Genomic DNA, 55,673 nt, shown 5'->3' on the forward strand with positions numbered 1-55,673 from the left:
AGGCTCATCAGACGGGGACGTCGGAGTCGCCGGAGGAGTCCCGGGCGCGGTGGGGGTGGTGCTGGGTGCGGGGGACGGGGCGCCGCTCGGAGACGTCCACGAATTCCAGGGGTCCCAGCGGAAGATCACATCGACCCAGTAGTTGTAGCGTCTGGCGTCCCCTTGCGAAGGGAAGCCTCGATCGCCGTACCCGATGACGCCTCCGCGAGAGGTCGTCCTGAGTGGCCCGGCGCTGATCGCCCTGAAGCCGGCCGTGCGGACGTAGGTGCCGTTCTCGCTGTGGTAGGAGACGGTGTAGTCGTGCCCGCCCCAGACGAACACGGGCTTCGCGAAAGAGACCTCCTGCCAGCCGGAACGGCTCTCGCCGGAGAACTCGGCCGACGCCAGCAGACGACCCCGGGCGTCCCAGAGGCTTGCGACGTGCCGGCCCTGCTCTCTCGCCGGCTTGTAAAACCGGACCCCGGCCACCCAGCCGTTGCGGGCCGGAGTGAAGCGCATGCCCAACTCGACGGGGCCGTGGTCGGAATGCGAACGTACAGGGACCTTGGACGTCTTCGACCAGAAGCTGACTTGCTGGAACTTCGGGAGGGAGGCGGGCCGCGCCGTTCCGGTTCCGGATGCCGCGGTGGGATCGTCGTGAGATCCGATCGCCATGGCGGGCGCGACCACCAGCAGGAGGCTCGAGATCGCCACGGGCACGAGCGCCGGTCTCAATCGCCGGTTGCCGCTCCTGACGCCGCCGTCGCGGGAATGCATGCCGGCCATGAAACTACCTCCATGCTGATACAGCCATTTAGTCCCTTTGTCGCAATTATCACGGCCTAAATAAGGATTCACACTGGCGTGGCGGGTATTTTCGTTAAATGCCGATAAGGGATCGCGGAAAATTAACGCGCAGCTTCTGGGCCATCTACCGGTTGTTGTGATAAGGGCACATCGGTCGGCTCCGAGGTAGCCGTCACCTATTAGGCTCTTTCCGCCTCACGGACCTGACGGTGCCCATGAGCCTCAGCGAGCGCCGTCACGCAGTGATCGAGCGCACGTCGGAGATCACCGAGTGGCAGGCACTGAATCGACCGCGCCGGAGGACGTCACTGGCCCTTCGGAAGGGAGATCGGCTCCCCGTTGTCGGCGAAGGTGTTTCCCCGCCATTCCTTGGTGTCGGCTCGGCCGTCCACCGGGCCGTACAGGTAGGAGTCGCGCAGGAACTTGTTGTCGGTGAAGTGGGTGTCCCCGGGGACGTCGAAGTAGACGGTGTAGCCGCCGCCCCCGAGCACGTTGCCGTCCACCACGATCCGGCCCGCGGTCCCCCGGTCGACGCTGTCGGCGAAGATCAGCGCGGAGTTCACGGCCGTGTCGTCGTCACCCTTCCCGTTCCGGGAGCCGCCTCCCAGGCCGGGGTTGACGAGGTTGTTCTTGATGGTGACGCCGGAGACTCTCTCGAAGATCTGCAGCCCGTCCGAGTGGGCGCCGGCGACCGGAGCGAAGTCGCGGATGCGGGAGTCGGCGACGGTGACGTTGTTGCCGACCTTGATGCCGTCATGGGTCATGCCGTAGATGTCGGCGTGGGTGACGGTGACGTTGTGGTAGCTGATCCCGGCGTCCTTGTAGTCGCCGCGGATGGTCACGTGGTCCACGGTGGCCGACCCGTCGCCCGCCGTCTGGATGGCGTACCACTGGCTGCCGTCGCCGTTGAAGCGGCAGTTGCGGATGACGACGTCGTGCACGCCGTCGCCGATGAACACCTGGCCGGTGATGTCCAGGTTTTCGATGACCTGACCGGACTTGGCCTTGAGGGACTCGGACGGCTTCAACGCGATGTTCGGAGGGACGCCGTATTTCACGGTCACCGGAGGAGTCGGAGACGCGGAGGGAGTCGGCTTGGGGTCCGCCGAGCCCGGCGTGCACGCGGTGAGCAGCAAGACGGCGATCGAAGAGACGACGACAGCCAACCGCATCATCGAGCAACCACCAGATCCCGGGCAAATGGACACCGGATCACGCTACTACTTCTCCCCTCCGGAAAGCCGTCCCCGGAGTATCCTGGCGCGCCGCACGCCGGACCGCAGCGCGTCGCTCTTGCGTAAGGTGTCCTTGATCCTGCCGGCCGGCACGCTCTTGGCCCAGTGCAGGGTGGCGCCCACGGACGGCCGGCTGACCCTTCCCTCGGCCACCTGCGTCTCGGTGTTCGCCAGGAAGTCCTTGTAGGTCGCCTGGCTCTTGCCCAGGTGGATGTGGCGGACTCCCCGCTCCGCCGCCTCCCTGGCCATGCCCAGGTGCTGGACGAGGCCGGGCGAATACCGGCCGAACTCCTTGTCGTAGGCGGGGAACCACTGGCAGAGCACCGTTTCCGACACCAGCCCGAAGTGGCCGGCGATCGGCTGATCTCCGGCGTAGAGCATGCTCAGCGCACCGCGGACGCCTTCGCCGGGCTCCTGGTGCAGCCGCTCCACCAACTCCGTGAATCGGGGGTCGGCGAACAGGTCCCGCTGGCCGGTCTCGCGGTACTGCGCGGACTTCCAGCTCAGCAGCGCCCGCAGGTCACCCGGGTCCCGCGAGTCGAAGACATGCCTGATCTGCCCGACGTCACGGCCGAGCTTGCGCTCCCGGTAGGCGACCGTCTTGTAGGTGCTGGTGGACCGGGAGCGGATGAGGGCCACGTAGTCGTCGAACCCGCCGCCGAGATCGATGATGGGCGACCGCTGACGTTCGGTGTGGAACTCCGTGAACTGCCCCGCGAGCAGATGGTCGAACTCCCATACCGCCAGACCGCACGCCCGCAGGAGTTCTCCGGCGTCCACGCGCAGATCGGCGGCGCCCACTAGGCCCTGAGCGTCGTTGAACCCCGCCCCGACCGGTAGCCCGACGCCCAGCGCCTGCCGCTGGAACGGGAAGACGCCGACCACGCCCGTCGCCGACGAGATCACCGCGACATGGACGTTGTCTCGGTAACGGTCGACCGCGAGGGCGAAGTCGGGAGACAGGAACGGGTTGTCCAGTAGCAGGTCGGCACGTTGCAACGCACGCCACGCGGCGATCTCGGCGTCTCCGAGCTCGCCGGGGCGTACGACGGTGATGTTCATTCGGCCGGGCCGGCCACGGGCCGCAGCCAGGTCTCACGCCAGTAGGGATAGATCGCCCTCGGGCAGAAACGATGGTAGATGGCCGTGCAGGTCACGTTCTCCAGGACGTAGCAGTCGCGCAGGCGGATCATCCGCCCCGACTGTTCGTCGATGATCTGCTCGACCCGATGGGAGATCCTCGCCCGTGTGCCGCAGTAGGGCAGCATCTCGACGTCGAACGACATCCCCCGGTTCTTGTTGTTCGGGTGGAGCGTCCGCAGGATCTCCTCCTTGCTCTTCACTTCGACGAGATCGCCCGGTTGCAGCCCCTTCGGCGGGGTCGGGGCGGGCTCGGGTCCGACACCCCGCAGGAACGGGTAGGTCTGACCCCCCCTGATCCGCAGCCACGCGGGGAACTTCATGCTCTGGAACTGATACCTGTTGAAGGCCCCGATGAGCACTCCGCGAAGGACCACGCCGAGCTTCTCGTTCCCCGAGCGCACGTCCGCGACGTACTGGCTGGGGGCGTACGAGCTGAGCGGCTTGGACGCGGAGAGCAGTTCGGTGGCCTGGCAGCGGTAGAGCGGGTTGCCCTCCTCGTCCGTGCCCGCCTGGGCGTCGGCTTCCAGCGTTTCGACCGAGGCGGCGGATCCGGCGGGACCCGCGCCGTCGGAGTGCTCGGCGAGTGGGGTGCCGTCCGCCTGCTCCAGCCAATCGGTGCGGAAGAACAGCATGCAGCGCGCCTGGCAGCCGCCGTGTGCGCTGCCGTCGCAACGGGCCCCGACCAGGTGGACGGTGTTGTCCATCTTCCTGAGATGGGCGCTGGGGGTGACCGTGTCGCAGGTCTTGTCGGCGCGTTTGAAGACGCGCATCTCCTGACCGGCGAACGCGAGCATCTCCGGCATGAACGGAAGACCGTCGATCCTGCCGTCGGCGTCGAGCGACGCGAGGATCTCCTCCTTCCCCCGGACTCGCACCACATCACCGGCTCGCAGGCCGAAGTCGGCCTTGCTCGTAGCCACAATTAACCTTTCGTCGTTCAGCGGTAGTGGGGCGAGCGTCAGCCCGGGAGGGCGCGTAATCGTCGGGACGGGCGCAGCAGCGCCACGAGCGACGCACGGGCCGTGGGGCGGCCGGCGGCGGCGCGAACGGCCTCACCGACGACGACGGCGAGGAAGTAGATCGCACCGACGAAGGGCCCCTTGCGGCGCCGGTACAGCCGCACGCGATTCACCGTGACCAGTGCCGCGAGCATCGGGCTGGTCCGCGACTCGCCTCCGATGTGCTCGACCAGCGCGGTCGGTTCGTACCACAGCGTCCAGCCCAGGTCGCCGGCTCGCAGCGCGTAGTCGGTCTCCTCGCTGTAGAGCAGGTAGGACTCGTCCCAGGGGCCGATCTCCCGCATCGCGGCGGCGGAGATGAGCATGGCGGCCCCGGTCGCCCAAGCCGCGGCCTGTGCGTGCTCGTACTGGCGGGGACTCCTGATCATCTCGCCGAGCGTTCCGATCCGGCCTGCGAGGTTGCCCCCGATGGCCGACTGGACCACGGCGCGGAACACGGTGGGCATCCTGCGCAGCGAGGGCTGGAGGCTGCCGTCCGGATTGATCAGGCGTGGTACGGCGATGCCCCGCCCCGGCTCCCGCAGCGCGCGCGCGAGCACGGAGAGCGCACCCGGGCGCAGTCTGCAGTCCGGATTGAGCACGAGGACCGCGTCGAAACCGTCGGGGTCCAGAGCGTCTGTACCCGCGTTGATGGCCGCGGCGTATCCGGCGTTCCTGCCGACCTGGACGGTCGTGACAGGGATATGAGCGGTTCCCTTGGCGATCGCCAGGGAATCGTCCTTTGAAGCGTTGTCGGCCACGACGACGTCGGTGAGCCGGACGTCTTGGTCGCCGTCCGTGAGCGAGCGCAGGCAGTCCTCGAGGACGTCCGCGCTGTTGTATGTCACGACCACGACAGCGACCCGTAAGGCAGCAAAATTCACATGGGGGTCATCGTGCGCCATTGGCGTGTTGTTACCTTTCCCCGAGCATAAGGTAGCGGGTCAGCCGCGAAGGCGTTTGACCGTTCGTGCAGCGAGTGAGCGGGCGCGCCGAACGGCAGGCGGGCTGCGGTCCAGCACATTGGTGATCCAGATGGCGTCGAGGTCGCGGCTGAGGCTGTTGCGCGCCTGAAGCCAGGCATGCCTCCTGGCCCGGCCGCGGTCACTGGTGAACGCGCGGGTCACGCCCGCCCTGCGGAGGCGGCGCAGCACGTGCCTGTCGTAGGACCCGAAGGGAATGGCCACTCGCGTCACCTCGTTGCCGGTCACCTCCGTCAGAACACGGTGAGCGTCGATGAGTTCCTCGACCGCCTGTTTCTCGTCGATCCGGCGCCAGTCGCGATGCGCCCAACCATGGGAACCGACAGCCATGCCGGCCTGCACCAGTTCCCGCACGCTGTTGGCGCAGAGCCTGCCCGGCTCGCCGAGCCGTCCGGCCAACACGAAGAACTCCGCCTTCAGGCCACGCTTGAGCAGCCGAGGAAGAGCGATCTCGACATCCGATAGGTTTCCGTCGTCAAAAGTGATCACAACGTCGGGACGTCCTGTCGCCGCATCGAGCACCTGCTCGAATTGGTCGACCTCCACCCAGGTGGCGTCCTCGCCGGTATCCAGCTCACGGTGCGTCGGGCCGATGCCGTGCACGGTGAGATTGACGACCGAATCCATCAGCCCTTGCCCTCGTAGGACAGCGCCACGTCCTCGGGCATTCGGTCCAGGTCCCGGACACGGATGAAGTCGCGAAGCGTCGTGCCCGTGCACGCGCAGTCGAAGTTGGGAGCCTCACGCCGGTTGACGACGTCGTCCACGTGCACCGTGCGGAAGTCGATGCTGTAGCGCGTCTTGCCGGAGTTGTTGGGGACCGAGGAGTGCAACTGGTTGCCAGAGAAGATCATGACACCGCCGGGCTCCGGAACGAGGGTCACCCGCGGTTCCAACTCGACCGGCTCTTCGGCCTTGGGCTGCTCCCTGGTGTCGGTGCCGATGTGCTGGGCGGCGTTGAACCGGCTGGTGCGGTTCCACTCGTAGTAGTCGTAGCGACCGGAGCTGTTCTTCACCGGTCCCCAGCCCTGCGGGTGGAACGTCATCACGTTCTCCGGAACCACTTCGAAGACCGGGATCCACCAGTTCACCTGGGACAACGGGGCGGAGTACCACGTGTCGCGGTGCGGGTGGAAGGCATAGGCGATGCCGGTGGTGAGGTAGTCGTTCGACGTGGACGAGCGCAGCCGGGGGACGTCGAAGTAGGTCTTGTCCACGTCGCAGTCGAAGGAGGCGAGCAGCGCCTGGAGCAGTTCCTTCGACTGGGGGTGGTGGATGAACTTCGGCTTGAGCTCCGACAGGATGCCCGCGAACTTCTCGACGGGCAGGTCGTGCTGCGCGGTCTCGGGATCGAGAGCGCCGAACGCCTCGGTGACCAGCGTCTGAGCGAACTCGATCAGCGCCACCGATTCCGGGCGGCTCGGGTAGATCAGTACCTGGCCCTCATACAGGCGGGTACGCCGCTCCTCGTCGCTGAATTGGGGGTTCGAATACGTGACAGTCACGACCAAATTATCGGGCATCCGGAGGCGCCTGTTACTTGAATCGCTCCAAAAAGCCCAGTGAACATCCCCTGAGAGTCGTCCTCAACGTCGGCGACGGGATGCCCGGGAGGACGCCGGACACGGCGACAGGCCGTACGACCTGCGATGGCGGAATCAGACCGGCCGCCCATACGTGAATGCCTCCGTCCCCTTGGCGGGGACGGAGGCATTCCGGGCTTTCTTCAGGCGATGCGCCAGGTGTCTCCGCCGTGGAGCAGTGCGTCGAGCCGTCCCTCGCCCTTCTCGGCGGTCGCGGCCTCCAACTGCTCGGCCATGAGCTGGTCGTAGGCCGGCCGGTCGATCGAACGGAAGATCCCGATCGGCACGTGCTCGAAGGCCGGGTCGTCCAGTCGCGACAGCGCGAACGCCAGCGACGGGTCGGGGCTGTGCATGTCGTGCACGAGGATCTCGCTGTCCGCGACCTCGGAGCGCCGCACGACCTCGACCCCTCCGTACGGCGAGAGCCGCACGGCCTTCTCGTTCTCGCCGGTGCCGAAGACGATCGGCCGGCCGTGCTCGAGCTTGACCGTGATGTCGTCGCGTACGGCGGGGTCCTTCAGCGCCTCGAAGGCGTTGTCGTTGAAGATGTTGCAGTTCTGGTAGATCTCGACGAGCGAGGTCCCCCGGTGAGCGGCGGCCTCCCGCAGGACGCCCTGGAGGTGCTTGCGGTCGGAGTCGATGGTCCGGGCGACGAACCCGGCCTCCGCCCCGAGCGCGAGCGAGATCGGGTTGAACGGCTTGTCGAGCGAGCCCATCGGCGTCGACTTGGTGATCTTGCCGATCTCCGAGGTGGGGGAGTACTGCCCCTTGGTCAGGCCGTAGATCCTGTTGTTGAACAGCAGGATGTTGAGGTTGACGTTGCGGCGCAGCGCGTGGATCAGGTGGTTGCCGCCGATCGAGAGGCCGTCGCCGTCACCGGTGACGACCCACACCGACAGGTCGGGCCGGGAGGCCGCCAGCCCGGTCGCGATGGCCGGGGCACGGCCGTGGATCGAGTGGAAGCCGTAGGTGTTGAGGTAGTAGGGAAACCTCGACGAGCAGCCGATGCCCGAGACGAACACGGTGTTCTCGCGGCGCAGGCCCAGTTCGGGCAGGAAGCTCTGGACCGCGGCCAGGATGGCGTAGTCGCCACAGCCGGGGCACCAGCGGACCTCCTGGTCGGACTTGAAGTCCTTCATGGTCTGCGGGCCGTCGGCCCTGGGGACCAGGGCGAGGCCCTTGCCGTTGAGCGATTCCGAACTACTCACTGTCGATCACGTCCTGGATGACGGCGGCCAGTTCCTCGGCCTTGAACGGAAGCCCGCGCACCCGGTTGTACCCGATCACGTCGATCAGGTAGCGGGCGCGGAGCAGCAGAGCCAGCTGACCGAGGTTGATCTCGGGCAGCAGCACCTTGTCGTAGGAGCGCAGCACGTCGCCGGTGTTCGCGGGAAGCGGGTTGAGGTGGCGCAGGTGCGTCTGGGCGACCTTGGCCCCGGTCTTGCGGACCCGCCGGACGGCCGCCGCGATGGGGCCATAGGTGGAGCCCCAGCCCAGGACCAGGACACGGGCGTCGCCGTCCGGATCGTCCACCTCCAGATCGGGGACGTCGATACCGTCGATCTTGGCTTGGCGCAGCCGGACCATCTTGTCGTGGTTGTCGGGGTCGTAGGAGATGTTGCCGGTGCCGTCCGCCTTCTCGATGCCGCCGATGCGGTGCTCGAGGCCGGCCGTCCCGGGCACGGCCCACGGGCGGGCCAGCGTCTCGGGGTCCCGCTTGAACGGCAGGTAGGCGCCGTCGTCGCCGTTCGGCTCGGTGGTGAAGTCCACCGAGATGTCCGGCAGGTCGTCCACCTCGGGCACCCGCCACGGCTCGGAGCCGTTGGCCAGGTAGCCGTCCGACAGCAACATGACCGGCGTGCGGTACTTCAACGCGATCCGCGCGGCCTCGATGGCGGCGTGGAAGCAGTCCGACGGGGTGGCCGGAGCCACGACCGGGACCGGCGACTCGCCGTTGCGGCCGTAGAGCGCCATCAGCAGGTCGGTCTGCTCGGTCTTGGTCGGCATGCCGGTCGAAGGGCCGGCGCGCTGGACGTCCACGACGATCAGCGGCAACTCGGTCGTCACGGCCAGGCCGACGGTCTCGGCCTTGAGGGCGACACCCGGGCCCGAGGTCGTGGTCACGCCGAGTGCACCGCCGAAGGCCGCGCCCAGCGCGGCGCCCACGCCCGCGATCTCGTCCTCGGCCTGGAACGTCCGTACGCCGAACCGCTTGTGCTTGGACAGTTCGTGGAGGATGTCCGAGGCCGGGGTGATCGGATAGGACCCCAGGAACAGCGGCAGACCCGACTGCACGGAGGCCGCGATCAGGCCGTAGGCGAGAGCCTGGTTGCCCGAGATGTTCCGGTAGACGCCGGGAGCGAGCCGCGCCGGCTTGATCTCGTAGGAGACGGAGAACGACTCGGTCGTCTCGCCGTAGTTCCAGCCCGCCTGGAAGGCCGCGACGTTCGCCTTGGCGATGTCGGGCTTCTTCGCGAACTTCACCTCGAGGAACTTGACGGTCGCGTCGGTGGGCCGGTTGTACAGCCAGGACAGCAGCCCGAGCGCGAACATGTTCTTGGCCCGCTCGGCGTCCTTCTTGGAGATCTCGAAGCCCTCGAGCGCCCCGACCGTCAGCGACGTCAGCGGCACCGCGTGCACGCGCCACTCGGCGAGCGATTCGTCCTCGAGCGGGTTGGCCGCGTAGCCCACCTTCTGGAGGTTGCGCTTGGTGAATTCGTCGGTGTTGGCGATGATGTCGGCGCCTCGGGGCAGGTCGCCGAGGTTGGCCTTCAGCGCGGCCGGGTTCATCGCGACGAGCACGTTGGGCGCGTCACCCGGCGTAAGGATGTCATGGTCGGCGAAGTGCAGCTGGAAGCTGGACACTCCGGGCAGAGTCCCCGCAGGGGCGCGGATCTCCGCGGGGAAGTTGGGGAGGGTCGACAGGTCGTTGCCGAACTGCGCCGTCTCCGCCGTGAACCGGTCGCCGGTGAGCTGCATGCCGTCGCCGGAGTCGCCGGCGAAACGGATGATCACACGATCGAGTTGCTGCACCTGCTTGGTCACAGCTGCTCAGTCCTCCTCGACGGCCCCAGGCTTGTCTGTCCGAGGCACGTTCTTATATCCATGCTAGATCCATCGAGACCACGATGCGTTCGTGGTGCGAATTATTGACGTGCGGACTACCGGCACTCGTCGCGTGCGCCAAGAGCGGGGCGGGGCCCCGCCGAGGGATCGATGGCTGCGAGAAGTGACGGGGTGGTCACTCGGGTGAACGGTCTGAACGACACAGTCCCCCCGCGAGCCGACACAGGTCCACGTGCAGGCGGGCGAAGAGAAAGGTAAGGCTCACAAGGCCCAACTATACGTGCAGCCGTAGACCCGGCCCGCTACCGCTACGGGAACGGCGCTCCGCTCCATCTCGCGGGCGTTGCGCCGGACCTCCTGATGTCTCGCTGGATGTGGCTTTGCCGTCGCTTTGTGTGGCGCGTGACGAGGCGAATCCCTATTCTCGGGAAAATGGTTGATCAGGATGACCGGCCTCGCTTCGCGCGATCCGAGCAGTTGCAACGTCGCCTCCACGAGGTGGTGCCCGGAGGGGCGCACACGTACGCCCGCGGTTCTGATCAGTACCCGGAGGGCATGGCCCCCGTTCTGGTGCGCGGTGAGGGAGCCCGGGTCTGGGACGCCGACGGCAACTGCTTCGTCGAATACAACATGGGCCTGCGGTCCGTCACGCTCGGCCACGCCTACCGGCCGGTCCTGGACGCGGTCCGCGCCGTCCTGGACGGCGGGCTCAGCTTCACCCGCCCGACCGAGCTGGAGCTCACGGCGGCGGAGGAGTTCCTGGCGCTGGTGCCGGGCGCGGACATGGTGAAGTTCGGCAAGGGCGGATCGGACGCCACCTCGGCGGCCATTCGGCTGTCGAGGGCGGCGACCGGCCGGGATCTCGTCGCGGTATGCGAGCAGCCTTTCTTCTCCGTCAATGACTGGTTCATCGGCGCCCTGGAGATGAATGCCGGGATCCCCGCGGCGATACAGGAGCTGACCGTCCGCTTCCGCTACAACGACCTCGACTCGCTGCGAGAGGTGCTCGAGCAGAACGAGGTCGCATGCGTGATCATGGAGGCGGCCACCGCGGCCGCCGAACCGGCTCCCGGATTCCTGGAGGGCGTCCGCGACCTGTGCGACAGGCACGGAACGGTGCTCGTCTTCGACGAGATGATCACAGGGTTGCGCTGGGCGGCGGGCGGGGCCCAGGCGGTGTACGGCGTCCGGCCGGACCTGTCGTGCTGGGGCAAGGCGCTCGGCAACGGCTTCCCGATCTCCGCGCTCGCCGGCCGCAGGGAGATCATGGAGCTGGGCGGCCTGCGCACCGATGAGCCGCGGGTCTTCCTGATGTCCACCACACACGGTGCGGAGAGCGTGTCCCTGGCGGCGCTTCGCGCGGTGCTGCGGGCCTACGCCGAGGGCGACCCGATCGGCACGATGGAGGAGCGCGGCCGTGAACTCGCCGAAGGGGTCAACGCCGCCGCGAGAGAAGTGGGCGTGGACCGTCACGTGACGGTCACCGGGAGGCCGTCCTGCCTGCTGTTCGCGACGAAGGACGGGTCGGGCTCGCCGTCCCAGCCGTTCCGCACCCTCTTCCTGCAGGAACTGCTGAGGCGAGGGGTGCTCGGTCAGAACTTCGTGGTCTCGGCGGCGCACACGCGCGAGGACGTCGAGCAGACGATCACGGCGGCGCGGGAGGCGATGCTGGTCTACCGCAAGGCGCTGGAGGCGGGCAGCGCGGACGGCTTCCTCCAGGGCCGTCCGGTCGCACCCGCTCTGCGGCGATACGCGGCGCCGCGACGCATTCACTAATCGGAGGGCGGGATTACGATGGCGTCCATGGACGGGTATTTCGGCTCGTACGTCGTCGTTGTCGTCCTCCTGCTCATCGGTGTCGGGATCTTCGCGGGTGGCCTGTTCGTCAACCGGATGTTGCGGCCGGACCGGCCGACGCCCGAGAAGCTGATGACCTACGAATGCGGCGTCGACCCCGTCGGCGAGGGCTGGGCGCAGTCGCAGATCCGCTACTACGTCTTCACGTATCTCTATGTCGTCTTCGCCGTGGACGCGGTCTTCCTCTTCCCGTGGGCGACCGTCTTCGCGGCGCCCGGCTTCGGCATGACCACACTGGCCGAGATGTTCGTCTTCCTGGCCTTCATCGCCCTCGGCATCCTCTACGCCTGGCGCAAGCGGGTGCTCGCCTGGACGTGAGGGCCGTGGAGAGGAGAATGGCCCTATGCCTGTGAGCGATCTCCCGATGCCCACGGTGGGCCCGGCGTCCCGCCTGGCGCCCAAACCGATGAAGTTCGTCCTCAACTGGGGCCGGCGCTACTCGCTCTGGGTGTTCAACTTCGGGCTGGCCTGTTGCGCGATCGAGTTCATCGCGACCTCGATGAGCAGGCACGACTTCATCCGGTTCGGGGTGATCCCGTTCGCGAACGGGCCGCGGCAGGCTGACCTGATGATCGTCAGCGGCACCGTGACCGACAAGATGGCGCCCGCGGTGAAGCGGCTCTACGAGCAGATGCCCGACCCCAAGTACGTCATCTCGTTCGGGGCCTGCTCCAACTCCGGCGGTCCTTACTGGGACTCCTACTGTGTGACCAAGGGGGTCGACCAGATCATCCCCGTCGACGTCTACGTCCCCGGTTGCCCGCCGCGCCCCGAGGCGCTGCTCCACGGCATCATGAAGCTTCAGGAGAAGATCGCCGGTGAGACGCTGAGCGACCGTTACCTGCCCGGCGGGCGCCCATGAGCATCGGCGCCGCGATCGAGGCGCGGTACGGCTCGCGCGCCCGGATATCCGACTCGTTCGGGGACGTCGTGGCCGACGTGGAGCCGGGCGACTGGCTCGACGCGCTGGCCTTCGCCCGGTCGGAGGGCTTCGAGTTCTTCGACTGGCTGACCGGGGTCGACGAGCCGCCGGACGAGTTCGCGGTCGTCGCCCACGTCGTCGACATCGGCGCCGTCGCGCACCTGCTCGTCAGGACCCGGGTGCCGCGTGCCGATCCCCGGCTGCCCAGTGCGACGGGCGTGTTCCGCGGGGCCGACTGGCACGAGCGCGAGACCTTCGAGATGTTCGGTGTGATCTTCGACGGGCACCCGGGGCTGCGGTCGTTGCTGCTGCCCGAGGGTTTCGAGGGCAATCCCCTGCGCAAGGACTTCGTGCTCGCCGCCCGGGTGGCCAAGGCGTGGCCCGGCGCGAAGGAGCCGGGCGAGTCCGACCACGGGTCCCCGAGCCGCCGCAAGATGCTTCCGCCGGGCGTCCCCGCCGACTGGGCGAGGCCCCCGGGTGCGCCGGCCGTGCCGGAGGGGGAGGACGGCGATGGCTGAGGTGCTCGACATCGCGGTCCGGTTGATCGTGATCGTGGCGGCCTTCCTGGTGCTGCCCCTGATCGTCGGGCAGATGGAGCACAAGGCCATGGCGCACATGCAGTCGCGCCTGGGGCCGATGTACGCGGGCGGGTTCCACGGGTGGGCGCAGCTCATCGCCGACGGCGTCAAGTTCGCCCAGAAGGAGGACGTGATCCCGGCCGCGGCCGACCGTCGCGTCTTCGCCATCGCCCCGGCCGTCGCGCTCGTGCCGTACCTCGTGGTGATGGTCGTCATCCCCGTGGGGCCCGGACTGGTGGGCGCGGACCTCGACGCGGGGCTGTTCTTCGTTCTCGCCGTGATGGGCATCGGCGTGCTCGGCTCGATCATGGCCGGGTGGGCGTCGGCCAACAAGTACAGCGTGCTGGGCGGCATGCGGGCGGCCGCCCAGCTCATGTCCTACGAGCTGCCGCTGGTCCTGGCCGCCTCCAGCGTGGCGATGGCCGCCGGGACCCTGTCGCTGGAGGGCATCGCCGAGCAGTGGCGGTGGTGGTGGCTCCCGTGGCAGGCGATCGGGGCCGTGGTGTTCTTCGTCGCCGGGCTGGCGGAGTTGCGCAGGCCGCCGTTCGACATGCCGATAGCCGACTCCGAGATCATCATGGGTCCGATGACGGAGTACACCGGGATCCGGTTCGCGCTGTTCATGCTGGCGGAGTACGCCGGCATCGTGGTGCTCTCCGCGCTGACGGCCGTGTTGTTCCTGGGCGGCTGGCAGGGTCCGATCCTCCCCGGCCCCGTGTGGACGCTCATCAAGATCTTCGTCCTGGCGTTCGTGGTGATCTGGGTCCGCGTGAGCTTCCCCCGGCTCCGTGAGGACCAGCTCCAGAAGCTCGCCTGGATCGGCCTCGTGCCGCTCGCTCTGCTGCAACTCGCGCTCACGGGGGTCGTCAGAGTCCTGCTGGCCTGATCAGGTGGCACCCGGAGGACGCGAACCCCTTCGCCGTACGGCACGGCATCACCTTCGAGATCCGCGACCTGTCCAGGCGCGAGTACGCGGTCCTCGCGGCCGCCGCCCGCGACGGCTGTCCCTACGGTCTATCGCAGTCGATTTCCGCCAGGACGGTTGCTACACCTGTAGCAACCGTCCTACGATTGGCGTATGACGGCGATTCCGGCGCGTGAGCTGCGCAACAACACCGCCGACGTGCTCCGGCGCGTCGAGGCGGGTGAAGAGATCGAAGTGCTGAAGGACAATCGGCCGGTCGCCAGGATCATTCCCTTCTCTCTCAGGCGCCGCTGGCTGGCCGTCTCGGTGCTCGCAGGGGAATTGAGCCGTTTGGAGCCTGATGTGACGGGGCTCGCGGACGAGTTGCGCGAGACACTTACCGAAACAACGGATGATCTTTCGTGGTGAGGCGTGCAATCGCTGACACATCCGTTTTCATCGGGTTTGAAGGGCAGCGGTTTGATGCGGAGCGCTTCGCCGACTTCGAGTGGGGAGTCTCCGCAGTGACCCTCGGCGAGCTTCGGCTCGGGGTTCTTCAAGCTCGCGATCCCGTCGCGGCCTCGCGTCGCCTGTCCACCTATCAACTGGCTCAGCGGTTCGAGCCGATCCCTGTTGACGAGGCGGTCTCGGAGGCGTGGGCGTTGCTGGTCTCACGCCTGCGGGCGCTGGGACGCAAGGCGCCCATCAACGACAGTTGGATCGCCGCCACCGCCATTGCCTTTGGTGTTCCGGTCGTAACGCAGGACGCCGACTACGACCAGATGCCGGGCGTCGAAGTCATCAGGCTCTGAGGATCTGGCGGCGACCCTGTGGATCGCTCCGCCTGGTTCGGCTGATCCTTCCGCACGTATCTGTGGATAAGTCGGCCGGATGCCTGTGGAAATTGTGGATAACCGATATGGTCGCGCCACTGGATTCACCTGTCGGCGCTTGTACGTCATGATGTCGAATATGGCGCGCATACCAGGAGAAGGGCTGGCCAAGGGGCTGGCGGTGACTCTGAGGCACATGCTGCGCAAATCAGAGACGCAGCAGTATCCCGAGGTCAAACCCGACCTGCCGCCCCGCAGCCGGGGCGTGATCGCACTGGTCGAGGAGAACTGCACGGTGTGCATGTTGTGCGCCCGTGAGTGCCCCGACTGGTGCATCTACATCGATTCGCACAAGGAGACGCTCCCGGCCCCCGAGGGGGGCAGGCCCCGGGCGCGGAACATGCTCGACCGGTTCGCGATCGACTTCTCCCTGTGCATGTACTGCGGCATCTGCATCGAGGTCTGCCCGTTCGACGCGTTGTTCTGGACGCCCGAGTTCGAATACACGGAATACGACATTCGCGATCTTCTCCATGAGAAGGACCGGCTGGGCGAGTGGGCGGCGACCGTGCCCCCGCCGCCGCCCCACGAGGCCGGCGCCGAGCCGCCGAAGGAGATCTCCGCCGGCTCGCGTCCCGCACGCACGCCCGACACGGCACGACGGCCCGCCCCGGCCGGCCGTACGGACCGGGGAGTCGCCGGCCGCGCGGGCGAGAAGGCGGCCGAGACGGTGGCGGAGAAGGCGGGAGACGGCGCGGGCGACGGGACCGAACCCGCCACGCCGGCCGAATCCGGGCCCGGGCCGCGCACCCCGCGCGCGGCCGCCGGACCGGCGGTGACGCCGGAAACGTCCTCCGGCGAGAGCACCCCGTCAGACCAGGGCTCCCCGTCAGACAAGATCGTGACGTCGGAACAGGGCGCGCCGCGCCGGGAGCCGCCGCGGCCGATGCGGGACATCCGCTCCATCCGGCCGCCCGGCGCGCTGCCGAAGAAGCCGAGCGCCCCGGAGAACCCCGAAGGCCCCGGAAACCCCGCGAAGGACGGGCCAGGGGAGGACGCGTGACATTCGAGGCGCCGGGGTTCTGGCCGCCCAGCGGGCCTGAGGTGGTGTTCCTGCTGCTCGGCGTCGTCGCGGTCGGATCCGCGCTGCTGGTGGTCACGACGAGGCAACTCGTCCACGCGGCGTTGTGGCTCGTCCTGTGCTTCGGCGCGTTGGCCGGAGGCTATCTCGTGTTGACGGCGGAGTTCGTCGCATGGGTTCAGGTGCTCATCTACGTGGGCGCGATCGTCGTGCTGCTGCTGTTCGGGATCATGCTGACCCGGGCGCCCATCGGACGCTCGGCCGATCTCGACTCCGGCAACCGATGGGCCGCCGTCCTGGTCGCCCTCGCCACGGCGGGGGTGCTCGTGAGCGTCGTCGTCGCGGGGTTCGGCACGGCCTACGCCCCGCTGGAGCCCGGTCAGGGGGCGGCCAAGCCGCTCGGGTCGAGCATCTTCAGGACCTGGGTGTTGCCGTTCGAGGCGCTGTCGGTGCTCCTGCTGGCCGCTCTGATCGGGGCCATCGTCCTGTCCCGCACCGACATCAGGGGGCGGGAATGACTCCGATCACCTGCGACGGGGCGGTGGGCTGAGGTGCACATCGTCTATCCCGTCGTCGTCTCCGCCCTGCTCTTCTCGATCGGCGTGTACGGCGTGCTGGCCCGGCGCAACGCGATCCTCGTGCTGATGTCGGTCGAGCTCATGCTCAACGCGGTCAACCTCAACCTCGTCGCCTTCGACGTGTGGCTGAGGGACCGGCTGCACGGCGGCCAGGTGCTCACCCTGTTCGTCATCGTGATCGCGGCCGCCGAGATCGGCCTGGGGCTGGCCATCGTGCTGGCCGTCTATCGCAACCGGCAGAGCATCGACGTCGACCGCCTCCGCGACCTGTCGGAGACCGGGGCGTCGGAGGAGGCAGGCCCGCCGGAGGAGCCGGTGGGCGTGGGCGAAGACGCCGACAGGGAGGCCCGGCCGTGATCTCTGTGGTCGTCCTGATCGTCCTATTACCCTTCGTCGCCGCCGTGGCGGGGCTGCTCGGTTCGCGGTGGCCGCGGGGCGGGAGCCGTACGAAGGAGAACGACCGCGCCGCCGCACGCAGGGCGGCGTGGTTCGCGATCGCGCCCGTCACGGGGTCACTGCTGCTGACGTTGTGGCTGGCGTCGTGGTCGGCCCGCGCGCTGCCAAGGGGTTCGGCGTCCTATACGGGTGCGCGATTTTGGGCGGGGCTTCTGCCGGGGAGCACCGAGGGCACGCTCACGATGGTCGAGACCGGGTCGGTTCCCATCTCGTTCACGCTGCGGGCCGACGGGCTGTCGATCCTGATCGGCGTGCTCGTGGTCGTCGTGGCGCTCGCCGTGCAGGTCTACTCGGTCGGATACATGCGCGACGATCCGCGCCATCCGTCCTACAGCGCCTTCATCAGCCTGTTCACCAGCGCGATGTTGCTGGTGGTCTACGCGGGGGACCTGATCGTCCTCTACGCCGGCTGGGAGATCATGGGCCTGTGCTCCTACCTCCTGATCGGGCACTGGTGGGAGGACCGTGCGAACTCCCGGGCCGCGGTCAAGGCCTTCCTCGTCACCCGGCTCGGTGACGTCGGCTTCCTGTTCGGGATCTTCACGCTGGGGTTCGCGGCCGGCAGCTTCCGGATCGACGACGTGCTGAGCGCCGACATCCCCAGGGGCACCCTGATCACGGCGACGATGTTGCTGCTCGCCGGCGTCGCGGGCAAGAGCGCCCAGGTGCCGCTGCAGACCTGGCTGCCGGACGCCATGGCCGGCCCCACTCCGATCAGCGCGCTCATCCACGCGGCCACGATGGTCGCGGCCGGAATCTTCATCGTCGCCCGGCTCTACCCGGCCTTCCTCGGCGCCCAGCCGACGCTCGACGTGCTGGCCGTCGTCGCCGCCATCGGCATGCTGGGTGCGGCGCTGGCCGCCCTCGCGCAGGACGACCTCAAACGTGTCCTCGCCTACTCGACGATCAGCCAGCTCGCGTACATGGCCGCGGGGCTCGCCGCGGGATCGGACAAGGCGGCGATCTTCCACTTGCTGACGCACGGCGCGTTCAAGGCGCTGCTGTTCCTGGGGGCTGGCGCGGTGATCCACCATGTCGGATCCAACCTGATGACCCACATGGGCGGGCTGCGCACCTCGATTCCGATCACGTTCGCGGCGATGACGGTCGGCTTCGCCGCCCTGATGGGGTTGCCCCCGGCGAGCGGATTCTTCAGCAAGGACGCGGTGATCGCCGCCATCGAGCACTCGCACTCTCCGGCCCAGCCGTTCCTGTACGGCGCGGCGCTGCTGACCGTCGGGGTGACCGGTGCGTACGCGATGCGCGCCTGGCTGCGGACCTTCTTCGGCCCCGCGAGGGTCGAGGCGCTGCCGGAGCCGCCGCCGGGGACGGCCCACGTCTTCGACGGCCGCGAGGCGCCGAGGTCGATGCTCTGGCCGATCGGCGTGCTCGCCGTGCCCGCCCTGCTCCTGGGATTCGCCGGGGTCACCGAGGTCGACTGGGGGTCCGCGCTGGTGAGCCTTATCGTCGCCCTGCTGGGCGCGGGTGTCGTCTACGCCTTCTGGCGCGGTGCCCCCCACCAGGACCCGGCCCGGATGCTCGGCCCGTTCCGCACGGCGTGCGAGCGGGCGTTCTACGTGGACGAGGCGTACCGCGCGGTGTTCGCGCGACCGGTCCTCCGCCTGGCTCGCGGGGTCGTCAGGACCGACGGCCAGGTGGTCGACGGCGCCGTCCGGGGCGCGGGCCGGCTGACGATGAGCCTGTCCGGGTTCGTGCGCCTGGCCCAGAACGGCAATGCCCAGCTCTACGTGACGGGCCTGCTGGCGGGACTCCTGCTGATCACGGTGGCGGCGGTGGTGCTGGGATGAGCTGGCTTCTCCTCGCGCTGCTCGCGGTGCCTCTGGCCGGCGCCGCGAGCCTGACCGCGCCGGCGTTCAGGGGGCGGGCGGTGAGCCTGCACGGGATCGCCGTCTCGGCGGTGACCTTCGTGCTCGCGGTCGTCGTCGCCGCGGTCTTCGACTACGGGGACGCGGGCCGCATGCGGCTCCAGACCGACTGGTCGTGGATCCCGGGGCTCGACCTGCGGTTCCACCTCGGAGTGGACGGCATCTCGCTGCCGCTGGTCGTGCTGACCGCGTTGCTGAGCCTGTTGTGCTTCGTCCACCTCGCCGGGCATCCACCGGACGGCGGGCGCCTCCGGGCCCTGGTGTTCACGCTGCTCGTCCTCGAAGTCGGGATGATCGGCACCTTCCTCGCCCTCGATCTGCTGCTGTTCTTCGTGTTCTTCGAGGTCGTGCTGATCCCGATGTACTTCGTGATCGCGATCTGGGGCGGCCGTCACCGGCGTGCGGCCGCGGTGAAGTTCATCCTCTACACGCTGCTCGGCTCGGCCGTGCTCCTGCTCGGCCTGCTGGTGATCTGGACCCAGACGGGCACCCTCGACATGGTCGAGCTGACCGCTCGGCACGGGGCGGGGATCGCGAGGTCCGTGCAGATCGTGGCGTTCCTGGCCGTCGGGATCGGCCTCGCGGTCAAGACGCCGATGTGGCCCCTCCACACCTGGCTGCCCGACGCCCACACCGAGGCGCCGACGGTCGGCTCGGTCCTGCTGGCGGGCGTGCTGCTGAAGATGGGCTCGTACGGCTTCGCCAGGATCGCGATCCCGATCCTGCCCGAGGGCGCCGCCGCCCTCGCTCCCTGGCTGGGGGCGCTCGCCGTGGTCGGGATCATCTACGGATCGCTGGCCTGTCTCGCCCAGCGCGACCTCAAGCGCATGATCGCCTACTCCTCGGTCGGCCACATGGGCTTCGTGCTGCTCGGCTTCGCGACGCTCACCCCGGTGGGCATGAACGCCGCGCTCTTCGGCAACATCGCGCACGGTCTGATCACCGGTCTGCTGTTCTTCGTCGCCGGAGGGATCAAGGAACGGTACGGCACGGCGGACATGGTCAGGCTCGGCGGCGGCATGTTGCGCCGCCTGCCGTACATCGGCTCGCTGCTCACCTTCGCCTGCGTCGCCTCGCTCGGCCTGCCGGGGCTGGCCGGGTTCTGGGGCGAGATGCTCGCCCTGCTGGGGGCGTTCCGGCCCGCCGCCGGGCTGTCCCGGCCGCTCTTCCTCGTGTTCATGGCCGTCGGCGGCGTCGGCACGGTGCTCACGGCCGCGTACTTCCTGGTGATGTTGTCGAGGGTCACCCACGGCAGGGCGCGGGAGATCGTCCCCGTCGGCCCGCCGCTCGCCTCGTCGGAGGAGGTCCGTGTCGTGCTCGGTCCCGGCGAGCCGGTCGAGCCCGTCGCCACGGGGACGGCCGTCGCCGACGTCGAGGACTCCGGGCCCGCGCCTTCCGGCGCCCGTCTGCCCCGGGCCGACGCGCCCGCGCCTTCCGGCGCCCGTCTGCCGCGGGCCGGCCGCCTGGCGGATGTGACGGCCGGTGAACTGGCCGCGTGGGTGCCGCTCGTGGCGCTGACCATCCTGTTCGGCGTCTGGCCCAAGGCGCTGCTCGCCCTCACGGGACCCGCCGTGCAGGCGATCTTCGGTCTCGGAGGCGGCGCCGGATGATCCAGTCGATCGACTACTCCGCCGTCGCCGTCCCGCTGATCCTCGCGCTGACGGCCGGGCTGGTCCTGCTGCTGGACGCCTTCCTGCCCGCGCGGCCCGGTGGCGGGCGCCTGCTGGGCGTCGTCGCGCTCGGCGGCGTCGCCGTGGCGCTCGCCGTCCTCGTGGCGCAGGCCGTACGAGGAGGGGAGCGGCGCACCTTCTGCGTGCCTCCCTCGCTCGGATCCGCAGCGTCGTGTTCGTTCGTCCTCGACCGGTTCACGCTCGTCTTCATGGCGCTCGTGCTCGCCGCCGGGGTCGTCGTCGTGCTGTTGTCCATGGCGGAGACGTCCGGTGGGCGCGTTCCGGTCGGCGAATGGTATTTCCTGCTGCTCGGAACGCTCACCGGAGCGGTGCTGCTGGCGGCCTCACGTGACCTGATCATGCTCGTCGTCTCGCTGGAACTCGTGTCCCTGCCGGTGTTCGCGCTGACGGCGATGCGGCGCTACGACGGCCGTGCCTCCGAGGCGGCCCTCAAGCTGTTCCTCGTGTCCGTGGTCTCCACCGCGATCATGCTGTTCGGCGTCTCGTTGTTGTACGGCGTGACCGGCTCGGTGCATCTGGACCGCATCGCCGCCTTCTACGCGTCCGGGCAGAGCGCCGCGCCGGCCGGGGTCGGCCAGGGGGTCACGACCGTCGCGATCGTGCTGGTGCTGGCCGGATTCGGATTCAAGGTCGCCGCCGTGCCGTTCCACTTCTGGGCGGCCGACGTCTACCAGGGCGCGCCGATCCCGGTGGCGGCGCTGCTGTCGGTCATCTCCAAGGCCGCGGGGTTCGCCGGGCTGGTCCTGATCCTGACGACCGCGCTGGCGAGCCAGGCCGCCGTGTGGGCGCCCGTCGTCGCCGTCATCGCCGCCCTGACCATGACCGCCGGCAACGTGCTGGCGATGCGGCAACGCCATGCCGTACGGCTGCTCGCCTGGTCGTCGGTCGCCCAGTCCGGTTACATCCTCGCCCCGCTGGCCGCCTTCGCCGGCGTCCCGCGGGACGCCGTGGGCGCGTCCGTGGCCTACCTGGCGTTCTACGCGGCGATGAACCTCGTGGCGTTCGGCGTCGTCATGCTGGTGTCCCGGGCCCGGGAGCGGAACGACCTGGACGACTACCAGGGTCTGGCCTTCCACAGCCCGGTCGCGGCGCTGTCCCTCGCCTTCTCGCTCATCTGCCTGGCGGGGCTTCCCCCCGGGCTCGCGGGGCTGTTCGCCAAGGTGGTCGTCTTCCGCGCGATCGTCGACGGAGGGCTCGGCTGGCTCGCCGTCGTGATGGCCGTCAACACGGTCATCGGGCTCTACTACTACATCGCCTGGACGGCCCGGCTCTTCACCCCGCTGTCCACGGGCACTCACCGATCCGGGTCCGCGCCCGTCGCGGTGGCCGTGGGACTGGCCGTGATCGTCACGCTGGTCTTCTCCGTCGCCCCCCAGGTGGTGCTGTCGGCGGTGGGCTGAGATCACAGCCCCTGTTCAGCGGGGAACGTTCAGCCAGGCAGTAGGCGTTAGTAAGGCTGAACACACCGAACCGTGAGGAGGAGGCGTGCACCACAACAGCCTGCGGACCGCGGTCCTTCTGGGAGCGCTGTCCGCGTTGATCCTGGTGGTGGGGGCCTGGGTCGGGGATGGCGCGGGCATGCGGTTCGCGCTGGTGGTCGCGCTCTTCGCGAACGGTCTCGCGTACTTCTTCTCCGACAAGATCGCACTGTCCGCCATGCGGGCCCGGCCGGTCGCCGAGGTCGAGCAGCCGGTGTTGTACCGGATCGTGCGGGAACTGTCCTACGACGCCCGCCAGCCCATGCCCCGGCTGTACGTGTCGCCGACCATGCAGCCCAACGCGTTCGCCACGGGCCGCAACCCGCGCAACGCGGCCGTCTGCGTGACCCACGGCATCCTCGGCATCCTCAACGAGCGCGAACTCAAGGGGGTCATCGGGCACGAGTTGTCGCACGTGTACAACCGCGACATCCTGATCTCCTCGATCGCCGGCGCGCTGGCCACGATGATCACCTACTTCGGTTACATCGGCCTGTTCTTCGGCTCGGACGACGACGAGGGCCCGGGAATCCTGGGCGCCCTCCTCGTCATGATCCTCGGGCCCGTCGCCGCGTCGATGATCCAGATGGCGATCTCCCGGTCGCGGGAGTTCGCGGCCGACGAGTCCGGGGCCCGGCTGACGGGCGACCCGCTCGCGCTGGCCTCCGCGCTGCGGAAGATCGAGATGGGCATCCGCCAGCTGCCGCTCCCCGAGAACGGACGGCTGGCGTCGGCGAGTCACATGATGATCGCGAACCCGTTCCGCCAGGCCGGGATCGGCAGGCTGTTCTCCACGCACCCGCCGATCGCCGAGCGGATCTCCCGTCTGGAGCGGATGGCGGGCTATCGCCGCTGACGCGGTCAGGAGCGCAGGGTCGCCGGGTCGGTCTCCTCGGCCCGCAGTCCGGGCAGGCCGTCGATGCTCTCGCGGTTGTTCCTGGCCCGGTAGTCCCGCTTCTGCTGGACGTCCTTGCGCCCGGCCCACTCGTCGAGCAGGGTCCGGTCCTGGTCGTAGCTCATGAAGGGGACGGAGAACCCACACGAGTCGGAGATACGGTCGCAGTCGACGACGATGATCGACCTGACCCCCGGATGCGGGCCGAAGAGCTTGATCAGGCCGTCGAACTCCGTGTCGTGCGGCGTGACGACGCGGCCCGTGCCGTACAGGCGGACGATGGTGGGCGGCCCGCTGAAGGCGCAGAACATCACGGTGATGCGGCCGTTGTCGCGCAGGTGGGCGATCGTCTCGACGCCGCTTCCGTCCAGATCGAGATAGGCGACGGTGACGTCGTCGATGACGGCGAAGGTGTCGGCGTACCCCTTGGGGGACACGTTCACGTGGCCGCCGCTCTGTGGCGCCGTCGCGACGAAGTAGACCGGCTGGGCGGAGATGAAGTCGCGCAACCTGTCGGTGAGCCGCTCATAGATCTTCCCCATGTCGCGACCATATCCCGAGGGTGCATATCGGGAAATCCCCGGCAATTTCCGCGAAGGAGGTCAGACGTCCTCCGCCGCCGCGAGGCGGTCCATGAGTTCGCCGGCCAGGTAGAGCAGGTGGCGCTCGGCGGGCGAAAGGTGCCGGGCGATCGCGGTCCCTAGCCAATCGTCTCGGTGCGACATGTCCTCGATGAGCGCGGCCTCGCCGGCCGGCGTGAGGGTCAGCAGCGACTGCCGTCCGTCGGAGGGGTCGCGGTCGCGCGCCACGAGCCCGTGCCGTTCCAGGTCGGCCAGCACGCGCGTCATCGACTGGGCTCGCACGTGGTCCGCCGCGGCGATCTCCTTCGGCGTCATGCCCCGGTTCCGGTAGAGATGCGCGAGCACGCTCAGCTTGGCGCCGCTGAGGCTCTCCGCCGGTCTCTCCGCGCGCAGTCGTCTGGCGAGCCGCATCGCGCCTCGCCGTACCGCGGCTGTCCCTTCGTGCTCCTCCACGCTCAAGATCCTACGTTGTGCCTTGCTAGTAGGCCTTATCCGGGGCGAAAATCGTACGCATATGCTTACGAATATTCCCCGGTCCTTCGTCGCGGCGGTGGGCACCGCCGCGACGCTGGGCGTGCTCTGCTCGGTCGCGGGAGAGCGGCAACCGCTGGGCGCCGTCATTCTCGGCGTCGTCCTGGCGATCTCACTGGAACGCACGAAGGCCGGTCGCCGCTCTCTGCTGGTCGTGCCCGTGGTCGCCGCGACCGGCCTGATCGGCGCCCTGATGCACTGGTCGCCGCTGCTGGGAGAGGCCGTCTTCGTGGCCGCGGTCTTCGTGTCGATCCACCTGCGCCGGTACGGTTCCCGGGCCTCCGCGATCGGCCGCATGATGCTGTTTCCGCTGGTCGGGCTCTTCATCGCGCCGGTTCCCGTGGGACACGATCCGTGGAGCGCCCTGGTGTGGGCGGTCGTGGCGAGCGCCGTCGCGGTCGGATGGACCGCCCTCACCTCGATCCGCGCCACCTCGATCCGCACCCCGGCCGGGGAGCGAATCCAGGAGGGAACCGCCGGATCGGTTCACACGAGATTCGCCGCGCAGTCGGCGACCGCGCTGGCCCTGGCCTTCGCCATCGGCCACCTGCTCTTCCCCGGCCACTGGCCCTGGGTGGTGATCAGCGCGTTCACCGTGTCGGTGGGGGCGCGGTCCCGAGGTCACGTCGTGCACCGGAGCGTCCAGCGCACTGGTGGCGCCCTCCTCGGAACGGCCACCTCCACCCTCGTCGGCGTCCTGGTCCTCGGCCACGGATGGCTCGTGGCCGTGACGATCTTCGGATACCTTCTGGCCGGGCTCATCCTGCGCGACCGCGACTACGCCTACTGGTCCTTCTGCGTGACCAGCATCCTCGCGCTGCTGTACGGGCTCGCCGCTCCGGCAGGGGTCTCGGGGATCGAGGTCCTCGGGGAGAGGCTGGCCGCCGTCGTCGCCGGGTGCCTGTGCGGGGTCCTGGCGGCCTGGGTCCTCGTCCCGGTCAGGACCGAGGCGGTCATGCGGAAGAACCTCGCGCGGACCCTGGCCGCGCTGGGGGCGCTGCTCGAGAAGCCCGGCGAGGACAGCCGGCGCGAGTTCGACAAGAACGTGGCGGCGCTCCGCGTGGCCGCCGAACCCGCCCTGGCCTGGCGGCGGATCATCCGGCGGCCCGGCCTGGCGGACTGCGTCGAGCCGCTGGCGTCCTGCGGAGCCCTGGCCGAGGACACGGACGCCGGCGGTGGGCCGGCCGGACGGGTGGCCCGCGGAGCGCTGCGGCGCAACATCGGAGCCACCCGGCTGGCCCTCGCCCGGCGGCCCGTCCCCGAACTGGTGCCGGTGGCGGTGCCCGACGCGGGGTCGCCGCTCGCGACGCTCGACCGGACTCTCAGGCAGGTCCACGCGACCGTCTCCGCAGCGCTCGTCCTGGCGCCGAGCCTGCCGGGCTCGCCCGCATCCGGCGCCGGGACGGCGTCCGGCTAGTCCCCCGGATGCAGGACGCGGTGGAGGAACTCGCGTGTCCTGTTGTGCTGAGGCGCGGCGATGACCTGCGCCGGCGGCCCGTCCTCGACGATCACGCCCTGGTCCATGAAGACCACCCGGTCGGCCACCTCGCGGGCGAAGCCCATCTCGTGGGTGACCACCAGCATGGTCATGCCGTCCTCGGCGAGACGCCGCATGACCTGGAGGACGTCGCCGACGAGTTCGGGGTCGAGCGCCGAGGTCGGCTCGTCGAACAACATCAGCGACGGGTTCATCGCCAGCGCCCGGGCGATGGCCACCCGCTGCTGCTGTCCGCCGGACAGCTGAGCGGGGTAGGACTCCGCCTTCTCGCTGAGCCCGACCTTCTCCAGGTTCTCCCGCGCGATCCGTACGGCCTCCGCCCGCGGGCGCTTGAGCACCCGCTCCTGGGCGATGGTGACGTTGCGCAGCACGGTGAGGTGCGCGAAGAGGTTGAACTGCTGGAAGACCATGCCGAGCCGCCGCCTGGCGGCGTCGATGTCCACATCGGGGTGGGTGAGCTCGATGCCGTCGACGAACACTTGGCCGGAGGTGGGCTGCTCCAGCAGGTTGACGCAGCGCAGCAGCGTCGACTTGCCCGAGCCCGATGGTCCGATGACGCAGACGACCTGGCCGGTCTCGACGCTGAAGTCGATGCCCTTGAGCACTTCGAGCTTGCCGAAGGACTTGTGCAGATTCCTGATCTCGACGGTGCTCATCGGCTCGCTCCCTGGCGTGCTTCCATCCGGCGGGCCGCATACCCCAACGGGATCGTGATCAGCAGGTAGGTCAAGCCGGTGACCAGGAGCGGTGTCGGGTTGGCGAACGTCGAGGACTGGTCGTTGCCGAACTTCGCGAGCTCGACCTGGGTGGCCGTCACTCCGAGGATCAGTACCAGCGACGAGTCCTTCAGAAGAGCGACGAGCTGGTTGGTGAGCGGTGGTACGACGATCCGGATCGCCTGCGGGATGACGATCGACACCATTGCGCGTCCGTGCGGCATGCCCAAAGAGCGCGCCGCCTCCATCTGCCCCTTGGGCACCGCCTGGATGCCGGCCCGGAAGTTCTCCGCCATGTAGGCCGCAGAGACCATGCCGAGCCCCAGCGCCGCCTGGCCATACACGCCACCGGGCAGTTCGAAGCCGGGGAAGGCCAGCGGGACACTGATGATCATCAGGAAGACGACCAGGATCGGCAGCCCGCGGAAGATCTCGATGTAGATGGCCGACAACCACCGGTAGGGTGCGACCCGGGACAGCCGCATCAGGGCCAGCACCAGGCCGAAGGCGAAGCCGAGTACGAAGCCGGACACGGTGTAGATCACGGTGTTCCGGAGGGCCACCGTGAACAGCTCGGGCAGGCCCTCCTTCGCGACATCGAGGTTAAGGAACGACTGCTGGATGGCCGACCAGTCGGCCAGCGCAGCGAGCAGGACGGCGACCGCGATCAGCACGGCGTACTGCATGCCCCGGCTGGCCCGCTGTCGCTGCCGGAGGGTGAGCCGCCTCCCGGAGGAGGCGGGCGTCTGTTGGTCGGCCATCACGTCACGAAGTCGGGGTCGCGGACGGGGTGGCGCCGGGCTCGGTGCCGAACCACTTCTTGTAGATCGCGTCGTAGGTGCCGTCGGCCTTGGCCGCCGTGATGGCGTCGTTGATGACCGTGGCCAGGGCGGTGTTGCCCTTCTTCATGCCGATGCCGTACTGCTCACCGGTGTCGAGGCTAGCCACCTGTGCGAACTTGGCGCCGATCTCCGGCTTCTTCAGCCACGTCTGCACGACGGGGAGGTCCTGGACGATCACGTCGGCCTGACCGGTCTGCAGGGCGAGGAGCTCCTTGGGCGAGTCGGCGTACTCGACCGGGTTGAAGCCCTGCTTCTTGACGTAGTCGAGACCCGTCGTGGACGCCTGGGCGCCCAGCTTGAGGTTCTTGGCCTTGACGTCGGCGAGGGAGGTGATCCCGCTGTCCTTCTTCGCCATGAGCGACTGGGTCGCGTCGAAGTACGGCACGGAGAACAGGATGTTCTGCTTGCGCTCGTCGGTGATCGTCATGCCGGCGGCGGCGACGTCGCACTTGCCGGAGTTCATGGCCGCGCCGCTCTTGATGGCGGCGAAGTCGATGTCGACGATGTCCTGCGTCACCCCGAGCTTCTTGGCCGCCAGGTTGACGATGTCCACGTCGAACCCGACGACGTCACTGCCCTGGTTGAACTCGAACGGCTCGTAGGGGATGTTCGTGCAGGTCGTGATCTTTCCTGCGTTGACGAGCTTGACTCCCCCCGCAGCCGGGGCGGCGGTGGAATCCCCGCCGGAGTCTCCGCCGCAGGCCGCGGCGGCGAGCGTGATCGCCAGCGCAGTCGTGCCGATCGCGGCCGCTCGCGGGATGGTGGACCAGAGAGCCACGCAGGCCTCCTCATTGTGGTACAAACCGAACTTCCTGCATGCGCAGTTTAGGGGCTGATTGCAACAGGCCGTCTTCGGGCTGAACTTTAGGGTCGAATCCCCATATATAACAACAGACCCAACAAAAACGACAGTTGTTTAGAGACTGTGGCGTTACACGGGCGGGTCCTCTTGCTGGAAACACCGAAGCCCCTGTTGAGGGGCAGTAGAGACGTGCGTTGCCCGGCCGTCCCCCTCGCCCCTGTGTCTCGTAGCCGCCGCCGACCGGCGAGTCTATCGGTCCACGTATCGTGACCGATCAGTTCCGGACAGTCTTCTCGGCCGCCAGGGAGGCCAGCTTGGCGAAGGCGTTTCGCGATCCCCCGTACGGCTCCGCCTGGCCGACGACGAGCTGCTGGCCGGGGGCGCTGCCGATGTGGAACACCTCAAAGTGGAGGGTCATCTCGCCGACTTCGCCGTGCCGATAGCGGATCGACCTGTGCGTTCTGGATCGGATGTCGTGGCGGTTCCACAGGCGCCGGAAGTCTTCGCTGCCGCGTGACAGCTCCTCGACCAGTTCCCGTACGGACGGGTCGTCGACATCCGTCCCCACTGTGGCTCGGAGGTGGGCCGCCAAATCTCGGGCCTGCTCGGGCCAGTCCATGTAGAAGTCCCGTGCCAGGGGATTGAGGAAGGTCAGCCGTATCAGGTTGTCGCAGTGGTCCAACCCCGCGTAAAGAGCTGTGGCCAGCGGGTTCTTGGCGAGAATGTCCAGCCGGATGTTCATCACCAACATCACGGCGTGATCGCAGCCGAGGATGAACCGCAAAGCCTTCGGGCACACCTGCTCGGCTCCTGGAGCATGCGGGCGCCTGGCCCGGGGGCGCGCGAGATCGTAAAGATGTTCGGTCGCCTCGGCGTCGAGCTGGAAGACCCGTGCCAGGGCTTCCAGCACCTGAGCCGAGGGATTGCGTTCCCGTCCCTGTTCCAGCCGCACGTAATAGTCGGCGCTGACATCCGCCAGCATCGCGACCTCGTCGCGACGGAGCCCGGGGGTGCGGCGGCGGCCGATACTCGGCAGCCCGACCTGGTCGACGGTCGTGGCCTGGCGCCGAGCGCGAAGGAAGTCCCCGAGCGCGCTCCTGCCTTCCATTCCGTCACGTTACGACGCGATGCCTGCGGCAGGGTAGGTGTGTCACTCCCCGGTATGGCGCCTTCCGCCCGGCCCACCGGCGGATCGGCGCGACCCCGCTGACCCGCCGGGCGTTCACGGCGCGGCCTCCACGCGGCGCCGTCGAGCGTCGAGTCCAGCCGTCGTACGCCGGGTGCAACCGGCGAGCGGTCTTCGGGATAGAGGACGTTGTCAGCACCTTGGACACGGAGGAGGCACCCATGAAGGGACACACCGGCCGATGGCTACGGCGAGAGTGGTGAGTCAACCTGCGGAGAAGCTCGACGATTCGGGAATCGTCGCCGCTTCTCTGGAGGACCCGGAGGCGTTCGGTGAATTGTTCCGCCGCCACGCGCCACGACTCCACGCCTACATCAAGCGGCGCCTCGGGAGCACTCTCGCCGATGACGTCGTGGCGGAGACGTTCGCCACCGCGTTCCGGCAGCGGGGGAGATTCGACGGGCGAGCGGAGTTCGCCGCGTGGCTGTGGGGCATCGCCGGCCATTTGATCGCCAGGCACCATCGGCAGGAGACCCGCATGTACAGGGCGTTCGCCCGGACAGGCGTGGACCCCGCCGAGGACGGTATCGCCGACCTGGCCGGCGATCGCGCGGACGCGGCGGCGCGCAGCCCTCAGCTGGCCAAGGCCCTCGCCTCACTGAGCGCGCAGGACCGCAGCGCCGTTCTGTTGCTCGCCTGGGGCGAGCTGTCGTACGCCGAGATCGCAGCGACTTTGGACCTGCCCCTCGGCACCGTCAAGGCCAAGATCCACCGGGCTCGGACAAAGCTCCGCAAGGCCCTCCCCGAGGAGAAGAACGATGGATGAACTCGACGCGCTGCGGCAGATGCGGACGGCACTTGCCCGTGAGGAGAGCCCGGACCGGCTCGCCCTGCGTACCAACTGGCGGTCCGGCACTCCACCACGCCGCCGCCGTAGCTTCAAGGTTCCGATCGTGAGCGTGATCTCGACGGCCGCTCTGGTCGCCGGGGCCGTCGTCGTCATCTCTGTGACGTCCTCTCCGGCACCGGACGGGGTCCCGCCGGTCCGTCTGGGCGAGAAGGGCGGTGCTCACGAGCCGGGCAACGCGCTGCTGGTGGCCGCCACGAACGTGCAGAAGGGGCCGACCCGCGAGTACTGGCACACCACGCGCATCACCGGGGAGATCTACGCGATCGGCAAGAGCGCGGCGGACCACTACAAGCTCGAGTCGAGGTGGCAGTACGACGAGTGGACCGACCAGAGCGGCAAACAGTGTGTCGTCAATCAAGACTTGAACGCCCGCCCGTGGACCGCCCTCGACAAACAGAAGTGGGAGAAGGCGGGGGCTCCTACGACGGTGGAGTTCCCCGTCCCAGAAGGGGGGATGGGCGTTCTGTTCCTGAAACCCACGAGAACAGGGGGACCCTGCCGCAACATCGGTGATCGGCAATTCCTCGGCATGACGGTGAAGCAGCTGGCCGCGCTGCCCACCCAGCCTGAGCAGTTGAAGAACGCCCTGTTGGACATCAAGGGCAACTGGGAGGCGGTCAGCGCGAAGCCCGGCGAGCGGCCGATTCGGGCCCTGAAGGGCGAGAAGCGGGTCCGGGCGCTGAGCGATGTCGCCGGCACCCTGCTGGGCGTCGCGCCCGCCCCTCCGGCGGTGCGGGCGGCGGCGTTCCGGATGCTCGCCACCCTCCCCGGCGTCAAAGCGGAGGGCGAGGCGACCGACCCCCTGGGCCGCCCGGGAACGGTGATCTCCCTGCCGGTGGAGACGACGGTCCCTCTCGGCATCTACACAGCGCCCAAGCAACTCGGCACCTACCGGCGACAGTGGATCATCGATCCGGGCAGCGGGACGCTGCTGGCCGTACGGGATCTCGTGGCGACGCCGCCGCACGGCTCCCGGAAACTCCCCCCGGGAGACGACGGCAAGCCCCGCCGCCTGACGGTCGACACCCAGCCCGACCGGTTCCACAAGCCCGGAGAGGTGTCCCAGTACGAGGTGTACGCGGTCGCGGAATGGACCGACGCGACACCGAACTGACGCGATAGGACCCAGGTCAGCCCGGGCTCTCCTGGCCGGTGTTTTCAGCGGATGGTCGGCGTGGTGGCGCGGCTGCCGTGCCGACGCGGCGCTCGTAGACCGCCGCGATGCCGAAGGCCATGCCACTCCCACGATCACGCCGGATGGCGGCGTATGGGAGTGGCCTGAGCCTCATGCACCGCGTCGTCGACGGTGCTCCGGGGCTGTGTGCCCTGAGACCGCCCGTCGATGAAACGCCAGGTCTCTTCTAGCGGTAGTTCGTGAACTGCAGGGCGATGTCGAGGTCCTTGCCCTTGAGCAGGGAGATGACCTCTTGGAGATCGTCCTTCTTCTTGCTGCTGACCCGGAGCTCGTCGCCCTGGATCTGCGCCTTGATGCCCTTGGGGCCCTCGTCGCGGATCAGCTTCGAGATCTTCTTCGCGTTCTCCTGGTCGATGCCCTCCTTGAGGGCGACCGCCAGCCGGTATTCCTTGCCGGACAGCCTCGGGTCGTCCGCGTCGAGGACCTTCAGCGAAAGGCCTCGCTTGACGATCTTCTCCTTGAACACGTCGAGGACGGCGTTCGCGCGCTCCTCGCTGTTCGCCTTGATCTCGATGCTCTCGCCTGACCAGGAGATCTCCGCCCCGGTGCCCTTGAAGTCGAATCGGTGTCCGACCTCCTTGGCCGTCTGATTCAGGGCGTTGTCGACCTCCTGCCGGTCGATCTTGCTGACCACGTCGAAACTACTGTCGGCCATCGGTGTCCGTGTCCTCTCCTCGTTGCCTTCTGAGATTAGTGGCCCAGGCGTGATCAGAGGGCTTTGCGCATGACAACACGGGGTTCCACGTCGATGCCCAGCGCGTGCTCCTGCCGTACGAGTGCGGTCAGCTCGGGACCCCACGCTTCGGGAGGCAGTACGGCGAAGCCGCGGACGGCGTACCAAGGGGCGTTCCACGGGACATCGCGGAACGTCGTCAATGTCATCGCCGCCGCACCGGCCGCCACCGCCGCGTCGCAGGCGGCGGTGAGTAGGTCCGTGCCGATGCCGCGTCTGCCATGATCAGGGTGTACGGCGAGCTGTTCGAGGTGAGCCAGCCCGTCGACTGTCCCGAGCATGGCGAACCCCAACGGCGGCCGGCCCGCGACGATCACGCTCTCCGGGTCGTCGCATTCCTCGATCATCGTGGTCCCGGGAGGGAAGAAGATGCCCATAGGCGCGAACATCCCGTCGGCCGCGAACTCCACCGTCACCAGCGTTTCGAGGTCACCGGTCTCGGCCCATCTGATCATGCTTCTACTATGGCGCGCGTCGGCGGCCGGGCGGCGAAATCTCCAGTTCGCCGGAGTCCTTCCCTGAGAAAACGGGCGTCACGTGCACCCTGGAAGTCCGCTATTCTTCTTGCTGTCGCTGCGATGAGCAGCTGACACGGCAGGTTGCCCGAGTGGCCAAAGGGAGCGGTCTGTAAAACCGTCGGCTCAGCCTACGCAAGTTCGAACCTTGCACCTGCCACCAGGGATTTTCCCAGCTCAGAGACCCTACGGGGTCTCTTTTGCTTTTCAGGGACATGCAGCCGCAGGCCACTCTAGGCCGCCGTTTGTCGCCAATCGCGCAATATCCGCACAATGATCTTGGTGGGGGGATCGAGGGTGCGGCGGCTCGTGTCCCGGCCTTGATGGGAGCGTGCTCGGAGGATCGTGCCGAGATGTTCGCGGCCATCAGGAACTTTCCGGGGCACCGCCGACCCTGGAAATGAAAAAGTCCCGAGCCTGTGAACCGCAGAGATTCGGGACCGAGGTTGGTGTCCGAGGGGCGATCGCAACCATACGTCCATGGCGCGCCCCGCTCGGCGGGATCACGGTCCTCCTACGGCCCCCCGGCCTCAGTGGAGCTCTCAGCTTCGGTTAGAGGAGGGTGGCGGTGCGGACGAGGGCGGCGAGGGCCTGGGAGCGGCTGTGGGGAGGCCAGGCGATCACCGTGGTCACCTTCGGAGCGTCGAGGACGGGGACGGCGGCCAGGTCGCTGCGCAGGTGGGTCCGGCAGGACTCCGGAAGGACCGCCGCGGCCCGGCCGAGGGCGATCAGTTGGTACAGCTGCGCGGTGTCGCGGACCTTCGGGCCGGGGCCGTCGGTGTAGACGCCGACGCGGTCGGGCCAGCGGGGTAGCGGCAGGCCGGGCAGGTCGGTGACGTCGGCCATCTTCACATGAGGCCGGCTGAGGAGCTCGTGGCCGCGGGGCAGGATCGCGAGTTGGTTCTCGGTGTGCAGCTCCTCGGTGTCGAAGCCGAGCGTCGAGTCGAACGGGAGGTGCAGCAGCGCGACGTCGGCACGTCCGTCACGGAGCATGCGTTCCTGCTCGCCGACGCCGCAGAGCTGCACGTCGACGGTAACCGCGGAAGGGTCGGCGGCGTAGGCGTCGAGCAGCCTGGCCAGCAGTTCGCCGGCCGATCCGGCCTTGGTGACCAGGACCAGGCCTGGGTGGGGTTTCGCGGCGCGGCGGGTGCGGCGGTCGGCCGCCTCGACCGCGTCCAGGGCCGCCCGGCCCTCGCGGAGCAGGACGGATCCTGCCTCGGTCAGCGTGACGGCGCGGCTCGTCCGTTCCAGCAAGTCCACTCCGAGACGTCGCTCGAGCTGCTGGATCGCCCGCGACAGCGGCGGCTGGGCGATCCCCAGCCGTTCGGCGGCGCGCCCGAAGTGCAGTTCCTCGGCGACGGCGACGAAGTACCGCAATTCCCTCGACTCCATGCCACCAGGCTATCCGGGATCGATACCTGTGAGGTATCGATCCCCATCCAAACGGTGTTGGAACCCTCGCCGGGACGCGAAGCAGGATCGGAACATGACCGGACAGAAGATCGCGCTTGTCACCGGCGCGAACAAGGGGATCGGGTTTGAGATCGCTGCAGGCTTGGGCCGTCTCGGCTGGATCGTCGGCGTCGGCGCGCGCGACGCGGCGCGCCGACAAACCGCCGTGGAGAAGCTGAGCGCGGGCGGCGCCGACGTCTTCGGCGTCCCGCTGGACGTGACGGACGACGCAAGTGTGGCCGCCGCGGCAGCAATGCTGGAGGAGCGCTTCGAACGCCTCGACGTACTCGTCAACAACGCAGCCGTCACCGGCGGCATGCCCCAAGAACCCACCAACGTCGACATCGCGACGGTACTAACAGCCGTGGAGACCAACGTGATCGGCGTCATCCGCGTCACCAACACGATGCTGCCGCTGCTCCGCCGCTCGCCGTCACCCCGCATCGTGAACATGTCCAGCAGCGTCGGCTCCCTGACCCGCCAGACCTCCTCTACCGACCAGGGCTCCACAGGCCCCCTGTCAGCCGCCTACGCCCCCTCCAAGACCTTCCTCAACGCCCTCACCATCCAGTACGCCAAGGAACTACGCGACACCAACATCTTGATCAACGCCGCCTGCCCCGGCTTCGTCGCAACCGACCTCAACGCCTTCCGCGGCCACCGCACCCCAGAACAAGGCGCCGCAATCGGAATCCACCTTGCGACCCTCCCCGACAACGGCCCCACCGGCGGCTACTTCGAAGACGCCGGCGCAATCCCCTGGTGACACGCCTGGCGCGACCCCGGAGAGGCCAGGGCGAAGAGGCCCCTGACCAGCGGAAACGTGGTCAGGGACCTCTTGCTGCATGTCCGGGCTACGCACCCGCCGATCCGTGGACTACGCACCCGCCGACCGTGCGCAACTCTCCGCCAACCTCGCCCGATCATGACAAAGTACTACGAGGCCAGGGTCACGATCTGGATCAGGTTCCCGCAGGTGTCGTCGAAGACCGCCATGGTCACCGGCCCTGCCTCCATCGGCTCCTGTGTGAACGTCACCCCCAGCCCGCGCAGCCGCTCGTACTCCGTCTGCACGTCCGCGACCTGGAACGAGGCGGCCGGAATGCCGTCGGCAACCAGCGCCTCCTTGTACGGCTTGACCGCGGGGTGCCCGTCCGGCTCCAGCAGCAACTCCGTGCCCCCGGGGTCCTCCGGTGAGACGACCGTCAGCCACCGGGCCTCACCCAGCGGGATGTCGTGCTTCTTGGTGAAGCCGAGCACCTCGGTGTAGAAGTCGAGGGCCTTTTGCTGGTCGTCAACGAACACGCTGGTGACGTAGATCTTCACGGTGCCTGTCCTTTCCTGGTGACCGGCCACCGCTCGAAGATGGCGGCCAGGGGAGTGGTGTCGAGGTGGTGGAACTTGTACCGCCCCTGCTTGCGCGTCGTGATCAGCCCGGCCTCCTCCAGCACCGCCAGATGCTGGGATACGGCCTGCCGGGTCAGGCTCAGCTGATGTCGACTCGTCAGGCGGACACAGATCTCGAAGAGGGTCTGGCCGTCGCGCTCGGTCAGCTCGTCGAGGATGGTTCGCCGGGTGGGGTCGGCGAGGGCCTTGAAGACATCGCCCATGCGGGCGAGGATAGGCAAGCCGTCACTTGCCTGTCAATCCATCCTCCGGCGGGGGCACTCCGGCTCCGGGATGATCGCCAAGACAGGGGAGGGTCCGTAGGCGGCTGAGGTAGAGCCGCGCATCCCTCCACCCATCGACCCAGGCGGAGCCCAGCAGACTCCGCGTGGTTGGTGCGTACGGTTTCGATCAGCGCCGTCGGCGACGCAAGTCGATCAGGCATGCGTGTGCCATGGCCGCGAACTCCGGGTGTCGTGTCGCGATGACCCGCTCGAATGCGGCTTCGGCGTCCGCGACCCGGCCCGTGGCGAACCAGAGGGCACCAAGCTGGGTCAGGGCTCCCGGCGACTCGTCGGGATGACCTGAATCCACCGCGCGCTGCAACGCGCGCATCGCCTCTTCGGTATGGCCCTCTCTGGAGAGCAGGCCACCCAGATTGAAAGCCCCTTTCGGCGAGGCCTCCGGGTGTCCCGACTCCATGGCGATGGTCAGGAGGGCTCGGGCCTGCTCGGTGTCGCCTTCGTGAAACAGGATGATCCCCAGGTTCAACGCGGCCATCGCCGCCGCATCGGAATTGGGAAAATCCATGGCCATCCGGTACGCGTGCTGGGCACCGCGCGCATCACCGCGGGATTCCAACACCAAGCCCAGATCGAAGGCTGCCATCCCGGCGGCCGATGACCTGCCCTCGACCGCGATCACGCGCAGCATTTCCTCCGCCGCGGCGATGTCGCCTTTCTCGTAGGTGTTCCTCGCCACTGCGATCGCGAGGACCTCGACGTCGGAACTGCTCACCCGCTCAGCGGGGACACCCCGTTCCCGCGCCGCCGCCAGCAAGGAGTCAGAGAAAGAATCAGATGTGGCGGCCCGTCGTCGCCAACGTCCCGGCCACCACCGCATCCCTTGTCCACCCCTTCGGCTAAGGGCCCTGTCCCATCCTTCAGTCACTCCCTCTGCGGGTCAACACAAACCGGGAGTGGCCGAAGACCGATGGACAAACACATGAACGGATGTCCTGGAGTCCAGGTTGCGCGCAAGCTCACCGGTCTCCTGTGGGGCGTACGTCACGAGACGACTCGGACCCGCACCGCTCGTGGGCAGAGGGGGCCCGCGGGGACGGGAGTGCGAGTCGCTGCACGGCCGCTCGCTCTATCTACCGGCGACCCGTGGGCGGGTGCCGACATGCGGGCCTTCTCATGGATGCGGAGCCTGGGGGAGCGTTCGCACTCTCTCGGCGTAGCCAGCGACCAGTACGGATACCACCTCGACCGGTGTCTGGAGTCGATGTTCCCTAGCCGTGGTCAACTCCGTCTCGGCCCAGGCTGACCCAACTATCGTCACATCGATGCATTGACCAGTTACCGGCCACAAGGACACAAGTCGGCGCGTCTCCTCCCAATGCGCAATGCGTGCAGGCATACAACCGGGCCTGTCATCGTCGATCGACTTGGGAGATCCGCATGCTTGCGCGGTGGAAGAGAAATATGGCGCAGAATCGTTGTCCAGAGCTGCCCGGCGGGCGCCATGAGCGCGGGCGGGGATTCCGAATCCGGCCAGTGGTGGCCGCGGCCGCCATCGCGATGGGGCTGGCGCCGCTGGCGGCAGTGGCCGGTCCCGCTCTGGCTGGGCCGAGGCCCGTGCCGGGAGAATTCGCCTACGTCAACAACAACGGCAACAGCACCGTGTCGCGGCTCAACACCACGACCAACACCATCGTCGCCACCATCCCCCTGCCTGCCGGGGCCAATACGATCGGGTCGGAGGTCACGCCGAACGGCGCCTTCTACTACGTGGCCAACGCCGGCATCGACAACGTCACGAAGATCAACACCGTGACCAACAGAATCGTCGCCGTCATCCACCTCCCAGCGGGAGCCGCTCCCAACGGGGTGGGGATCACGCCCGACAGCGCCTTCATCTACTCCACCAACAAGGGCAACAACACCGTCTCGAAGATCAGCGTCGCCACCAACACCGTCGTCGCCACCATCCCCCTCCCCCCGGGGTCCGCTTCCGAGTCAGTGGCGGTCACGCCGAACGGTGCCTTCGCCTACGTCTCCAACAGCGGCACCAGCACCGTCTCGAAGATCAGCGTCGCCACCAACACCGTCGTCGCCACCATCCCCCTCCCCGCCGGGAGCGCTCCTCGGGGGGTGAAGATCACGCCGAACGGTGCCTTCGTCTACATCGCCGACAACGGCAACGCCACCGTGTCGAAGATCAGCACCGCGACCGACACCGTCGTCGCCAACATCTCCGTCGGAACCGGTCCGACCTGGCTGGGGATCACGCCGGACAGCGCCTTCACCTACGTCTCCAACAACGGCAGCAACACCGTCTCGAAGATCAGAGTCGCCGACGACATGGTCGTCGCCACCATCCCCGTCGGGATCGGTCCCAGGGGAATGTGGATCAACATCGGCGGCACCCAGGTCTACGTGGCCAATCATGACAGCGACTCGGTGTCGGTGATCAATGTCGCCACCAACGCCATCGACGCGACCATCAACTTCCCCGCTGGGGCCGGTCCCGAAGGAGTGGCGTTCGGGCGCCACCCCGTTCCTGTGAAGGCGACCAAGACTCACAGCTCAACCTCCGGCGGCATCGTCAGAAGCAAGCACACGAACTTCACCGGCATCGTCGCCACCGGGGGCAGCGGGGACAAGGTCAGCAAGAAACTGGCCGGCGTCGACTCCTTCGTGCAGCAGTTGAAGCAACGCCACCTCAACAACCCTGCCCTCACCAAGCATGTGATGGGCGCCGGGCAACACGGCTGACGCCGTCAGGGACAAACCATCACCAAGCGCCCCCTGACCTCTTTGCGGGAAGGGGGCGTCCTCTTTCGCATCTGCTGTGTGTGGACGACCGGTAGCCGATCCCGATCGAACCCGGCTCTTCCGGTCTCGGCCGGGGACGGAGGGGATGGTCAGGTGAACGTGCGACCGTGTTACTTGGCCCCCGCGATGGTGCTGCGGCGTTCGATGAAGACGACGTCGCGCCAGCGGTCGTGATGGCGGCCGATGCGCTGGCGGGTGCCGACGGTGCGGAATCCGGCCCTTTCGTGGAGGCGGAGACTCACGGCGTTCTCGGGGAAGATGCCGGATTGGATGGTCCAGATGCCTACGGTCTCGGTGGACTGAACAAGGGCCTTCAGCAGCGCGGTGGCGATTCCGCGGCCCCCGTGATCAGGGTGAACGTAGACAGAGTGCTCGACCACTCCGGCGTAGACGCATCGGTCGGATACGGCGCTTGCGGCGATCCAGCCCACTACCTGTCCAGTCGAACTGTCGGCGGCGACATGGCGGTGTTCGGGCAGCTTCGCCCGATCGAACGCCTGCCAGCTCGGCGCGGTGGTCTCGAAGCTGGCGTTGCCGCTGTCGAGTCCGGCTTGGTAGATGTCGAGCACCTGTCCGGCGTCGTCGGCGCTCATGGGACGGATGATGATCCCGGGCGGTGCCGTCGGCTTGCTAGCCCGGATGATCGCTGAGTGGAGACCGTCGGCTGCCGGCTGGGTGCGTGTGATCGTGTAGGTGGTGAACCCGGCGGCTGCCAGCAGAGCGCGGTATTCCGCTTCGGCCAGGGTGCCGACCGAGCAGCCGACGAGGTGTTCGGCTTCTGCGCGCTGTGCGGGGTCGAGTCCGTCGTCCGCGATGACGTCACTGATGCCGAGTCTGCCGCCGGGCTTGAGTACGCGGAATGCTTCAGCCAGGACACGGGGTTTGTCGGCGGACAGGTTGATCACGCAGTTGGAGATGATCACGTCGATGCCGGCGTCGGGGAGAGGAATGTCCTCGATGTGGCCGTGCAAGAACTCGACGTTGGTGGCTCCGGCTTCGGCGGCGTTGGCTCTGGCCAGGGTGAGCATGTCCGGGGTGGCATCCAAGCCGTACGCCTTACCGGCGGGGCCGACTCTGCGGGCCGAGAGCAGGACGTCGATGCCTCCGCCTGAGCCTAGATCGAGGACGGTTTCCCCTGGTTGGAGGTCGGCGACGGCGACGGGGTTTCCGCATCCCAGGCTGGCGCGGACGGCTCCCTCGGGGAGCTCCCCGGTGTCGCTGTAGGCGGCGGCCCCGAATCCGCCGTCGTTGAACTGCTGTGGTTCGCAGTCGACGATCTGGAGTTGGGCTTGGGCGGCGCGGGCGAGCCGGCCGTAGCGTTCGATGATGGTTGCTCGGACCTTGTCGGCGTCTTCGGGCATGTGTCCTCCGGTCAACAGGCGCAGCCTGGCGGGGAAACGGGATGGCCCATGACCACGTCGGCGGCCGTGGGGAAGGCCCCGATGCACGCCTTGTTGATCTCATACAGGCTGGACGTGCCGCGACGCTCGACCAGGACGAATCCCACCTCGGCCAGCACCTTCAAATGCGCGGACACGGTCGACTGCCCGACGTCGACCGCCGCGACGATCTCCTTGACCGACATGGGTGTCTGGCGGCGGGCGAGCAGGGTGACGATCTGGATGCGCGTGGCGTCCGCCAATGCCTTGAACCACGAGGCGTACGTCGCTGCGGTCGCCCGGTCAAGCGGTCCTGTTCCCTCGTTCATCGTTCATCGACGATAAACGATGAAGCCGGCCTCGGGAAGGGGGTCGACTGATTGCCTTCACCAACCTGATCCGTGGCCAGGCCGGTGGCCTTCTTCGTGGCGATGCGTCGGTGTCAGTGGGCGGGGACGAGTTCGGCGAGGAGTTCCGTGACGCGCTTGTCGATCTCGTCGCGGATGGGGCGGACCTGGTCGACCGGCTTGCCGGCGGGGTCGTCGAGTGCCCAGTCCAGGTATCGCTTTCCGGGGAAGATCGGGCAGGCGTCTCCGCATCCCATGGTGATGACGACGTCGGCGGCCTGGACCGCTTCGGTGGTGAGCGGCTTGGGGAACTCCTTGGTCAGGTCGAGGCCGAGTTCCTCCATGACCTGGATGACAGCGGGGTTGATGGTGTCGGCGGGGGCTGAGCCGGCGGAACGGACGCGGACCTTGCCTTGGGCGTGGTGATCGAGCAGGGCGGCGGCCATCTGGGAGCGTCCCGCGTTGTGCACACAGACGAACAGCACCTCGGGGATATCGGACACAAGTGCTCCTTGAGCTTGGCCTGTGGCGCGTAGCCGGTCGTCGGCGAGCCGCACGGCCAGGGTGGGCAGGTGAGTGTGGATGCGGGCTGGGGCATCGGAAGGCTCGTGGGAGGAGATGGGGAGTGCAGGGTTCTGCGTGACCGGTTCACGGTCGGTGGCCCGTCGCGTCGGATGGAGGCTGGTGACGAGGACGGCACCAAGCGCAGCGCCGACGAGTTGGGCGGCGATGAATGCCGGGATGGATGCGGGGGCGATCCCGGCGAAGGTGTCGGAGAATCCGCGGGCGATCGTCACGGCGGGGTTGGCGAAGCTGGTCGAGCTGGTGAACCAGTACGCGGCCCCGATGTAGGCGCCGATGACCGGCGGGGCCAGATGCGCGCGCCCTTGTCGCGGCAAGGCGACAACGAGGGCGACGAGGCCGGCCGTCGCGACGACCTCTCCCACCCACAAACCAAGCGATGACCGGTCATGGGTTGAGACACTCACGGCGGGCAGGTCGAACATCGCATTGGCGAGCATCGTGCCGGCGATCCCGCCGATGGTCTGCGCGGGCAGGTAGGCGGCCACATCCCGTGCGGTGAGTCCGACGCGGTCTCGGCGGCCGAGCAACCAGTCCACCAGGGACACCACCGGGTTCAGATGCGCCCCGGAGACCGGACCAACCAGCACGATGATGACCGGCAGGGCGGCGGCCGTGGCCGCGCTGTTGGCGAGCAGTTGCACACCGACGTCAGGCGACAGGCGCGCGGCCATGATTCCGGACCCGACTACGACTGCGACCAGCAGGCCCGTGCCGAGAGACTCGGCGAAGGCGCGCCGGATGAGGCTGGGAGCCTCGCACGTGCTCATGCCGGGGCGCCGGCCAGAGCGGACGTGGGGCTGAGCAGGGCGGACATCCGGGCCAGGACATTCGGGTTGATCCAGTAGTAGACCCAGGTGCCCCGGCGTTCGGAGTCGATCAGCCCGGCCTGCTTGAGCACCTTGAGATGGTGGCTGATCGTCGGCGCGGTCAGATCGAACGCGACGGTCAGATCACACACGCACGCCTCGCCGCCCTCATGGCAGGCGATCAGCGACAGCAAGCGCAGCCGTACCGGGTCGGCGATCGCCTTGAACAGCGGAGCAAGCTCCGTCGCCTCGGCCTCGTTCAGCGGTTCACAGACCAAGGGCGCGCAGCACGCCTCGGCCGATACCTGAACACCCACGTCCACGATCGGCAACTCTTGCTTCGACATGTCTCTAATTTGACAGATATCTATGTACGAGTGCAAGCTGAGCCCAGCATGCTACTTAGACATCTATCAAATCAGGAGAGTGTGATGGCCTATCGACTTTCCGCCCTGATGCGCAGGACCACCGGCAAGGCCGGTCGAGTTCGCGGTCCGGTGATCTTCAACGAGGCCACCGGAGAAGTCTGCGACGGTGCCTGCCGCAGTGACGCCCGACTCGATCGGGCCCGCACGTTCGCCATCTCGGCCACCCTCGGCTACCGCCGTTGACCTGGCCCACCCATCCGATCCGCCTCACCTTCAGGAGGAACGCCATGTCCCGTGTTCAGCTCGCCCTCCGTGTCGCCGACCTGGAAGGCTCCGTCGCCTTCTACTCCAAGCTGTTCGGCGTCGAGCCGGCCAAGCGTCGGCCCGGCTACGCCAACTTCGCCATCACCGAGCCCCCGCTGAAGCTCGTGCTTCTGGAAGGTGAGGACGGAGAGCCGACCCGCATGGATCACCTCGGCGTCGAAGTCGAAGACACCAGTCAGGTCACCGCCGCGACCGACCGACTCAAGGAAGCCGGCCTCGCGACGTTCGAGGAGAACGACACCACCTGTTGTTACGCAGTCCAGGACAAGGTGTGGGTCACCGGTCCCGGCAGTGAGCCGTGGGAGGTCTACGTGGTCAAGGCCGACGCCGACAGCTTGACCAAGGAAACAGCCACCGTCTGCTGCACTCCCGCAGGCGCCACCCACGAGGCCCCGACGGCCGCCGCGTCCTCCTGCTGCTGACAAGGCACCAGCCGGCGATCACCTGTTCCCCGCGGGTGATCGCCGGACCTCACTCCTGCCTGTCCTCGACCGCGTCTCGGGTTGGGCCGGTGTGCTGGGCCAGCGGAAAGTGAGCAAGACCATTGACGTGGGGTCATCGTGAATACCGAATTCCGAAATCACGCCAATCGAGGATGCAACGACGCCCCGATGCAGGGAATGTCCCGTAGCGTCAGGTGACAAAAGCGCATTGGACCCGAGCAGCGAGAGAAAAGGTGCTGCCGCCGTTGTTGAATGCCTGCACCGACCATATATCCGCTGTCAAGTTTGATTGGTTCTCTGAGACTGAGATGCTGGTGACTGTACCGGATGTGCCGTAACCACCGCCGAGTACTCGTTTCCCTGCAGGGCAGAATGCCGTAGCAGAACAGAATCCCCCAGCAGGGCACGATGCCTGCGTCCCAGTTATGAGTTGGTAGCCCGAGACTCCTGGCGGGCCCGTGGCGCCTTGCGGACCTCGCGGACCTGTGGCGCCTGGATCGCCTTGCGGACCCTGCTCGCCGGCGGGGCCTGAATCGCCTTGCGGTCCCTGTGCACCTGTGGCACCCCGGAACGCCCTGCGGACCCCGCGCGCCTGCGGGGCCTGGAACGCCTTGCGGGCCCCGTTCGCCTCGGGGACCTTGGGGACCTTGAGACGGTTGCATCGCCTCCGGGCCCGTCGCGCCCTTCTGGAGCGGCGTCACAACGTCAGTGAAGTCGCGCAGTAGATGCTGATCCTGGCGCTCATGCTGGCGCCCGTGTTGACGCTGTTTGTGCCTGTTGTGGTTCTTGTTCGAGTTCCTGGTCGAACCTGGCGTGGAAACGACTGAGTGATCCGGGGCGCTTTCGACGGCCGCACTGGCGGAGGTGGCAGCGATGGTGCCCCCCAGGGCGACGGCACCTGTGCTCAATACGGCACTGATCGCAAAGGCACTGAGAAGGCTGCTGGGCTTGGGCAACTGAATTTCCCCTTGAAAGGACATGTCGTCCTGGACTTCCAGCGTGCTCCAGATTCACAGGGAAGCTATCGGCATTGACCGTCCAGTACGATGCGTCTCGCATTGCCTTGGTTGCCGCGCAGTCGAGCAGTAAACGCCTGCTGGTGACTCCACCTTTTCTTTGGTGTTTTCTTAATGGCAGCCGATCGCTTCGTCCTTTTTGTTCCCGATTACCACCGTGGCCCCATGTCTACTGGTCCTCGGCGGACGCCCGAGAGAGAGTGAGAGGCGGGGAAGTGCCGGGAAGACCTCGGGGCGCTCAAGCTCCGAGAGAGGGACGCCCGCGCAGCATGGCGGGGCCGTAGCCGGCTGAGGTGGAGGTCCTGATCGCTCGCCTGTCATCGACCCAGGCAGAGCCCGGCAGACCGGAGATCAGGGCAGGGGAAGAGTGTGCGAGTCCGCGCATGACGGTGAGCGCTGGTATTGGCACGCCTCCTCCAGATCAATACGATCGGCCGCATGGCCGGTATAGGTGCGCCTGAGCTCGTAATCATTGCTTTAGTCCTCGTGCTAGCCGGCTGTTTCATCGGCTTCGTCATCTTCGTGAGTGGGAGGGTCGCGAGAGCGCGCAGACCGTTCGACGGCAGCGTTTCGCACGGCTCTTTCGATCTTGCAACGAAGGTTCGCGGTCTGAAATCTCAGGGACGGTACGAGCAGGCTGTGCTTCTCGTTCGGGGTGAAACCGGCTTTGGTGAAGAGGAGGCGCGCTCGTTCGTGGACCGCGCATGATCGGACGCCTCGGCCGGTCTCAAGTTCGAACCTTGCACCTGCCACCAGGGATTTTGCCAGCTCAGAGGCCCTACGGGGTGCTTTTACCTTCCAGGGGAATGCGGCCGTAGGTCACCGCGAGCCGCCGTTTGTCGCTGGTCCCGGAATATGTCCGGAATGGATCATGGCCTGTTTCCCCAGGTCGCGAACCATGATCCGGAAGGGTTGCGGAAGCTCATGGAACGACGAAGGGGCCCCGGGAGCAGTCTCCCAGAGCCCCATGTCCAACTCGCGATCACACCACCAGGGCGCCCACGCGAGCGTGGCGGCGTGGCAGTGCCTAGCCGACGGGGGGCGGCCCGGCGACTCGCACGTGGTAGGACTCGGCAGAGGCGATGATCGCCTCGATGTCGAAGGGGGCCGGGGCCTCAGCGACGCCGGTGACGGGTGAACCGTTGGCCGTGAACCAGTCTTCGACGCGAGAGGGGGAGAAGACGGCGGCGAGGCGGGCGGTCTTGGTGCGGACCAGGTAGCTGTGTGCGACGCCGCGCGGGCCGTGTGCCGCCTGGCCGGGTTCCAGATCGAACCGCTGGTCGCCGACGAAGAAGGTCACCTTTCCGTCCAGGACGATCCAGACCTCCTCCTCGTCCTCGTGGATGTGGAGCGGCGGCGCGTGGCCGGCCGCGTCCGTGAACTCCATGACCGAGAGGGAGCCGTTCGTGGCGTGTCCGGGCACCAAGACGCGGGCCTGTCCGCCGAGGAACCAGAACGGCTCCGTGGCGTTGCGTGGGGTGATCATGAGGACCTCAGGAAGTCGAGGAGGATGTGGGTCATCTTGGCCGGTTGCTCCTCGTAGAGCCAGTGGCCGGAATCGGGGACGACGACGCCGGTGACGTTCTTCGCGTACCGCTTCACCTGGTCGGGCACGGAGGAACCGAGGCTGCCGGAAGCGCCGATCGCGAGCACGGGCATGGTGAGCTTGTGCTTGCGGTAGACGGCGTTATCCACCATGTCCTGCGGCAACGTACGGAACCACGCGAGGCTCGCCTTCAGGTGCGCCTTGTCCCGCAGGTAGCCGGCGAAGACCGAAACATCGTCCGGCGTGACGGCGCCCCGCTTGACCTCGAGATTCTCGATGAATTTGCCGGTCCACACGGTCTCGCGGCCACTGATGAGGTCTTCGGGCAGGCCGTTGGCGAGTGCGAAGAAGCCGAAGTGCCACGCGCCGGGACCGTCCGCGGTCAGTGACGGGAAGGAGTAGATGCCGGGATCGGGGATCGGCGCCTCGCTGAGTACCAGTTTCCGCACGTCCGCCGGATGCGCGGCGGCATAGGAGTACGCGACCATCGTGCCGATGTCGTGCCCGACGATGCGGAGATCCTTGTCCCGTCCGAGTCGGACCAGCAGCGCGTGCAGTTCCGCGGCCATCGTCTTCTTGTCGTAGCCGGCCGCCGGGGCGTCGCTGCGTCCGGCGCCGGGCAGGTCGGGGGCGATGACCGTGTAATGCTCGGCCAGGGCCGGCATGATGTGCCGCCACTCGTACCAGGTCTGCGGGTATCCGTGGATCAGGACCAGAGTCGGTCCGTGGCCGCCGATCACGTAGTCGATGCCGACCGAGCCGGCCTGCACCTTGTGTTCTGAGAATCCGGCGGGCATCTGCTCCTTCACGGAGCGGGCGGACGTCGGCGAAGCGGCGCTCACCGGCCCGGTGACGACGACGGATGCCAGTCCGACGGCCGCGGCCACGGCGAGCAGCGCCAGACCGCGCGGTCTGGACAAGCTGAGGGAGGGAAGCATCGATGGCTCCAGGGTGAAGAGATGGTGAGCGGTCGACGTCAGAGCGTGCTGACGAGACCGCCGTCGATGGTGAAGCCGGCGCCGGTGACGATCACGGTCCTGCCGGTCAGTCCAAGATCCATGGCGGATCCTCTTGAAGGAGCGGGACGGTCCTACAGGGACTGCCGGCGCAGCCAGGTCAGCGTGGTGTCGGCGACGTCGCGCCAGCCCGCGTCGATGGTCAGCGAGTGACCCCGGTCGGGGAATGCGGTGATGTCGGTGACGGCGTCAGAGTGCCGGTACTGCTTGAGTGTCGCGCGGACGACGGTCTCCGGGACGGTGTGGTCCTTGCCGCCGGTCATCAGCAGCAGCGGGCCGCGTCCCTGGTTGGCGGTGTCGACCTTGGCTGGTGAGTGCGGGTTGAAGTTGGCGGCGGCCGCCTCGAACAGCGGCTTGCCAGGTGCGGGGATCGTCCATCTCTCGTACAGCGTGTCCGACTCGGCCTCGGAGATGGCGTTGCCGAACGCGAACCGGAACTGCTCAGCGGTCAGTGAGACCGCACGGTGCTTGTTGGCGGGGTTCTTGAACACCGGCAGCGTGGCGCGCAGCGCGGACAGCGGGAGCGGCAGGACGCCCTTGATCTGCGCGGCGTCGATCGCAACGGCGGCGCGGGCCAGGTCCTGTCCGAGCAGCTTCTGCGCGATCATTCCACCGAAGGAGTGGCCGACGAGGATCGGCGGGGTGTCCAGAGTGCGAATGATCCCGGCGAAGTGTTCCACGACGTCGTCGATGCCATGGTCGGCGATGCTTTCGGGGTTCTCGCGTGCCTCGGCCACCGTATCGGGGTCGCCCGGCCAGCCAGGGGCGGACGGCGCGTAGCCCGCGTCGCCGAACATCTCGATCCAGGGGGTCCACGACGTGGCGTGCAGCCACAGGCCGTGGATGAAGATGACGGGGATCGGTGTCGTCATGGTGCCTCCAAATGTGTTCTTGTCTGTCGCAGCAGGAGAACACCGGCACCGGAGGCTTCGTATCAGGGAAAGACCACAGTCCCCCCACGTCGCTTGCCAGAGGCGATGTGGTTTCCTAACTTCGGAGCGCATGAGGTCTTCCGCCCGGTTTCCGGCGGAATGCTCATGTCGGAGGTGACAAGCAGCGCTCCGTGACGACTGGCACTGGGGGGTTCGGGCACGTGGACCCTGATGCGGTGGACGAGTTGTTCGTCGGGCGTGCGCGTGAGTCCGACCGGCTTCGGTACTGTGCGGGCAAGGTCAGGGCAGGTGACTCCTGGCTGGCCGTCATCGAGGGTGAGGCGGGGATCGGCAAGAGCGCCCTCGTGCGCAGGTTCGCCGCGTCACTGGACGACTTCACGGTCCTCCGGGCGATCGGCGACCCATCGGAGGCCGACCTGCCCTACGGCGTGATCGGACAGCTGACCCGGCATGTGGAACGAGCGGTGCTGAAACAGTTCCCCTTGCTGGCCGAGAGTCCGCCCGCGGGGACGAATCCGCACGTGGTCGGCGGGCAGTTGCTGCTCCTGCTGGGCGCGTTGCAGGAGTCCGGGAACCCCGTCGCTGTGATCGTGGACGACGTCCAGTGGGCGGACCGGTTGTCGGTCCAGCTGCTGGGCTTCGTTCTGCGCCGTCTCTGGGCGGACCGGGTTCTGACGATTCTGGTGATCCGGCCGGAAGCGGAAGCGTCCGGCGAAACGCTGGAGAGGCTGCTGCGGTCGTCGGAGCGGACGGTGAAGGTCGATCTGGGCGGTCTCGGCGGCGGCGAGATCGCGCAGCTGGCGCAGGCCCTGATCGAAGGCCGGTTGGCGCCGGGCCTGGCCGACCGGCTGTACGCCTACACCCGGGGGCACCCGCTGTACGTCCGGACGGTGCTGGCGGAGATTCCCGCCGACGTGCTGCGCGACGGCGTGCTGGAGCGCTGGCCCGTCCCGCGATCGCTTCAGGTCGGGATCAGGGCGCAACTGGACCGTCTCCCACAGGAGTCCCGTGATCTCCTGGAGGCGATGGCGGTGCTGGACGCGCAGGTTCCGCTGTCGGCTGTCGGTCGGCTCGCCGACCTCCCGGACCCGGCGCGCGCGCTCGGGCCTGCTCTGGCCGCCGGGCTCGCGCTGTGGTGGCCCAAGGAACCTCAGAGCCCCGTCGCCCTGGTGCACGCGCTCCAGCGCGACACGATCTATGACTCGCTCGCCCCTGAACGGCGTCGCTCCCTGCATGCCGGGGCGGCTGCGCTCGTGGGGACGGCCGCCAGTTGGGCCCATCGGGTCGCGGCTGCCGCGACCACCGACGCCCGGCTCTCCGACGAGCTCGACCGGTCCGGAATGGAAGAGGCGGCGAGCGGACGCAACGCCGTGGCCGCCACCCGCCTGCTGTGGGCCTCGTCTCTGTCGGCCGACCGCGCGGATCGCGAACGACGGCTCCTCACCGCCTGTGCCCAGTCGCTGCTCACCATGCAGCCCGGGTGGGCCGCGAACCTGCGGCAGCAGGTCGAGGACTGCTCGCCGGGGCCGCTGCGCAGCTGCGTCCTGGGGACCCTGGACATGATGGCGGGCCGGTTCGCCACCGCCGAGGCGCACCTCACCCAGGCATGGCAGGAGGCCCTGTCGCTCCCGAAGCCCGGATGGGTCGCCGTACTGGCCGGCACCTTCCTGACCAACATCATGCTCTGGCGCGGGCGGGGCGCCGAGACGGTGGAGATCGCCCGCCGCACCCTGGCGATAGGCGATCTCGACCCGGCGACGACCGACTTCACCCGCGCGGCCCTGGCGACCGGCCGGCTCTGGCACGAAGGTCCGCGCGCGGCATTGCGGGACCTCGCGTATCTGCCGGTCCAGGGCACCACGGTGGGCAACCACAATCTCGACACGCTGGCCACGCGCGGCGTCCTGCGTCTGTTCCTGGGCGAGCTCTCCGCGGCGCGCGCTGATCTCCAGATCGTGGCGCAACGCGACCAGCAGGGGGCCGGATCCAAGTTCGGCCCGCTGACGATCTCCCTTCTGTCCGTCGTCCACTACGTCGCCGGCGACTGGGACGAGAGCGAGTCCACCGCGGAGCGGGCCCTGGCCGTCGCGTCGTCCCAAGACCAGCTGGCGGGCGAGGCCCCGGCCCGTTTCGCGGCCGTCTGCGTCAAGGCCGGCCGGGGCGAGTGGGACATCGCACAGCGACACCTCGACGACCTGGCGCGGATCGCGCAGTCCCTCGACTCGGCAGCCGAGATCGTCTACTCGTCCCTGGCGGCTGCGACCGTGGCACAGGCCAGGGCCGACTACCCGGCCTTGCTGCGCTCGCTCCGGCCGCTGCTCGACGGGACGGCCGAAGACGGCGGGTTCCGCCTGCGGGACAAGCCCTTCTGGCTGTGGCAGCAGTCGCTGCTCATCGAGGCGCTGACCGGCACCGGGAGGGTGGACGCCGCAGCGGTGGCACTGCGTGAACTGCGGGCGGCCTACGACGGCGATGGCTATCTCGGGGTCGTCGTCGCCAGACTCGGCGGTCAGCTCGCCGAAGCCCAGGGCCGTCCGCACGACGCCCTCGCGATCTATGAGCAGGCCGTCGCCGCCGACGCGGACACCGACACCGCGCCCCTTTACCGGGCCATCGTGGAACAGGCCTACGGAAGGCTTCTCCTGGCCACCGGTTCCACGTCGCGACGGGAAGCGGCAGCGTGGCTCCACAAGGCTCACGGCCGTTTCAGCACGCTGCGCGCCGTGCCGTTCGTCCGGCGGTGCGAAGCCGATATGTCTGCGAGCGGGCTCACGGCCTTCGAAAGGGATCCCAGCCGGCTGTCGGCGCTGACGGAACGCGAGCTCTCTGTGGCACACATCATCGCGAGCGGACGGACGAACCAGGAAGCCGCAGCGGAGCTCTACGTCAGCCAGAAGACGGTCGAATACCACCTGTCCCGTATCTACGCCAAGCTCGGTATCTCCTCCCGCCGCCAGCTCTCCGAAGCCCTTCGCTCTCCGTGAGCCTCGCCCGGCGCAACCCTGGGACCGACGACTAGGGATCGTCCCTAGTGTCCAGGTCGGGCGCCGGGTGCTTCGATTGATCGAGGATTGTCGGTTCACGCGACCGGCCGCTGCGCTATGCGATGTCGGTGTTGCACAAGCTGTCGGCGCCGGCGCACGACTCGCCTGTGGTGCTCGTGGTTGATCGACGCCTCCGTGATGGCCTTCGTGGGTCATGGACCCACAGCTGAGAAGGAGTGGTCCCCATCACCGATCCACTCAGCTTCGCGGAGGTGCTGCGCCGCCATCGGCACGCGGCGCGTCTCACGTTGGAACAGCTCTCCGAAGCCTCGGGGGTCAGTGCCCGAAGTCTCTCCAACATGGAGCGGGGACGCAGCAGAGGACCTCAGCACCGGACCGTCACCGCCATCGCGGACGCACTCGCTCTCGATGAGAGCTTCCGTGAACAGCTCGTCGAACTGGCGCGGGACGGCCGCCTCCGGGATCACTGGACGCGCCCGGCCGGTCTGTGCGCGCTCCCCCGATCCGTCGGCGACTTCACTGGCCGGGCCGCGGAGCTGGCCTGGACGAACGATCTCGTTCACGCCGACAACTCGCCGGGGACGGCCGGCGTCGGGCTGCTCACCGGATCTGCCGGTCTGGGGAAGACCACGTTCGCCGTTCGTGCCGCCCATGCCCTGCGGACCGATTTCCCGGACGGGGTGTTCTTCCTCGATCTGTTCGGCATGTCCCCGCACCCCGTCGCCGCCGGGGAGGCTCTGGCGCTGCTGCTTCGTGCGCTCGGCGTCGCGGATCACGAAGTACCCAATGACGTCCCCGATCGTGCCTCCTTGTACCGGTCGTTGCTTGAGGGGAAGCGCGTTCTGGTCGTGCTCGACAACGCCGCCTCCGAGGAGCAGATCCGGCCATTGCTGCCGAGTGGCGGCCACGGCCGGGTCCTGATCACCAGCCGCCGACTGCTGGCCGGCCTGGAGGGGGTGCGCAGGCTCAGCCTGGGACCCCTGCCCGTGGCGGAGGCCACCGAACTGCTGACCGGGATTCTGGGCGACCGCTCCGCATCGGACGGCGAACCGGCGCTGACGCAGCTCGCGCAGCTGTGCGGCGGCTTGCCTCTGGCGTTGCGGATCATCGGGAACCGGCTGGTCAGCCGTCCCGGCTGGAGCGCCGCCGAGCTCGTCGCCCGGCTGGCGAACGAGGAGCGCCGTCTTGAGCAGCTCAGCGCGGGCGATCTGAAGATCGCTAATGCGTTCGGGATGTCGTATGAGCAGCTCGCGGCGTCCGCGCGGCGGGTCTTCCGCCGGCTCGCTCTGGTGCCGGGCCGGGACTTCGACGCCGCTCTGGCCGCGGTCGCCGGCGGGATTTCGGTCGAGGATGCCTGGGATGCCCTTGACGAGCTCGTCGACCTCGGTCTGCTGCAGGACGGCGCGTCGGGCCGGTACCGCTTCCATGACCTGGTCCGGCTGTTCGCCCGCGACCGGTTTCGGGAGGAGGACACCTCGGCCGAGCGTGATGCGCTCAGCGGCAGGATGACGTCGTGGCTGTTGCGGATGGCCACCACCGCAGGGCGGTGGTTCGAACCCGCCTACGGGCGTCCGTCCCGGCCCGACGCCGATCTCGCCGAACTTTCCTCCCCGGAGCAGGCCGACCACTGGCTGCGCGTGAACGTGGACAACTGGCTGGGCGCGCTGCGCCACGCGGCGAGCAGCGGCCTGCACTCCGCCGTTCTCGACTGCGCCGAGTCGATGTACTGGTTCTCCGACCGGTGGATGCACGTGCCGTACTGGCAGGAGGTCTTCACCTTCGGTGCGGAGGCCGCCGCCGCCCTGGGCGATCCGGCCCGCCAGGCCACGCAGATGAACTTGCTGGCCTGGGCCCATCTGGTGCCGCGAGACGACCCGGAGACCGCACTGCGGTACACAGCCCGGGCGATCGACCTGGCGACCCGCAGTGGCGCCACGACGCAGATCGCCTCGGCCCACCACCACGCGGGAGGCGCGCTCCGACGGCTCGGCCGGCTCGATGAGGCCATCGCGGCGGAAACCCAGGCGGCGCAGATCCACAAGGCCAACGGCGACATGGACCGGTACTGCCACTGTCTCGGCAGTCTCGGCACCTGCCTTCTCGACGCCGGAGATCACACCAAGGCACTGGAGCAGTACCTCGACGTGCTGGCCCTGATGAACGACGACCGCTCGGGGATAACGCCGAGCGTCGCGGCGTTCAACCGGCCGATCGTGCTTGCCCGCATCGGCGAATGTCTGGGACTGCTCGGCTACCTGGCCGAAGCGATCACCAAGCTCACCGAGGCGATCGGCCTCATGGAGCAGGCTCAGCTGCCCGTCCCGCAGGCACGCTCCCTGGAGACACTGGCGGCCCTGCTGGCCGACGAGGGCCGGACCGGCGAGAGCCGCCATGCCTACGCGCGGGCGGCCGAGGTGTACGAGGCCATCGACGACGCCGAGGCGAGCAGCCGCTGCCGCGACCTTGCGGCCGCTTCTCCTCAGCCGCCGAAAGCCGGTTGAGTGTGGAACTTCTTCCTGCTGTTGTGCATGGTCTGGTTCCTTCCGCGCGACTTGGATTGAACGCACAGGACAGGCGTCAAGCCTGTCCGTCCATCCACGTCAGGAGCGACCATGACGACAATCAAGAACGTCGTGCTCGTGCACGGCGCCTTCGTGGACGGATCCGGTTGGCAGGGCGTCTACGACGAGCTCGCCACGGACGGTTTCCGCGTCCGGATGGTGCAGAACCCGACGCTGTCGCTCGACGGTGACGTCGCAGCGACCCGCCAAGTGCTCGACGCGCTCGACGGCCCGGCCGTCCTGGTCGGCCACTCCTACGGCGGGGCCGTCATCAGCGAAGCCGGTACGCACCCCAACGTGGCGGCGCTGGTCTACATCGCCGCATTCGCCCCCGACAAGGGCGAGTCGGTCGGCACCCTCATCGCCGACCCGCCGCCCGGGGCGCCGGTGCCGCCGATCCTGCCTCCGCGCGACGGCTTCCTCTATCTCGACCGTGACAAGTTCCACGGCGCGTTCGCCGCAGATCTGCCCGCACAACTGGCCGCGTTCATGGCCGACACGCAGGTCCCCTGGGGCGTGGACGCCCTCGCCGGGGTGGTCAACGAGCCGGCCTGGCGGCACAGGCCCAGCTGGTACCTCGTCGCCACCGAGGACCGCATGATTCCGCCGCCGGTCCAGCGCGTCATGGCCGAACGCGCCGGATCGTTCGTCGTGGAGGCGATCGGCAGCCACGCCGTCCACGTCTCCCAGCCCGCCGCGGTCGCCGACCTCATCCGCCAGGCAGCCGCCTGATGACGGCCGTCATGAGCCTGGGCCTGCCGGTCGGCGCCCGCGACCGGCCGCTCATCGGCCGCATCGAGGAACAACACGTCCTGACTGGCCTTGTGGCCGGCGTCCGGGAAGGGCTGAGTGGCGTGCTGGTACTGGTCGGCGAACCTGGGACCGGCAAGACCCGGCTCCTCGACCAGGCCGCGACGGGTTGTCCGGACGTCCGCGTCGTCAGGATCGCCGGTGTGGAGTCCGAGGTGCATCTCGGCTTCGCCGCGTTGCACCGCCTCCTGCGCCCCTGGTCGCCTCGTATCGAGAGCCTTCCCACCCCGCAGCGCGACGCGTTGCGCTCGGCGTTCGGCCAGGTGGCCGGAGTCGCGGCCGACCGGTACCTCGTCGGCATGGCGGCTCTCACGCTTCTCGCCGATGCCGCCTCGGTCCAGCCCCTGCTGTGCGTGGTGGACGACGTGCAGTGGCTGGACCGGGAATCGGCCGGAGCCTTGGCGTTCGTCGCTCGCCGCCTCCATGCCGAAGCCGTGGGGCTCCTGTTCGCCACCCGCCCCCGCTCTGACGGTTCGGCCCTCTTCGACGGGCTACCCGTCATGGCGGTGTCCGGGCTGCCCGATCGCGATGCCGGGAGGCTGCTGTCGACGAGCGTCGCCGGACGTCTCGACGACGCGGTGGCCGCGAAGATCGTCACCGGCACCGGCGGCAACCCGCTGGCGTTGATCGAGCTCGCCCGCACGCTCACCGCTGAGCAGTTGTCGGGCCGTGCCCCCTTGCCCAGCCCTCTCCCGGTCGGCCCGCTCCTCGAAACACATTTCCTGCAGCAGATCCAGTCCCTCCCCGCGGATACCCGGACCCTGCTCCTCGTCGTCGCCGCCGCGCCGCCCGGAGACCAGTCGCTGCTCTGGCGGGCCGCCGGTCACCTGGGGATCGCCGCGAGCGCGGCGGACACCGCGCTGTCCGCGGGCGTTCTAACCCACCACGACTCCCTGGACTTCCGGCATCCGTTGATCCGCTCCGCCGTCTACCGGGGCGCCGACGCGGTGGAGCGGCGTAGCATCCACGCCGCCCTCGCCGCCGTGAGCGATCCGGATCGCGACCGGGACCACCGCGCGTGGCATCGCGCGCACGCCACGATCGGCCTCGACGAAGAGGTCGCGGCGGAGCTCGAAAGAGCCTCGGAGCACGCACGTTCCCGCGGCGGCCACGCGGAACAGGCCGCCTTCCTGTCCCGCGCGGCGGAGCTCACTCCCGATGCCCGCGATCAGGCCGCGCGGCTCGTCGCAGCCGCACACGCCTACGTCGTGGTCGGAGAGTCGGTCGCGGCGCGGGAGATGCTCGGCCGTGCCGAGCCCGGTCTGGACCGTCCCGTGCTGCGCGCCCGTGCGCGGCAGATAAGGGCGACGGCCGAGCTGTACCTCGGCCGGGTCGCCGCCGCCCCTGCGATTCTCCTGGAGGCCGCCGAGTCGATCGCCGACCTGGATCCTCGTCTGTCGCGGAAAATGATGTTCGAAGCACTCCAGGTGGCTCTGATCACATACGACCGCTCCGTCGGAGTCACCCCGCAGGGCCTCGCTCGCGCGGTGCTGGCGTCACCTGCGATGGAGTCGACGGAGCCGACCTTCTCCGACCTCCTGCTCAACGCCTACGCCACACGCATCGCCGTCGGCCACCGGCCCGCCGTGCCGTTGCTGCGCGGCGCGCTGGAAGCCCTGCACACGGACGGAAGCCTCGCGGAGGACGGCCTGCCGCTGGCGGCGGTCAGCATGTTCGCGTCCGAAGACGTGTGGGACGACGAGGGAGGATGGCGGGCGTGGAAGCGGCTCGAAGCCTTCGATCGCGAGAACGGAGCGCTGGGCGCTCTGCGGACCACACTCATGGTCGGATCCATGTGGGAGCTGCGCGCGGGCCGGTTCTCAGCGGCGGGCGCGCTGCAGGACGAGCTCGCTGATCTCTCCAGCATGATCGGACAGCCGTCCTCCGGAGACATCCAGCGGATCGAGCTCCTGGCATGGAGCGGTAGAGAGGCCGAGACACGGGCGCTGGCGGTCGCCGCGCGGACCGGCTCGACCGTCGGTCTCGTCGACTTCGCCAGTAACTGCATGGCAGTGCTGGAGCTGAGCCTCGGCCGCTACGCCGAAGCACTGGCCTGCGTCCTTCCGTCATTCGAGGCCGACAGGCCGGGCACCGGCACCAGATCGTTGCACGAGATCGTCGAGGCAGGAGTACGGAGCGGCGACCACGTCGCCGCGAAGGCGGCCCTCACCCGTCTGGAGGAGCGCGCCCTGGCCGCTGACACCGCCTGGGGCCTCGGCCTGCTCACCCGCTGCAGGGCGCTGATGGTCGACGACGAGCACGCCGAGCGGCTCTA

At 68.3% G+C, this 55,673-nt stretch carries 55 protein-coding genes and 1 tRNA gene (1 of these 56 running past the window's edge); 27 read left to right on the top strand and 29 right to left on the bottom strand.

What is annotated here, in order from left to right; genetic code table 11:
- The 10 genes from Psi02_RS10460 to Psi02_RS41060 form a co-directional block, all read right to left on the bottom strand.
- A partial coding sequence (locus Psi02_RS10460; protein ID WP_203973272.1) for a DUF4082 domain-containing protein occupies positions 1-765 on the bottom strand: 765 nt, incomplete at its 3' end.
- A gap of 326 nt (positions 766-1,091) precedes the next feature.
- The gene (locus Psi02_RS10465) at positions 1,092-1,961 is read right to left on the bottom strand and encodes a right-handed parallel beta-helix repeat-containing protein (protein ID WP_203973273.1); all 870 of its coding nucleotides are present in this window, start codon (positions 1,959-1,961) and stop codon (positions 1,092-1,094) included.
- 45 nt (positions 1,962-2,006) lie between these two features.
- A complete protein-coding gene (locus Psi02_RS10470) occupies positions 2,007-3,083 on the bottom strand; it encodes a GNAT family N-acetyltransferase (RefSeq protein ID WP_203973274.1) in 1,077 nt (358 codons plus the stop codon).
- Entirely contained in the window at positions 3,080-4,084 is a 1,005-nt protein-coding gene (locus Psi02_RS10475; RefSeq protein ID WP_203973275.1) for a hypothetical protein, read from the bottom strand. Before Psi02_RS10475 ends, Psi02_RS10470 begins: the two co-directional genes overlap by 4 nt.
- 38 nt (positions 4,085-4,122) lie before the next feature.
- Entirely contained in the window at positions 4,123-5,067 is a 945-nt protein-coding gene (locus tag Psi02_RS10480) for a glycosyltransferase family 2 protein (protein ID WP_203973276.1), read from the bottom strand.
- A gap of 39 nt (positions 5,068-5,106) precedes the next feature.
- A complete protein-coding gene (locus Psi02_RS10485; RefSeq protein WP_203973277.1) occupies positions 5,107-5,772 on the bottom strand; it encodes a polysaccharide deacetylase family protein in 666 nt (221 codons plus the stop codon).
- On the bottom strand, positions 5,772-6,650 hold the full coding sequence (locus tag Psi02_RS10490; RefSeq protein ID WP_239094778.1) for a phytanoyl-CoA dioxygenase family protein: 879 nt from the start codon (positions 6,648-6,650) through the stop codon (positions 5,772-5,774). The genes Psi02_RS10485 and Psi02_RS10490 overlap by 1 nt, the downstream gene beginning before the upstream one ends.
- A gap of 221 nt (positions 6,651-6,871) precedes the next feature.
- Positions 6,872-7,936, bottom strand: a complete 1,065-nt coding sequence (locus tag Psi02_RS10495) for a 2-oxoacid:ferredoxin oxidoreductase subunit beta (RefSeq protein ID WP_239094779.1) — start codon at positions 7,934-7,936, stop codon at positions 6,872-6,874.
- Entirely contained in the window at positions 7,929-9,773 is a 1,845-nt protein-coding gene (locus Psi02_RS10500) for a 2-oxoacid:acceptor oxidoreductase subunit alpha (protein ID WP_203973279.1), read from the bottom strand. Before Psi02_RS10500 ends, Psi02_RS10495 begins: the two co-directional genes overlap by 8 nt.
- A 196-nt stretch (positions 9,774-9,969) precedes the next feature.
- Positions 9,970-10,059 carry a putative leader peptide gene (locus Psi02_RS41060; RefSeq protein ID WP_373317617.1) on the bottom strand — a complete coding sequence of 30 codons (90 nt, stop codon included), beginning with the start codon at positions 10,057-10,059 and terminating at the stop codon, positions 9,970-9,972.
- A 167-nt stretch (positions 10,060-10,226) separates the two neighbouring features.
- Between Psi02_RS41060 and Psi02_RS10505 the strand changes: the two genes are divergently transcribed.
- The 14 genes from Psi02_RS10505 to htpX all read left to right on the top strand — a co-directional run bounded on the left by Psi02_RS10505 (position 10,227) and on the right by htpX (position 22,914).
- Positions 10,227-11,570, top strand: coding sequence for a glutamate-1-semialdehyde 2,1-aminomutase (locus Psi02_RS10505; RefSeq protein WP_203973280.1), 1,344 nt, complete (start codon positions 10,227-10,229; stop codon positions 11,568-11,570).
- A 27-nt stretch (positions 11,571-11,597) separates the two neighbouring features.
- Positions 11,598-11,969: an NADH-quinone oxidoreductase subunit A gene (locus Psi02_RS10510; protein ID WP_203973281.1), complete on the top strand. Its 372-nt coding sequence runs from the start codon at positions 11,598-11,600 to the stop codon at positions 11,967-11,969.
- 25 nt (positions 11,970-11,994) lie between these two features.
- Entirely contained in the window at positions 11,995-12,513 is a 519-nt protein-coding gene (locus Psi02_RS10515; protein WP_203954539.1) for an NADH-quinone oxidoreductase subunit B, read from the top strand.
- Positions 12,510-13,091 (top strand): NADH-quinone oxidoreductase subunit C, encoded by a 582-nt coding sequence (locus Psi02_RS10520; protein WP_203973282.1) that lies wholly within the window; start codon positions 12,510-12,512, stop codon positions 13,089-13,091. The genes Psi02_RS10515 and Psi02_RS10520 overlap by 4 nt, the downstream gene beginning before the upstream one ends.
- Positions 13,084-14,037 carry an NADH-quinone oxidoreductase subunit NuoH gene (gene nuoH, locus Psi02_RS10525; protein ID WP_203973283.1) on the top strand — a complete coding sequence of 318 codons (954 nt, stop codon included), beginning with the start codon at positions 13,084-13,086 and terminating at the stop codon, positions 14,035-14,037. Before Psi02_RS10520 ends, nuoH begins: the two co-directional genes overlap by 8 nt.
- 192 nt (positions 14,038-14,229) lie before the next feature.
- Positions 14,230-14,484: a type II toxin-antitoxin system Phd/YefM family antitoxin gene (locus tag Psi02_RS10530; protein ID WP_203973284.1), complete on the top strand. Its 255-nt coding sequence runs from the start codon at positions 14,230-14,232 to the stop codon at positions 14,482-14,484.
- Positions 14,481-14,867 (top strand): type II toxin-antitoxin system VapC family toxin, encoded by a 387-nt coding sequence (locus tag Psi02_RS10535; protein WP_275415180.1) that lies wholly within the window; start codon positions 14,481-14,483, stop codon positions 14,865-14,867. The genes Psi02_RS10530 and Psi02_RS10535 overlap by 4 nt, the downstream gene beginning before the upstream one ends.
- Before the next feature lie 160 nt (positions 14,868-15,027).
- Complete coding sequence (locus tag Psi02_RS10540; RefSeq protein ID WP_239094780.1) at positions 15,028-15,951, top strand: NuoI/complex I 23 kDa subunit family protein; 924 nt, start codon at positions 15,028-15,030, stop codon at positions 15,949-15,951.
- Positions 15,948-16,487, top strand: a complete 540-nt coding sequence (locus tag Psi02_RS10545) for an NADH-quinone oxidoreductase subunit J family protein (protein ID WP_203973286.1) — start codon at positions 15,948-15,950, stop codon at positions 16,485-16,487. The genes Psi02_RS10540 and Psi02_RS10545 overlap by 4 nt, the downstream gene beginning before the upstream one ends.
- A gap of 33 nt (positions 16,488-16,520) precedes the next feature.
- Positions 16,521-16,904 carry an NADH-quinone oxidoreductase subunit NuoK gene (nuoK, locus tag Psi02_RS10550; protein ID WP_203973287.1) on the top strand — a complete coding sequence of 128 codons (384 nt, stop codon included), beginning with the start codon at positions 16,521-16,523 and terminating at the stop codon, positions 16,902-16,904.
- Entirely contained in the window at positions 16,901-18,811 is a 1,911-nt protein-coding gene (locus Psi02_RS10555; RefSeq protein WP_203973288.1) for an NADH-quinone oxidoreductase subunit 5 family protein, read from the top strand. The genes nuoK and Psi02_RS10555 overlap by 4 nt, the downstream gene beginning before the upstream one ends.
- A complete protein-coding gene (locus tag Psi02_RS10560; protein WP_203973289.1) occupies positions 18,808-20,499 on the top strand; it encodes a complex I subunit 4 family protein in 1,692 nt (563 codons plus the stop codon). The genes Psi02_RS10555 and Psi02_RS10560 overlap by 4 nt, the downstream gene beginning before the upstream one ends.
- The gene (locus Psi02_RS10565) at positions 20,496-21,980 is read left to right on the top strand and encodes an NADH-quinone oxidoreductase subunit N (RefSeq protein WP_203973290.1); all 1,485 of its coding nucleotides are present in this window, start codon (positions 20,496-20,498) and stop codon (positions 21,978-21,980) included. The genes Psi02_RS10560 and Psi02_RS10565 overlap by 4 nt, the downstream gene beginning before the upstream one ends.
- Before the next feature lie 85 nt (positions 21,981-22,065).
- Complete coding sequence (gene htpX, locus Psi02_RS10570; protein WP_203973291.1) at positions 22,066-22,914, top strand: zinc metalloprotease HtpX; 849 nt, start codon at positions 22,066-22,068, stop codon at positions 22,912-22,914.
- A 5-nt stretch (positions 22,915-22,919) separates the two neighbouring features.
- On the opposite strand, the gene Psi02_RS10575 is transcribed toward htpX, so the two are convergent.
- Entirely contained in the window at positions 22,920-23,495 is a 576-nt protein-coding gene (locus tag Psi02_RS10575; RefSeq protein WP_203973292.1) for a pyridoxamine 5'-phosphate oxidase family protein, read from the bottom strand.
- A 60-nt stretch (positions 23,496-23,555) separates the two neighbouring features.
- Positions 23,556-23,987 carry a MarR family winged helix-turn-helix transcriptional regulator gene (locus Psi02_RS10580; RefSeq protein WP_203973293.1) on the bottom strand — a complete coding sequence of 144 codons (432 nt, stop codon included), beginning with the start codon at positions 23,985-23,987 and terminating at the stop codon, positions 23,556-23,558.
- Between the two features lie 61 nt (positions 23,988-24,048).
- Between Psi02_RS10580 and Psi02_RS10585 the strand changes: the two genes are divergently transcribed.
- A complete protein-coding gene (locus Psi02_RS10585) occupies positions 24,049-25,482 on the top strand; it encodes an FUSC family protein (RefSeq protein WP_203973294.1) in 1,434 nt (477 codons plus the stop codon).
- Here the strand turns inward: Psi02_RS10585 and Psi02_RS10590 are convergent.
- From Psi02_RS10590 to Psi02_RS10605, 4 genes are all read right to left on the bottom strand, one after another.
- Complete coding sequence (locus Psi02_RS10590) at positions 25,479-26,219, bottom strand: amino acid ABC transporter ATP-binding protein (RefSeq protein ID WP_203973295.1); 741 nt, start codon at positions 26,217-26,219, stop codon at positions 25,479-25,481. The two genes, Psi02_RS10585 and Psi02_RS10590, sit on opposite strands and share 4 nt — an antisense overlap.
- Entirely contained in the window at positions 26,216-27,040 is an 825-nt protein-coding gene (locus Psi02_RS10595) for an amino acid ABC transporter permease (RefSeq protein WP_203973296.1), read from the bottom strand. The genes Psi02_RS10590 and Psi02_RS10595 overlap by 4 nt, the downstream gene beginning before the upstream one ends.
- A 4-nt stretch (positions 27,041-27,044) precedes the next feature.
- Positions 27,045-27,899: a transporter substrate-binding domain-containing protein gene (locus Psi02_RS10600; RefSeq protein ID WP_203973297.1), complete on the bottom strand. Its 855-nt coding sequence runs from the start codon at positions 27,897-27,899 to the stop codon at positions 27,045-27,047.
- Positions 27,900-28,197: 298 nt separating this feature from the next.
- Positions 28,198-29,031 (bottom strand): helix-turn-helix transcriptional regulator, encoded by an 834-nt coding sequence (locus Psi02_RS10605; RefSeq protein ID WP_203973298.1) that lies wholly within the window; start codon positions 29,029-29,031, stop codon positions 28,198-28,200.
- A gap of 277 nt (positions 29,032-29,308) precedes the next feature.
- Here Psi02_RS10605 and Psi02_RS10610 point away from each other — a divergent pair, with 277 nt between their 5' ends.
- Both Psi02_RS10610 and Psi02_RS10615 read left to right on the top strand, forming a co-directional pair.
- The gene (locus tag Psi02_RS10610; RefSeq protein ID WP_239094781.1) at positions 29,309-29,875 is read left to right on the top strand and encodes an RNA polymerase sigma factor; all 567 of its coding nucleotides are present in this window, start codon (positions 29,309-29,311) and stop codon (positions 29,873-29,875) included.
- A complete protein-coding gene (locus Psi02_RS10615; RefSeq protein WP_203973300.1) occupies positions 29,868-31,073 on the top strand; it encodes a CU044_5270 family protein in 1,206 nt (401 codons plus the stop codon). Before Psi02_RS10610 ends, Psi02_RS10615 begins: the two co-directional genes overlap by 8 nt.
- A 247-nt stretch (positions 31,074-31,320) precedes the next feature.
- Here the strand turns inward: Psi02_RS10615 and Psi02_RS10620 are convergent, their stop codons facing one another.
- Both Psi02_RS10620 and Psi02_RS10625 read right to left on the bottom strand, forming a co-directional pair.
- Entirely contained in the window at positions 31,321-31,809 is a 489-nt protein-coding gene (locus Psi02_RS10620; protein ID WP_203973301.1) for a YajQ family cyclic di-GMP-binding protein, read from the bottom strand.
- Between the two features lie 53 nt (positions 31,810-31,862).
- The gene (locus Psi02_RS10625; RefSeq protein WP_203973302.1) at positions 31,863-32,342 is read right to left on the bottom strand and encodes a GNAT family N-acetyltransferase; all 480 of its coding nucleotides are present in this window, start codon (positions 32,340-32,342) and stop codon (positions 31,863-31,865) included.
- A 138-nt stretch (positions 32,343-32,480) separates the two neighbouring features.
- On the opposite strand from Psi02_RS10625, the gene Psi02_RS10630 reads away from it, so the two are divergent.
- A tRNA-Tyr gene (locus Psi02_RS10630) sits at positions 32,481-32,565 on the top strand.
- Between the two features lie 389 nt (positions 32,566-32,954).
- On the opposite strand, the gene Psi02_RS10635 is transcribed toward Psi02_RS10630, so the two are convergent.
- Positions 32,955-33,794, bottom strand: a complete 840-nt coding sequence (locus tag Psi02_RS10635; RefSeq protein ID WP_203973303.1) for a LysR family transcriptional regulator — start codon at positions 33,792-33,794, stop codon at positions 32,955-32,957.
- Positions 33,795-33,888: 94 nt separating this feature from the next.
- On the opposite strand from Psi02_RS10635, the gene Psi02_RS10640 reads away from it, so the two are divergent.
- Positions 33,889-34,620, top strand: a complete 732-nt coding sequence (locus Psi02_RS10640) for an SDR family oxidoreductase (protein WP_203973304.1) — start codon at positions 33,889-33,891, stop codon at positions 34,618-34,620.
- A gap of 170 nt (positions 34,621-34,790) precedes the next feature.
- Here Psi02_RS10640 and Psi02_RS10645 read toward each other — a convergent pair whose 3' ends face one another.
- The 3 genes from Psi02_RS10645 to Psi02_RS10655 all read right to left on the bottom strand — a co-directional run bounded on the left by Psi02_RS10645 (position 34,791) and on the right by Psi02_RS10655 (position 36,257).
- Positions 34,791-35,180: a VOC family protein gene (locus Psi02_RS10645; RefSeq protein WP_203973305.1), complete on the bottom strand. Its 390-nt coding sequence runs from the start codon at positions 35,178-35,180 to the stop codon at positions 34,791-34,793.
- Positions 35,177-35,464 (bottom strand): ArsR/SmtB family transcription factor, encoded by a 288-nt coding sequence (locus tag Psi02_RS10650; RefSeq protein ID WP_203973306.1) that lies wholly within the window; start codon positions 35,462-35,464, stop codon positions 35,177-35,179. The genes Psi02_RS10645 and Psi02_RS10650 overlap by 4 nt, the downstream gene beginning before the upstream one ends.
- Positions 35,465-35,651: 187 nt before the next feature.
- Positions 35,652-36,257, bottom strand: coding sequence for a tetratricopeptide repeat protein (locus Psi02_RS10655; protein ID WP_203973307.1), 606 nt, complete (start codon positions 36,255-36,257; stop codon positions 35,652-35,654).
- Positions 36,258-37,018: 761 nt separating this feature from the next.
- Here Psi02_RS10655 and Psi02_RS10660 point away from each other — a divergent pair.
- On the top strand, positions 37,019-38,239 hold the full coding sequence (locus Psi02_RS10660) for a beta-propeller fold lactonase family protein (protein ID WP_203973308.1): 1,221 nt from the start codon (positions 37,019-37,021) through the stop codon (positions 38,237-38,239).
- A 170-nt stretch (positions 38,240-38,409) separates the two neighbouring features.
- On the opposite strand, the gene arsM is transcribed toward Psi02_RS10660, so the two are convergent.
- From arsM to Psi02_RS10680, 4 genes are all read right to left on the bottom strand, one after another.
- Positions 38,410-39,660: an arsenite methyltransferase gene (gene arsM, locus Psi02_RS10665; RefSeq protein ID WP_203973309.1), complete on the bottom strand. Its 1,251-nt coding sequence runs from the start codon at positions 39,658-39,660 to the stop codon at positions 38,410-38,412.
- Positions 39,661-39,671: 11 nt separating this feature from the next.
- A complete protein-coding gene (locus tag Psi02_RS10670; protein ID WP_203973310.1) occupies positions 39,672-40,007 on the bottom strand; it encodes an ArsR/SmtB family transcription factor in 336 nt (111 codons plus the stop codon).
- Between the two features lie 113 nt (positions 40,008-40,120).
- Positions 40,121-41,377, bottom strand: a complete 1,257-nt coding sequence (locus Psi02_RS40955; RefSeq protein ID WP_203973311.1) for an aquaporin — start codon at positions 41,375-41,377, stop codon at positions 40,121-40,123.
- Positions 41,374-41,763 (bottom strand): ArsR/SmtB family transcription factor, encoded by a 390-nt coding sequence (locus Psi02_RS10680; RefSeq protein ID WP_203973312.1) that lies wholly within the window; start codon positions 41,761-41,763, stop codon positions 41,374-41,376. Before Psi02_RS10680 ends, Psi02_RS40955 begins: the two co-directional genes overlap by 4 nt.
- Positions 41,764-41,847: 84 nt before the next feature.
- Here Psi02_RS10680 and Psi02_RS10685 point away from each other — a divergent pair, with 84 nt between their 5' ends.
- From Psi02_RS10685 to Psi02_RS10700, 3 genes are all read left to right on the top strand, one after another.
- Complete coding sequence (locus Psi02_RS10685) at positions 41,848-42,027, top strand: hypothetical protein (RefSeq protein WP_203973346.1); 180 nt, start codon at positions 41,848-41,850, stop codon at positions 42,025-42,027.
- 44 nt (positions 42,028-42,071) lie between these two features.
- Positions 42,072-42,530, top strand: coding sequence for an ArsI/CadI family heavy metal resistance metalloenzyme (locus Psi02_RS10690; protein ID WP_203973313.1), 459 nt, complete (start codon positions 42,072-42,074; stop codon positions 42,528-42,530).
- A 1,475-nt stretch (positions 42,531-44,005) separates the two neighbouring features.
- Positions 44,006-44,275, top strand: coding sequence for a hypothetical protein (locus Psi02_RS10700; protein WP_203973314.1), 270 nt, complete (start codon positions 44,006-44,008; stop codon positions 44,273-44,275).
- 319 nt (positions 44,276-44,594) lie between these two features.
- On the opposite strand, the gene Psi02_RS10705 is transcribed toward Psi02_RS10700, so the two are convergent.
- The 3 genes from Psi02_RS10705 to Psi02_RS10715 all read right to left on the bottom strand — a co-directional run bounded on the left by Psi02_RS10705 (position 44,595) and on the right by Psi02_RS10715 (position 47,001).
- On the bottom strand, positions 44,595-45,053 hold the full coding sequence (locus Psi02_RS10705; protein WP_203973315.1) for a cupin domain-containing protein: 459 nt from the start codon (positions 45,051-45,053) through the stop codon (positions 44,595-44,597).
- The gene (locus Psi02_RS10710; protein ID WP_203973316.1) at positions 45,050-46,051 is read right to left on the bottom strand and encodes an alpha/beta fold hydrolase; all 1,002 of its coding nucleotides are present in this window, start codon (positions 46,049-46,051) and stop codon (positions 45,050-45,052) included. The genes Psi02_RS10705 and Psi02_RS10710 overlap by 4 nt, the downstream gene beginning before the upstream one ends.
- A 152-nt stretch (positions 46,052-46,203) precedes the next feature.
- Entirely contained in the window at positions 46,204-47,001 is a 798-nt protein-coding gene (locus Psi02_RS10715; RefSeq protein WP_203973317.1) for an alpha/beta hydrolase, read from the bottom strand.
- A gap of 191 nt (positions 47,002-47,192) precedes the next feature.
- Here Psi02_RS10715 and Psi02_RS10720 point away from each other — a divergent pair, with 191 nt between their 5' ends.
- The 4 genes from Psi02_RS10720 to Psi02_RS10735 form a co-directional block, all read left to right on the top strand.
- Complete coding sequence (locus tag Psi02_RS10720; protein WP_203973318.1) at positions 47,193-50,006, top strand: helix-turn-helix transcriptional regulator; 2,814 nt, start codon at positions 47,193-47,195, stop codon at positions 50,004-50,006.
- Between the two features lie 272 nt (positions 50,007-50,278).
- Entirely contained in the window at positions 50,279-52,528 is a 2,250-nt protein-coding gene (locus Psi02_RS10725) for an ATP-binding protein (RefSeq protein WP_239094785.1), read from the top strand.
- A 111-nt stretch (positions 52,529-52,639) separates the two neighbouring features.
- Positions 52,640-53,320 (top strand): alpha/beta fold hydrolase, encoded by a 681-nt coding sequence (locus Psi02_RS10730; RefSeq protein ID WP_203973320.1) that lies wholly within the window; start codon positions 52,640-52,642, stop codon positions 53,318-53,320.
- Positions 53,320-55,673, top strand: the 5' portion of a protein-coding gene (locus Psi02_RS10735) for a helix-turn-helix transcriptional regulator (RefSeq protein WP_203973321.1). It continues 421 nt past the right edge of the window; the window shows 2,354 of its 2,775 coding nt (coding positions 1-2,354); the start codon lies at positions 53,320-53,322; the stop codon falls past the right edge of the window. The genes Psi02_RS10730 and Psi02_RS10735 overlap by 1 nt, the downstream gene beginning before the upstream one ends.

Source organism: Planotetraspora silvatica, from assembly GCF_016863315.1.
GTDB lineage: Bacteria > Actinomycetota > Actinomycetes > Streptosporangiales > Streptosporangiaceae > Planotetraspora > Planotetraspora silvatica.

Excerpts from the sequence above, each read along its gene's own strand:
- nuoH (WP_203973283.1), top strand. The coding sequence starts at position 13,084 with ATGGCTGAGGTGCTCGACATCGCGGTCCGGTTGATCGTGATCGTGGCG.
- Psi02_RS10650 (WP_203973306.1), bottom strand. The coding sequence starts at position 35,464 with ATGGGCGATGTCTTCAAGGCCCTCGCCGACCCCACCCGGCGAACCATC.
- Psi02_RS10530 (WP_203973284.1), top strand. The coding sequence starts at position 14,230 with ATGACGGCGATTCCGGCGCGTGAGCTGCGCAACAACACCGCCGACGTG.
- Psi02_RS10710 (WP_203973316.1), bottom strand. The coding sequence starts at position 46,051 with ATGCTTCCCTCCCTCAGCTTGTCCAGACCGCGCGGTCTGGCGCTGCTC.
- Psi02_RS10620 (WP_203973301.1), bottom strand. The coding sequence starts at position 31,809 with ATGGCCGACAGTAGTTTCGACGTGGTCAGCAAGATCGACCGGCAGGAG.
- Psi02_RS10635 (WP_203973303.1), bottom strand. The coding sequence starts at position 33,794 with ATGGAGTCGAGGGAATTGCGGTACTTCGTCGCCGTCGCCGAGGAACTG.
- Psi02_RS10615 (WP_203973300.1), top strand. The coding sequence starts at position 29,868 with ATGGATGAACTCGACGCGCTGCGGCAGATGCGGACGGCACTTGCCCGT.
- Psi02_RS10480 (WP_203973276.1), bottom strand. The coding sequence starts at position 5,067 with ATGGCGCACGATGACCCCCATGTGAATTTTGCTGCCTTACGGGTCGCT.
- Psi02_RS10685 (WP_203973346.1), top strand. The coding sequence starts at position 41,848 with ATGGCCTATCGACTTTCCGCCCTGATGCGCAGGACCACCGGCAAGGCC.
- Psi02_RS10705 (WP_203973315.1), bottom strand. The coding sequence starts at position 45,053 with ATGATCACCCCACGCAACGCCACGGAGCCGTTCTGGTTCCTCGGCGGA.
- Psi02_RS10640 (WP_203973304.1), top strand. The coding sequence starts at position 33,889 with ATGACCGGACAGAAGATCGCGCTTGTCACCGGCGCGAACAAGGGGATC.
- Psi02_RS10505 (WP_203973280.1), top strand. The coding sequence starts at position 10,227 with ATGGTTGATCAGGATGACCGGCCTCGCTTCGCGCGATCCGAGCAGTTG.
- Psi02_RS10680 (WP_203973312.1), bottom strand. The coding sequence starts at position 41,763 with ATGTCGAAGCAAGAGTTGCCGATCGTGGACGTGGGTGTTCAGGTATCG.
- Psi02_RS10730 (WP_203973320.1), top strand. The coding sequence starts at position 52,640 with ATGACGACAATCAAGAACGTCGTGCTCGTGCACGGCGCCTTCGTGGAC.
- Psi02_RS10590 (WP_203973295.1), bottom strand. The coding sequence starts at position 26,219 with ATGAGCACCGTCGAGATCAGGAATCTGCACAAGTCCTTCGGCAAGCTC.
- Psi02_RS10690 (WP_203973313.1), top strand. The coding sequence starts at position 42,072 with ATGTCCCGTGTTCAGCTCGCCCTCCGTGTCGCCGACCTGGAAGGCTCC.
- Psi02_RS10625 (WP_203973302.1), bottom strand. The coding sequence starts at position 32,342 with ATGATCAGATGGGCCGAGACCGGTGACCTCGAAACGCTGGTGACGGTG.
- Psi02_RS10560 (WP_203973289.1), top strand. The coding sequence starts at position 18,808 with ATGAGCTGGCTTCTCCTCGCGCTGCTCGCGGTGCCTCTGGCCGGCGCC.
- Psi02_RS10510 (WP_203973281.1), top strand. The coding sequence starts at position 11,598 with ATGGACGGGTATTTCGGCTCGTACGTCGTCGTTGTCGTCCTCCTGCTC.
- Psi02_RS10485 (WP_203973277.1), bottom strand. The coding sequence starts at position 5,772 with ATGGATTCGGTCGTCAATCTCACCGTGCACGGCATCGGCCCGACGCAC.
- Psi02_RS10540 (WP_239094780.1), top strand. The coding sequence starts at position 15,028 with ATGGCGCGCATACCAGGAGAAGGGCTGGCCAAGGGGCTGGCGGTGACT.
- Psi02_RS10595 (WP_203973296.1), bottom strand. The coding sequence starts at position 27,040 with ATGGCCGACCAACAGACGCCCGCCTCCTCCGGGAGGCGGCTCACCCTC.
- Psi02_RS10515 (WP_203954539.1), top strand. The coding sequence starts at position 11,995 with ATGCCTGTGAGCGATCTCCCGATGCCCACGGTGGGCCCGGCGTCCCGC.
- Psi02_RS10465 (WP_203973273.1), bottom strand. The coding sequence starts at position 1,961 with ATGATGCGGTTGGCTGTCGTCGTCTCTTCGATCGCCGTCTTGCTGCTC.
- arsM (WP_203973309.1), bottom strand. The coding sequence starts at position 39,660 with ATGCCCGAAGACGCCGACAAGGTCCGAGCAACCATCATCGAACGCTAC.
- Psi02_RS10575 (WP_203973292.1), bottom strand. The coding sequence starts at position 23,495 with ATGGGGAAGATCTATGAGCGGCTCACCGACAGGTTGCGCGACTTCATC.
- Psi02_RS40955 (WP_203973311.1), bottom strand. The coding sequence starts at position 41,377 with ATGAGCACGTGCGAGGCTCCCAGCCTCATCCGGCGCGCCTTCGCCGAG.
- Psi02_RS10715 (WP_203973317.1), bottom strand. The coding sequence starts at position 47,001 with ATGACGACACCGATCCCCGTCATCTTCATCCACGGCCTGTGGCTGCAC.
- Psi02_RS10585 (WP_203973294.1), top strand. The coding sequence starts at position 24,049 with ATGCTTACGAATATTCCCCGGTCCTTCGTCGCGGCGGTGGGCACCGCC.
- Psi02_RS10700 (WP_203973314.1), top strand. The coding sequence starts at position 44,006 with ATGGCCGGTATAGGTGCGCCTGAGCTCGTAATCATTGCTTTAGTCCTC.
- Psi02_RS10470 (WP_203973274.1), bottom strand. The coding sequence starts at position 3,083 with ATGAACATCACCGTCGTACGCCCCGGCGAGCTCGGAGACGCCGAGATC.
- Psi02_RS10565 (WP_203973290.1), top strand. The coding sequence starts at position 20,496 with ATGATCCAGTCGATCGACTACTCCGCCGTCGCCGTCCCGCTGATCCTC.
- Psi02_RS10520 (WP_203973282.1), top strand. The coding sequence starts at position 12,510 with ATGAGCATCGGCGCCGCGATCGAGGCGCGGTACGGCTCGCGCGCCCGG.
- Psi02_RS10670 (WP_203973310.1), bottom strand. The coding sequence starts at position 40,007 with ATGAACGAGGGAACAGGACCGCTTGACCGGGCGACCGCAGCGACGTAC.
- Psi02_RS10605 (WP_203973298.1), bottom strand. The coding sequence starts at position 29,031 with ATGGAAGGCAGGAGCGCGCTCGGGGACTTCCTTCGCGCTCGGCGCCAG.